The organism is Cloacibacterium caeni, assembly GCF_907163125.1.
GTDB lineage: Bacteria > Bacteroidota > Bacteroidia > Flavobacteriales > Weeksellaceae > Cloacibacterium > Cloacibacterium caeni_B.
Genome location: NZ_OU015319.1, coordinates 115,343 through 173,013, shown reverse-complemented (window position 1 = coordinate 173,013; position 57,671 = coordinate 115,343). Strand labels below are relative to the sequence as shown.

Here is a 57,671-nt window from a genome sequence, read left to right as displayed (position 1 = left end):
TGAACGTTGAGCAAATCGTAAGCAGGAGATATTTCCCAATTTTCACCATTTAATATGAGCGAAAAATTTTTGAGATGCATATCATTATTTCCTGTAATGTAACAGAAAATTACTATTTCATAAAACCTCATTAAATCTAATAAAGTGTTTGCAGAATGCTCTTTAATCGCTTTTCCAACCTTCTCTACTGAACCACGATATTTATCAAATGCTTCTAAGATTTGAAACATATCCAGCATATGAATTTTGTTTCCATTATCGTCTCTGTCAATTCGTTTTGTAATGTAGGATAATTCGCCAGATTTTAAACGAATGAGTGAGGACATCACGGTAGTAATACCGCATATTTCAGCCATTTTCATCGTCAGATGTTCATTTTCGGGCATCTCCGAAAAAGTGGAATTTTGCGGTTTTAAAATATAGTTACCTCCCAAAGCACCAACAACCGTTAATCTACCTCTGTTTGCATCCTTTAGAACATCTTTAATGAAGCCCATCGATAATTTTGGCTGAACTCCTGGAACTGCAACGGAAGTTTCAATGACTTGTTTTGCCAAAATTTCCATTTCCTGCAACGTATAATCTAAAATTGGAGGATTAGTTGTCCCAAAGAATTTCTGACTGCAATGCGGATGAAAATCCTCTTCGCCCATTACTTCTTGATAGCAATATAGACATTTTTTACCCATCACTTTTCACAATTAAAGGTTCTACACTTACTGCACCAATGCAATTTTTGCAACACGCCAAAAGCAATCCCATTCTGTCGTTTTTGTTGATTTTCCAACTTTCGGAGGCAATTTCCAAAAGCCAACCTTCTGGAATTAATCCTTCAAAAAAAGGGAACAACCTATTTTCTCTATATAATTTCTCGGAAACAGGCATTGAAAAGGTAATGAATTGATACGGAAATTTTTGAATATAATCATTATCATATTCAAAGGTGTAATCTCCATCGTTGGTTTCCGTAACGACTCCTGCAAAATGATTTTGATAAAAAACTTTTCCCTGTCTCATTTTTCAATTTCTTTTAAATTGGCAGGAACAAGTTTACTCCCAAACATCAGAAGTACCTGATTTACTTTTGACAAGCTGAGATTTTCTTTTCCCTGTTCTATTTTCCGAACCACAGTTAATGCAACACCAGCTCTTTCCGCAAATTCTTGTTGGGTAAGATTGGCTTCTTTCCTTTTTGTCTTTATAAAATTGGCTAGGTTAACGTACATAATTATATGCTTTTGCAATTATTTTATGCAAATATATTAAATTATATGCAAAAACGTATAAAATAATTAAATTTGCAATAATTATATGCAATTAGATATATAAATTTAGTATTAAATACATTGTCTAATAAATAAAGACTTTATGCTATTAAACCCTTCGGATAACTTGTCTGAAGTTAATAATATTTTAAAATGAGCTGTTTTTAACCCCTATTATATTGTGCATTAAAATCACTGTTTAAATGTCTTGCTAAATCTTTTGAAACTTTACCATCGCAAACCAATACTTCATTCTTCAATTCTGATTTGAATCGTTTCTCAAGATGATGAATTGTATCTACATATTCTGAAAACAGAATAATTTTTCTGTTCGGCTCATTAGCTAGAAGGCGTTTTATTTTTTTATAATTTCTTCCTGCTTAGGATCATTCTCTACTAATTTTAAGTCTTTCAGTCGCTTTTGAATATCTTTAAATAATTGAATATCCGAATCTATATCATCTAAAAACTCTTGTTGCCTATGAAAAGTATCAACATTATAAACTTCATTGTTTTTAGGAGTTTTTCGTTTGAGTGCCTAAATAATTACAAAGGTGTAACCCCACTAACAATTTTATTTTTTATTGAGGATTTTTTTGAAGACTTAAGTAGATATCTGACCATCCTGAAAAATAAAAATAACCTACCAGAAATTTCAGCTTATCACTAATGGAAATCAAATTATTCAATCTTCCTTTTAGTGTTTTTTGTTGTTTATTATTGGTAATAAAATTATTCGACATTGTATTTAGTGATAAAGTAATTGATATATTGTTTTAAATACGTCCCTAAATAGTAAGGCAAATTCATTAACAAGTAAGGTTTCCCTTCTGGTGTAACAGTTTCTTCAATGTTGAATTTCCCTCCATACATTCTGACTGCGAATTGATGAGGGGCTTGATTCACAAATTGATGCAAGGATTTCAAACTTCCCGTTTTCCCCGATTTAATTTCAATAGGAATCAAGAATTTCCCGTGAGCAATGAGCAAATCAACCTCTGCTGACGATTGCGTTTTGTCCCGAACCCAAAAGTTGGTCTTTTTGTAATCCGTAGTATTCAAAGACAAAACTTCCTGATTGATAATATGAGGGATAATCGCTCCTTTGTATGCTTCGTTAAGGTCTTTCATTAGCAACAAATCGGCTTGAATATTCTGATCAAAATTTAAAATTCCTGTATCCAAAAATTGTAATCGTGGCGATTTTTTATAATCTGGAAGAATTGGCGGCTCTACATTGGTACAAGGATAAATTACCTGAATGACCTTTGCGGCATCTAAATTATTGAATGCCTCGCTCACTTCCCTCGACTTATAATTAGAGTGTCCGAAATTTTGAAATTTAATCCGTTGGTCAACAAATGATGCAGCGGTATTTACGATGTGTTGCATCACATTTTCTTCCGATTTACTATCTGCATATTTTATCACATCATCTTTGTAGGTATTCCAAATACTTTCATAAATCTGTGGAAGGAATAATAAATCTTTATGAGCAACATAGTTGACAACAATTTCGGGCATTCCCCCAATAATACAATAGGTGTGGAATTCTTTCATCAAAAGTTCGTGGGCAATGTCGTCAACGGGAACATTCCGAAATCTTTCTAACAAATTCTTTTTCCCCTGTGCTTCAAGATATTCCTGAAAATTTAAAGGAAACAAATACAGATAATTAATCCTACCTACTGGATAATTTTTAGTTTTCTTTAAGGTATGCTCCAGCAAAGACCCCGCAGCAATGACATTCAATTCTGGCAAGTCCTCATAAAAATACCGCAAAAAAGAAATAGCTTTTTCGGATTCCTGGATTTCATCAATAAAAAGCAGTGTCTAGGGAAAATCTTTTGGAGAGATTTCATTTTTTAATGCAAAAAATTGACCAATTCCTGCACACTATTACTCCGTTCTACGAGATTAGCATCTTCGCTTTTTTCTAAATTAAACTCTATAAAATGGGTATAACTTTCCCCGAAACTACGAACCAAGGTCGTTTTCCTACTTGTCGAGCTCCTCTTAGTATCAACGGTATGGCATTAGAACTCGTTTTCCATTGAACCAACTCATCAAAAAATATGTCGTTTAAAATTCATTCTTATCATAAAACAAACCCAAATTTACTAAATTTTCGTAACAAAACAAGGGTGATTTTTGCACTTCATTTTTGATTTGATTTATATATAAAATGTAAATCGAGCTCCGTTAACAATTTTCTATAATAATTATCCTCAGGAACTAGCATATCTAGACTGAGTTCGTAGAACAGTTGTGATGTAAAGTGTTTTCGTCCTTGCATATTTAAATTTACGAAAATTTCATATCATAAATAACAGTTTTTAACTATATTTGAGTTGTGCAACAGGCACAAGGGTTTTGCAATAGTGGGGCTGAAAGTTAAAGGCTCAACATTTGTGCTACTATTGAGCTTTGGTGCAATCATCAACTAACGTTCTTCGATTGCCCCACCATCGCAAAGCCCCAAACCGTTATCTGCAAAGCAAAAACCATGATTGTCAATTAAAATGAAGGAAGAAAAATTCCAATTTGGTCAGTACTCAAATGAAAATCACACTTATTATGATGAAAATAATGAGGAATATGAATCATTCTTACAACAAACCGCTCCATTAATTGGTTACATTGTGCATGATTTTAATAAACTTGATGAGAGTTTAAACAACGCTATTTGGCAAATAATATCTGATAGAACTGACGAAATAGGAGCATTAATTACTTACAAAATGAATTTTTCCGCAAAAGTTGATTTGTTTAATAGAATAATTAAATCAATGGAAATAGGTTGTGATAATGAAATTCCAATTTTAAATGAATTAATTGAAAAACTTAAGAGATGTGCAACTTTAAGAAATGCTGTAGTACATGCTGAATGGTATAATATGAATGAAAAAGGCTATACTTTTGTAAAACTAAATTTTGAAAAAAATGGTTTGAAACAACATTATTGGCAGTTTACACCAGAGTCTCTTAGAAAAATAGTTGATTTAATTAACGAAACTTACTTTCTATTTGATACTTATTATGAACAAAAAGATGATTTGCTCAGCAGCTAACATATTCTATGTCAAAAAACAAGAAAAATTTTAAATATTTTCAATTGGCAAATTGATGGGTTTTTACATAGGGCGTTTCTCGTTTGATGACTGCAAAAATGCGGCTTACCAGTTTGCATTTTACATTATTTAAGGCTAATAAACTGTGTTTGCCTTCTCCTTTTTTTCGTTCGTAGTATAATTTGAGTTTCCGTTGTTGGCACAAGCATCTTGCCCGTGTCTGCATAACCTATTTTCATTAATCTGTAAAATTTGTATTACTGCTCATCTTTTATTTATTGTAAGCACGAGCGCTAGGGAGACCCTGCTAAGAATGATAAGATAAAAAAAGTGATAACGTTGTTATGTTCTTTTAATCGCAAAGGTTTTATATGCTTTGTATTTAGTTTTTTTAAAAAAAAAATTAACATGTTATAAAGCTAAAAAACAATGGTAAAAACATTCCTTTTGTATTCTTTTATCATAAAAATATGATATTATTATAAATCTCATAAATTAATAGCCATAACACAGCAATTTAACTTCGCATTTTATATAGATTAAAAAACAGAACGAAACATACAACTTACTAATTCTATACAAAATACGAAACCAAAAAAACACAAAAAACATATATAAAACCTGTTGTGCATTTAGGAATTAAGAAAGAAAAAGATTGTCCATTTGATTAAAAAATCGTATATTTAATTGATTACCAAGTCAATAAATACATGAACAATCTCACTCAAAACTACAAAATTATTTTAAAAGAATTGACAAATACCTGTAAACATATAACTACTAACAAGCAAGTCAGAATTCCAAAAATGTCTGATTTGGAACTTGTGGCACTTAATATTACTGCAGAATATATGTCAATTAACTCTGAATTACAGTTATTTAGATGTATTTCGGGAACTGATTTGGACGGAAAAATTGAAAGAAGTGTCTATAATAAAAGAAAGAGAAAACTTTTTCCCTACATTGAAAAAATCAGACAAACTTTAAGCAACAAGTTTGCAGATTTTACCGATGTATTTATTGTCGATTCAACACCAATTGAAATATGCAAAATCAGTAGAGCCAATCGCTCTGCAATCTGCGCAACGGATGAAATTAAACCTTCTTTTGGGTATTGTGCAGCACAGAAGTCAAGATATTTTGGTTATAAACTTCATGCGGTTTGCGACAAGAATGGAATCTTTCATTCTTTCGATTTTTCGCCTGCAAATGTCCATGATGTTAATTACCTTAATGATGTTAAGGAAAATTTTCAGAATTGCTTGTTAATAGGAGATAGAGGATATGTCAGCAAAGAAATTCAGATGGATTTATTCAACTATTCTAGGATAAATCTTTCAGTTCCGATGCGTAAAAACCAACATAATTTTGTAGAGTTTTCAAGAATGAAATCAAAAATAAGAAAGAGGATTGAAACCAATATCTCGCAATTGTGCGGACAGTTCACAATCAACACCAACTTTGCAAAAACATTTCAAGGTTTAGCAACAAGAATAGTATCGAAAATAACTTCTTTTACGATGATTCAATACCTAAATTTCTTCGTACTCAAAAGAAGTTTGAACAAATTAAAAATTAATTTGTGCTAAATGCACAACAGGTATATAAAATAAACACTTACAATAAATAATAAAAATATTTGTGGTTTCACAAAACTTTCGTACATTTACGTGTTGTAGGCAATTTTAACCGCCCGAACCGTCCAAAGATTTTCCCCATTCGTTTAAATCCCAAAGAATTTTTACCAAACCATTTCCTAAATCCGACAACTCATATTCAACACGAGGAGGAAGCTCATTAAAAGAAGTTTTGGTAAGCAATCCATCTTCAACCATTTCAGAAAGTTGTTGATTGAGTACTCTTCGGTCAACATTTTTTATGCCACGCAAAAACTCGCTTGGTCGTTTTTTTCCTTCGTTGATTTGCCAAACGATGGAGATTTTCCATTTTCCATTAATGGCGTTTACTGCTTTTTCCAACGGACACATTTTTTCTTCTATCGTTAAAACCTTTATCCCCATAAAATTGACTTTTTTATCCCCTATTGATTAATTAATGCGGTATTGTGAGAGCGTTTCTACTACTATAAATTTGCTCAAATTCAACTACAAAAATATGAATATTTTAAGAATCGATTCAAGCGTAAGAGTACAAAACTCGAAGTCAAGAGAATTGACGGATTTTTTTCTGAAAGAACTTTCAACAAAACAAAATTTTAACCTAAAAATCTGTGACGTAGGCATTAATCCACCAGCATTTCCAACCGATGAATTCATAAAAGCAAATTACACTTTGCCCGAAAACAGGACGGACGAAATGAAATCAATTTTAGCAAATTCAGATGCGTTGATTGATGAATTGTTTTGGGCGGATAAAATCGTGATTGCTTCGCCAATGTACAATTTTACCATTTCGGCAACATTAAAGGCGTATATCGATAATATCGTAAGAATTGGACGCACATTTTACATAAACGAAAAAAGTGAAATGCAAGGTTTACTCAACGATAAAAAACTATTGGTCATCACTTCCAGAGGTGCAATGTTTTACGGCAAAAATGAAAATTTGGAATCGTTCGATTTTCAAGAAAGCTATCTAAAATCGGTGTTTCTGTTTATGGGAATTTCCGATTCCACTTTTGTAAATACAGAAGCCCAAGACTTTGGAACTACCGAAATGAAAATGATTAACTTTGAACATTCTAAAAATCAATTATCCGAACTTTCTAAAATATGGTAGAACCGCAGATTTTAAACAGAAAAGGAGCTTTAAAGGCAGAGAATATTCCAACCGAAGTTTTGGAATTATTGAATAGCGGAAAAATAGAAACCGTGAATTTAACGGAATGGTTGGCTGTAAATCATATTCAACTCATCAAAACCAATTTTTCGGAATTGGGAATTTCAAATTCAGTCATAGAAAAGGTTTTGGGCGAAATCCAAAAGCAGAAAAAATCTTCAACAATGAACACCATAAAAGTTGTTGGCGAAATGCTTTACAAAGAATTGAAAGACAAAAAAGAGTTTGAAAAAATCTTAGATAGTTTAAGCAATCATCCGTCCGATTCTATTCGTTGTTATGCTCCGTATTTAATTTCGCTGAATGAAAAATTAGAAATTCAAGAAAAGCTAAACCAAGCAAAACCTTTGATTGCCGACACTCATTTTGGTGTTCGGGAAATAGTTTGGATGGCTTTACGCCTCGAAATTGAAAAAAATCTTGAAGTATCGATTGAGTTTCTAACAGATTGGACAAAAAATGAAGATGAAAATATCAGACGATTTACCACCGAAGCAACAAGACCAAGAGGCGTTTGGTGCAAACACATTGACCAACTGAAAGAAACACCTGAAATCGCTTTGCCCATTCTGGAAAACTTAAAATCCGACACTTCAAAATATGTTCAAGACAGCGTTGGGAATTGGCTCAATGATGCAAGTAAATCCCGACCCGATTTCGTAATTGAACTCTGCAAAAAATGGCAAAAAGAATCGCCCACAAAAGAAACAGAAAAAATAATTAAAAGGGCAAAAAGAACGATTGAGAAATAAAAACTGCCTACAACATCGTGTTTGCGAAAGAGCGGGTTAAGTTCAAACCTGAACTTTTGTACTTTTTTCACCGCAAAAACCATTTTTTATTTGCAAAAAAATGTAAATTAGCAAATAAAAAAATGGTTTTGCTAACGTCGGTGCAAAGTTGAAACTTACTGCTTTCTACCCCGCTCCTTCGCAAACACGCGGATCGTTATATGCCATTTTAGAGCAACGTTACGTCAATGAAATACAGAGAAATAGCACCGAAGGGATTTTTGACGAACTTCATTCAAAGTTTTTGGGAATATGAAACTTTTGAAACTGATTTTGAGCATACCATTATTCCAGACGGATATTTTGACTTGATTGCCCAATTTGAAAACAACAAATTGACCCTTGTAAAACTCACAGGGGTTTGGACTAATCCTATTAACGTAAATATTCCAAAATCAACAAAAATATTTGCTGTTCGTTTCAAGCTTTTGGCAACTGAATATTTATTTCAGCAGGAAATAAAATCTATTCTGAACACAACCAAAAATTTACCACAAACATTTTGGAATCTAAACATCTATACAACTGATGAATTTGAAAAATTTGTTTTTGATATTTTTAATCGGTTAGAAAATTCAATCAAACATTTAAAAGAAATCGACAACAGAAAACTCAAACTTTTTGAACTGATTTACAGCAAACAAAACTTATCCGTTGAGCAGCTTTCGGAGAATGTATTTTGGAGCAGTCGCCAAATAAACCGTTATTTCAACCAACAATTTGGATTTTCTTTGAAGTCGTTTTTAAATATTGTTCGTTGCAATTCTTCCTACAAGGATATTTCTAAAGGCAATCTTTTCCCAAGCGAAAATTATTTTGACCAAGCACATTTCATCAAAGAAATCAAAAGATATACAGGAACAACGCCAAGCAAATTATTCAAAAACGAAAACGTCCGATTTTTACAATTAGCAACCAAAGAGTAAGAGTAATTTTGCATCATAAACTAAAAAGATTTATAATGAAGATTACGAAACTCACCCCAAATTTTGAAGTAACAGATGTGAAAAAATCAGTCGCTTATTATACAGAAAACTTCGGTTTTAAATTGATAATGACTGTTCCAGCGACACAAGACGCAATAGAACAAGGCTTTGCTGAAAATAAAGAGTATGTCTATGCAATGATGCAAAAAGACAATGTGGAGATTTTTTTTCAACGCACCGACACATTCAAGGAAGATGTTGTTTTTGCACAAGGTTTGCCAATCGGAGCATCCGTTTCATTTTATATGGACATTGAAGGAATTAAGGAATTTCATCAAGAAATGAAATCGAAAAATCTGAAAGTAACCGAGCTGAAAACAACTTGGTACGGAATGCAGGAATTTTATTTAAAAGACCTTAATGGATATATTCTTGGATTTGCCGAAAAAGCCGAATAAAAATGAACATCGAAGAATTAAGAGCATTCTGTTTGTCGTTGAAAGGTGCGGAAGAATCCTTGCCTTTTGACGACAAAACACTTGTGTTTTCCGTGAAAGGGAAAATGTTTTGTGCAACCGACATCACAACTTTTAAACTTGTAAACGTAAAATGTGACCCAGAAAAAGCGGTTGAATTACGAGAACAATTTGAGGAAGTAAATCCCGGTTATTATATGAACAAAAAACATTGGAACAGCATAAGCACAAACGGAAAAATCACAACAGAACAGTTTAAAAAGTGGATTATCGATTCTTATAATTTAATTGTTGCTGGATTACCAAAAAAAGTCCAAAAAGAGTTGAACGAAGAATAAAAACGGCATATAACATCGGTAACTGTTGCACAACTCCTTTTTTTTAGAAAATAGTTTTCAAAAACATGAAATTTTGACCTCTTTAGAAGCAATTTTAGAGAGGTTTATTTTTAATTAAGATTCAAAATGCGTAAAATTGGAGTGCTTAAAATTAGTTATTAATGTTTGGAAAGACATATTTTATAAAAGCAAAGTTCTTCTCTTGTTTTAGCAAAAACATTGTTGCCCTTCGACTTTGCTTTGGATTCTCTTCTTCGATTTTTAGGATATTTGTTTTTTTTAAGATTCATTCGGTGTTGGAATTTTTTTGTTTTAAACACCCCGTCATTCCTATTTCATAGGAATGCCACCCCTCTGAAAGAGGGGAATTTTGGGGAGTTTTGAATTAAGGTTTTAAGAAATTTGAGAAATTTGAAATTACGTTGAACATTTTTATTATCACGCTCCGAAGTTACAAACTTCGGAGAGCAGGGGATTTTCTAATGTGCAAGGTCTTGCATATTATTTTTATTAAAAAAACATAAAACCGTATTTTATAATCCATTGATTTTATTAAATTTGTATAAAACTAATCAATTGAAGCTTAAAATCTATAATACATTTACCATAAAATTTTACGGTAGTGGAGATTAGGATTATAACCACGGATGGATCTTCTGCTTCGAAGACTTCGCATATCATGCGATTGTGCAAAATAGCCTTTTTCAAGCAAAGTTTCCTGAAAGGGAGCTTCACAAAGCCGCAGAATTGTTATGCCTAATTTTTAACAGAATTGTATGGAAGAAACTATATCTTTTCAAATTTTATGTAAACAAAATAATATCGTAATTGATAGATTTCATATCTGCACGTGGGAAATTGGTTCAAATAAACCAATTATAGAGATTGGTATAGATGTAAACAAAGAATGTTTAAATAATTTCCCATGTATTGATTTTTCAATGTATACACCTTGGAAGATATTAGAATGTTCTGATTTATTTAAAGAAATTAAAAAAGAAGAAAACGCCAGGTTTATATTTAATGAATCAATTAAAGGACAAAAAAATTTAAACAATAACTCTGAATTTGGAGTAGTTCACAGTTTTAGTAATGATACAAAGCTATGTATTTTACCAGTTATTTTAAATTCATCACAAAGCTTAGTCAACTTTTCAATTGATTTATCACATTTTAATCAGGAGCGTATAGATGAAAACATTTATGTACGTTTTTATTTTATGCCAAACGTATCTAATATTTCAATACATAAAACTGGTATTGCAAAGTCTACTATAATTTATGACACTAAAATAAATGAAAAACGAAATATTCCTTCAAATTTATTACAAGAAATAGCAAAATTACATTATCCTGAAATTAGTACATGTTATAATTTTAATATAGTTCAAAACAACTTTGAAATCACATATGAAGACAAACATCTTAAGAGTATTAGAAATTTAGAGTATAAATCATTCACAGATTATTTCAAAGAATTAATAAATGCTAATAAGCTAAAAATTGAAAACAAGGAATTATTAGTTGTTTTTAGTAAAAGTCAAGAATCGGATTCAACTTATTCTTATTTTACTATTTATACAAAGGAACATTTTGGTTTAAAACAAATATCAATTGTACTAATTCTAAATTTGATTTGCTCATTTTTGTTTTTCTTACCTTCATATCGTGGTAAATCTTACAATCACAATGACTCATTCATAAATAATATATTAAGCCTTCCTATTGAATTAATAATTATATTTTTAATTGTTGTCGGTTCAGTTATCTATATCTGGAACCCAAAAAATATACTTAAAAGATGATTAAAGCTTTATTAGACACTAACATACTTATCCATAGAGAAGCTAATCGGATAACAAATCAAGACATTGGTATATTATTTAAATGGTTAGATAAATTAAATATTCAGAAGTGCATTCATAGAATTTCAGTAAATGAGATTCAAAACTATCAAAATAAAAATGTTGTGAATTCATTTAATATCAAATTAGATAGTTATGAAATTCTTGAAACAAAAGCACCCCTTTCTCAAGAGGTAAAAGATGTTTCGAACAAAATTGATAAAACACAAAATGATATTATTGACACGGATTTGTTAAATGAAGTATTTAATGGTCGTGTTGATATGTTAATATCTGAAGATAAAAAAATACATATAAAAGCTGACTTATTAAATATAGCTGACAAAGTGTATACTATCAATTCATTTTTAGAATATATATATACTGAATATCCTGATTTAATAGATTACAAAGTATTAAGTGTTGAAAAAGTTCGAATGGGTGAAGTTGACTTAAATGATAGTTTTTTCGATTCACTTAAAGAAGATTATATCGGATTTGAAAAATGGTTTAATAAAAAGGCTAATGATTTTGTTTACATCACAAAAAACAAAACAAATAACAAATTATTATCATTTTTATATTTAAAACTTGAAGATACTAGTGAAGATTATAATAATATTGAACCGAGATTTACTCCCAAGAAAAGACTTAAGATAGGCACCTTTAAGGTCGTAAGTAATGGCGTGCGATTAGGTGAAAGATTTATCAAAATAATTATTGATAACGCATTGAACTACAAAGTAGAAGAAATTTATGTTACTATTTTTAATAAAAGAGAAGAACAAGTAAGGCTAATAAATTTACTTGTAGATTGGGGCTTTGAGTTTTATGGAATAAAAAATGGAACGGAAAGAGTTTATATAAAAAACTTTAATAGAACTTTAATAAACAAAGACTTATATAACGCGAAAAAAAACTATCCTTTTTTATTTAAAAAAAATAATATTTTCCTTGTACCAATTTATCCTGAATATCATACTGAGCTGATACCAGATTCTATATTGCATAATGAGAATATACATAATTTCAAGGATAGTAAACCTCATAGTAATGCGCTAAGTAAAGTTTATATTTCTAGATCAATTGAAAGAAATATAAATAAAAATGATCTAATTATTTTTTATAGAACAGGAGGATACTTTAAAAGTGTAATAACAACTTTAGCAATTGTAGAAGATGTAATTCACAATTTTAATACCTTTGATGAGTTTAAAAGTAAATGTAAAAATCGTAGCGTTTTGAAAGAAAATAAACTTTGGGAATTTTGGAATTATAATGAGAAATCAAGACCATTTTTGATTAATTTCATTTATACATATTCATTCCCAAAAAGAATAAATTTAAAACAATTAATTGATTTAAATATAATTAAGAGTATAGATGACGCTCCGAGAGGATTAAAAAAAATTAGTGTAGATGAGTTTAACAAAATTATCAGCGAAACCGAAAGTAAACAAGATTTTATTATCGATTAAGCCGAAATTTATTGAAGAAATTAAAAAAGGAAATAAAAAGTTTGAATACAGAAAAACTATTTTTAAAAATGCAGATATAGACACTGTCATTATTTATGCAAGTTCACCTATTTCAAAGGCGATAGGTGAATTCAAAATAAAAAACATTCTAGTAAATAACCCCAAAGAACTTTGGAGACAGACAAGTAATAAATCAGGTATAACATTAGATTTTTTTAATGAGTATTTCATGAACAAAGATAAAGGTTATGCAATAGAAATATCTGAGTTAGTTATTTATAAAGAACCTATTGATATTTTCAATAAATATGGTTTAAGAGCACCACAATCTTTCTGTTATATAAAATAAAAAAAACTGGGCATAATAACTAAGTTTTCGTCTTGTCCGAAGGACACGAGATGAAAACTGCCCTTCGACTTCGCTCAGGATTCTATTCTTTGGCTAGCTCTGGGCAGGCTCGCTTCGGGAGCTTTTTTATCGACAAAATATTTTACAAAAAACAGATTGATTTTTTTATTAACTTCACAAAACAAAAAAACGAACGCTGAGCTAACTCAAAAAGCATTTTGCAAAATTTTCTCATGGAAGCAAGGCTTCCTGTGAAATCTTCGCAAAGCCATAAACCGTTATCTACAATTTTATGACAACAAACAACAAACATAATATAGAAAATACTTCAAAAAAAATTGAAATTAGTAGCTTCTCTAAAGAGCTTTTATTAATTATTTTCGGGGCACTAATTGGAATCCTTGTAAATCAAATTTTCTTCAAACAAAATAAAGATTATGAAATGAAAGTAGAACTACAAAAAGATCTATTAAAGGAACAATATCAATATTTAAATAGAATATTGCAATTTACTCACAAGTACGAAATTACAGAAGTTATTGAATATATTCAGCCAATTAAAGTTATACAAACAATCGACACAAAAACTAATAAAGTAATTAAAACCGAAAATATTGAGATGGAAAAAAAACTAAAAAACTCATTTACATTACCATCTTTTATAATTTCTGAAAATAAAAGAAATACATTTCTAAACGATCTAAATTATATTAAAGATAATCGTGACAAAATAGATCATAACGTTTACAATAAATTTGATGAGTTATTGCAGTTTATTTCTGAGAATCCATTTCCAAAAGGATACGAAAAATCTGATTATGAGAAGACGATGTGGAAAACTGAAAAAACTCAAGAGAAATGGAATAAGAAGATTTCAGAACTATATGAAATAACATATTCGAAATTATACTATTAAAAACTGTAGCTAAATTATTCTATGCCATAAAAAGGAGAATTAATAAAAAAGTCAAAAACCAATGGTATTCTATTCGTTTATGAGTTTAAAAAACTGTTCAAGAGTAATTTTTCTTGCCTTACAGATTTTATAAAGAGTTTCAACTGGAATTCTATAAGTAGTATCACTTTTAATCTTTCTTACAGTACTTTCTTCAATATCATGATTTTTAGCAAATGAGTTCTGTGACTTATTTTCTTTAAGCCATGGAATTAACCAGTTTTTAGTTATATAAGTACAGATTTTCTCGTTTATGTCAATCATATAACAAAAGAAATGCTTTATGAATAAAAAATTACGGTCGTTCGACCGTAATTAAATTATTTTGTTTATATTTGTAAAAATTACAATGTATATGTAATTTTGCAATAGTTCAAAGAAATATAGAAGCTATTGCTTAGATTCTCGACTAGAAAACTGGTAATTTTATGTGTACGAGAAGATAAGTAAATGTGCTCACGACCGCGGCGTGGGCTCACTTATCGTACACGGGTATACCAGTACCTCTAGTCAGTAAGTTGAGTTCCACGCCTTTTCTATTGGGCAAAATGTAGTGAGTATGTATGTTGAATGGTACAAAAGAATTCATCTTCATGATCGAAGCAGTTCCTTCCAGCTAAAACACACTGCTTATGAAAAGAACAGACTCTTTGCCTCGGATACTGAAAGATGCTCAGCTCTATGAACTGCTGAAAAAAGGCGACCCAAACTCTTTAGAACATATTTATTTGCGTTACAAAAGACTTCTTTTCTGGATAGGAAAACAAATAGTGGAGGATGATTTTGTGGTAGAAACGCTTGTTCAGGATGTCTTTCTCAAACTTTGGTTGCAACGTGATTCTATTGAAACGCCGAATCATATTTTGGGATTTTTAAGGTTTGTTTTAAAAAGAGATTGCCTCACTTATTACAGTTCTCCAAGAAATAAATTCACTCGTCTTATTAATTCTTTAGAACGTTATGAAAACTATCAGGATTATCTGGCGGGTTACGACCCTGCTCAAGATAAAGAACTTCTCCTCCTTCAAGAATCTGAACAGAAAAATTTAGATGAAGTGAAGAAAGTTTTAAACGTTTTGGATTCTAAAAGGAAACACCTCATAGAACTTTGCCTTGAATATGGCTTTCAGTACAAACCTATCGCAGAAGCTATGGGAAGCAGTGTAAAAGACATTAGCAATGAAGTGAACAGAGCCATCAATGACCTTCGGGACATTATTAAAGGAAGTTCTTTTGAACAACCCAAAGCAAAAGTTTCTGAACATGAAAAGCACCCCAATAAACTCAGCAGTCGACAACTTGAGATTTTGAAAAGAAGGTTTGAGCATAAATCGTCTTTCTCGGCGATTGCTCAAGAACTCAATTTATCTGAAAAGGATGTTCATCGGGAATTTCTATTTGCTTATCAATTTCTACAAAGTAAAAAAAACACCACTGAAACACTTCTTTGATATGGAAAAATCTACAATTACTCTTACCCGAAGAATTCAGTTGCTCCTAGATGTTTCTAGTGAGGAGAAAAAAGTGATGTGGGAAAAACTGTATCGCTATCAGAACAGGTGCTATAGAGCAGCAAATTTTATTGTATCTCATTTGTATGTTCAGGAAATGATGAAGGATTTCTTTTATTTTACAGAAGATATTCAATACAAGTTGGCGGATGTCAATAAAGATGAAATGGGAATGTTTAACCGCTCGAAAACCAATACTACAGCACGAATGGTGTTTGACAAATTCAAAGGGGAAATCCCAACTGATATACTGGGAAGTTTGAATAATACGATTCAATCTGTTTTTTCAAAAGAAAAATCCGACTATTGGCGAGGTTTAAAATCTTTGAGGAACTTTAGAAAAGATATTCCTATTCCGCTTCCTGTTAAATGCATCAGCAAAATGAGATATGATGAGGAAACGAAAGCATTTTGTTTTAATGTATTTGCCATTCCTGTTAAAACGTATTTGGGAAAAGACTTTACGGATAAGCGTTTGATTATGGAACGCCTTTTAAGAGGGGAAATAAAACTTTGTACCTCACAAATCCAATTGAAAGACAAGAAAATCTATTGGCTTGCCGTATTTGAATTTGAAAAAGAGGAGCATCATTTAAAACCCGAAATCATTGCTGAAGCTTCTTTGTCTCTGGAACATCCTATTGTAGCTAAAGCGAATAATGTACGCATCAATATTGGTACAAAAGAGGAGTTTCTCTACCGAAGACTTGCTTTACAGGCTAGCCTGAAAAGGATTCAAGCTGGTATTGCTTCTGCCCGTTCTGGAAAAGGGGCAAAACGTAAAAAAAAGGCTCTTTACAATAGAGAAAATATTGAAATTAGGTATGTGAATCATCGACTTCATTTGTACAGCAAACAGCTTATTGATTTTTGTATTGAGCAACAGGCGGCGACTCTTATTCTTAAAAATCAGGAGGACAAAATTGGGATTGCCAAAGAACAGAAATTTGTACTTCGCAATTGGAGTTATTATGAATTGCAAGCCAAAATAAAATACAAAGCTGAAAAAGCGGGTATTGAATTGATTATAGGATAGCAGCAAGCAGCATAACGAGGGTGCTTGTACACCCGTAAGGTGAGGTCTTGAACGCTCACTAAATACTCTAGCAGTATATACAACGGCGTGGGTCTCTTTTTTTTCTGAAATAGTGATTGTGAGAAGAGGAAAACAGACAAGAAGGATAAGATGTATTTTAAATCCCTAATTACTTTATCTGTGTAAGCTTAAAAATTAAATAACATTGCTTCTTTAGCAAACTAAGTAAAACGCAGTACAGTTTGTGAAAGTTATGTAACAAAACTCTTATTTCAATTGTCTTTAAAGAGACAATTAAAAAAATAAAAGATCAAATGTTACATATAGTCCGAATTAAAATTTCATATATTCTCCTCTTATTTCTATTATCAATTTTTAAAATTAATGCACAGAATTTAACCGAAAAACAATTTATTGAAGATTTAGAATTTCTAAAAACCGAATTACCTAAAAGACATAAAAATCTATTTGGGAAAATCTCTGAAAGAAAATTCAACCAAAAAATATTAGAAATTGAGAAAAAAAGGCAATCTCTGAATAATGAAACTTTTGAAATTGAATTATACAAATTGATTAAAAAAATTGGGGATGAACACACAAGAATAGAACCAAAATATAGAAACATTTTTCCAATTTATTTTGATTTTTTTAAAGAAGGTATTTTTGTTGTAAAAACAGATTCTATTCATTCTAAGCTAATGTATAAAAAACTTAATGGAATAGAAACTCACACAATTAAAAGTGTAATCAATGATTACAAAAGAATAATCAAAGATGATAATAAATCTTATTTTGAAATAAATTTTTTAAACTTCATCAATAATCCGAGCATATTAAAAGGCTTAAATATCACCAAATCAAATTCAGAAATCAAATTTATTTTAGACAACCAAGAATTTCCAATTTTAGCAACAAATAAAGAAAATTCTGCACTGACAAAAAACACTCAACTTTTAAGATTTAAACATAAGAATAATTATTGGTATGAACTGATTGAGAATAATAAAACAATGTATTTCAATTATCAAGATTGTGCAGAACAAGATGGAAAGACCTTCGAAATATTTAATAATGAATTATTCAATGCTATAGAGATTCAAAAACCTGAAAAACTTATAATTGATTTAAGAAATAATAGCGGTGGAAATTCAGCTATTCTAAAACCTTTTCTCGAAAATTTGAAAACAAACTATCTGAATAAAAAGGGTTCATTATACATTTTGATTGGTAAGAAAACATTTTCTTCCGCTTTAATGAATGCGATTGATTTGAAAAGAGATTACAACTCAATTCTTATTGGTGAACCAACAAGTGGAAATGTAAATCATTATGGAGAAACTAGAGGCTTTTATCTTCCAAATTCAAAAATAATTATTGGCTATTCAACCAAATATTGGGAAAATTGGAAAGGTTATTCTGGTTCACTCAAACCAGATATTCAAATAGATTATTCAATTGAAAACTTCAAAAATAATATTGATGAAGCAATTGAATACATAAAACAATTAGAATTTTAGTTTTTGCAACATGTATTTATTTTTTTCTCTTTCAGCGAGTATTACTTTTAATCTATTGATTTCCATTAGCTGTTAAAATACAATTTATATTCAATACAAAAAAGCCCCTTTCATCATTTCCTGTTCTGCTCTTGTAATCCCAATTTCTGTTGCAATATTTTTCCAATTGCGGACTGCATCTTGAATTTCAGCAATAATAGCATCCATTTCAGAATCGCTTAATCGAAAATAAATCCCTACGCTTTTTGCTAATTCGAGATTCAGAGCATTATCATCCATATCAATATTTAAAGCCAATCCATCTTTCTCAACAGAAGGATTTAGGTCATAAGCAGGCGATAAAATCCAACCATTTTCTGTTAAAATAAAACCGTGATTCCGAAGATGGTCGTCTGTATTTGAAATACAAATATTGAACACAATTCTTCGCCATAATTGATGAAGATTTTCGTTGATATTTACGCCATTATTCATTACAAATTCGGCTATATCGAGATAACTTGCGGTGTGAAATCGTAAATTTTCTTCACTGTTTCCCGTCATTGTCATTGCCGAAGCAAAGTGAATTCTATCATCGCCTTCTCTGTCGAACCTTTTAGTGAAAAAAGTATGGTGTTTTCCTGCTATTTTTTCTATTCTGCATTCGTTCATTTCAATGCCACTTTTCAAAGCTAATTGATATGCTAAAAATTCCCAAGCTCCTTTGTCAATCGTATCATTTTTTGAAGGAAATTTCGCAATCCACAAATCGCCTTTTTCATCTACAATATTGGCTTTGGGTCTTGCTCCTCCCAACGAAGATCCTGGAGCCATAAGAATCGCTAACCATTTTTTTACATCTATATTTTCGTCATCCTCCAAATTTTTCGCAGCGGCTTGAAGCTCTCGAATAGACGACCAAGGCGGTGTAGCATTTTCATGATCGTCATCAAGAAAAGAACCATCTAAAGACGTTTTAAACCTCAAAGCGCCCATTCTTGTTTTGTCGAAGACACCCAAAAGATAATCTATATCGTAAAGAGTTTGTGGCTTCTCTCCAAATTCTCTTGCATGTTGTGCGGCTTTTCTTTTCATTAAAGTGCGCCCCCAAGTATCTGGCATACTGTCTAAAAAAACTCCAAAATTTTCTTTATTGTTTGGAAATTGTGCACCCGAAAAAAACTGAATATCTGGGTCAATCAAACGTTGAGATGCTGTTTTTATCCAATCCTTATCGTATTCAAAACCAAACGCCTTTTTCCCTTTTCCGTAATGTGCAGAAAGAATTCCCATCAATTTCGGGGCTGCCATTCCTTTCCAATCAGCGAAAACGTAAATATCAAATTTTCCTTGCTTCATAATAGTAGATGTTTATTTAAGTAATTCCAAATCCTGCAATTTTCTGCCAAACTCGTCATCAGCAGCTAATTTCAGAAAATCGTTTTGCAATCCCAGAACTCTTAAAACATTAAAATAAGCTCCCAAAGAAACACTTGCATCGCCTTTTTCAATCAAATACAATGTGGAACGAGCAATTCCCGCTCTTTCAGAAACCTGAACAGCAGTGAGCTTTCTACGTTTTCTTGCGAGCTTAATATTTTCCCCCATTTGCCCTAATAGTTGATTGAATTTTGGGAGGATTACCTGTTGTTTCATTACAATAGTGATTGTTATTTCGAACAAAAATACATATTTTGATTGAAATAACAATCATAAAATATATTATTTTTATTCCCTACTCGCCTCATACCCATCTTTAAATCTCAAAAAATTCTTTGCATCTTTGGGGTTTTTCTCTATCCATTTATTCATCAACTCAGTATTATTTTGTAGTTGAAGGTAATCTTCATCTTTATAAATAGATTGACCATCTTTTTTAATTTCATCCAAAATCTCTTGGCGGATTTCGCTTTTTGATTTAATGCTTTCTGCATACCATTGCTTTGCAAAAAAGATGTTTCCTGCTGCTGTTAAAACTGAAAGGAATAATGCTGTAATCATTCCATAAAAAATATTTTTCATAAATTTTGAATTCTTTTCAAATGATTTATTTAGATTCAAATAATCTTCAGAGGGTACGATTTCAATGGTTTTCGGTATCCTTTCTATAAATTCATTCCTTTCTTGAGCTTCTTTTTCTAAAGATTCTGATAATTTTAAAATTGTAGCGTTAAATCCCCTCATCGTAGATTCTGTTTCTCCTTTTATATTCAATAAATCTTCATACACAAATTCTGTTTTTATTCCTTGTTCGGTGTTTCTTTCATTGGTCTCAATGACTTTCTTTAATAGTTCTAAGCCATTGTTTTGATTGTGTTCTTGATTTTCCATTTTATCTAAATTTTCGTTTTTTCTTTTTTAATAGTTCGTCTTCTGGCGATGAAGCGTAGGTGGGCTTTAATATTTCTTTTGCTATATTTTCAAGCTGTTTACTCACAGATGTTGAATTTTCCTGTTCCTCTTTATTGATTTGTTCTGTTGCTGTTGAGTTGAAAATGATTGTCCTTTCCTGATTTTCTTGAAGTTTCTGCTTGATGTCTTTAATTTTTAATGTATTGGTGATTTCAGAGAGCTTATATCCTGGTTTATATTCTCGCTCGGTTTGATGGTTTATATCTTCAAACTTTACTATTCTCATTCCCGAGATTCCTACTTTTTCATTTTGTGAAAGTGTTACCCGATAACCTAGCTTTTTCATATTACTCGTTAGTTCTTCAAAGCTTCTTGAAATTCTAAGGGAAGTTGTGAGTGCTTTCAACATTTGCTTTTTCTTTTCTTTGCCAATTTCAATATCGGTTTTCAGGTTCATTTCTTTACAAACTTCACGAACGGCTTTACCAAAGAGTTCTCCTATGTTGTGGGCTTTAATGGTATTCTCTCCGTGTATATTTACTCTATTGACAATAAAATGTATATGTTTTTGTTTGGTTGAGGAATGAATGTCTAAAACCATTTGGTTGTTATCTCTCACTCCGATTTTCTTCAAAGCTCTTAATGCCAGTTGTGTGAGTTCTTCATTGGATAATTGGTCTCCAATGGATTTTTCGGGAGAAATATACCCTGTCAATGCCCAGTTTTTTACATTTTTATTGCGGTCTGCAACGGTTTTCATTTCTGTAAATTGTTGTTCTGGGTTCTGACTTAACAGATTATTTTGATATACTCGTTCTGCTTTCCCTTTGTCATTGCCATTATATTCGATAGCGATTTTGGTAATTCGTCTGGTGGTTGCGCTGTTATTCATTTTTGAATTTCAGTTATGTGGGTTTCTGCTTGTCTTGTTTTTCATACAGATATTGATAAATCAGTTTGGTGACATTTTCTATTTCATGGAGGATTTGTTTCTTGTTTTCAAATTCAGAAAATGTTCTGTGTCTCAATAAATTTTTAATTCTGATGAAATGATTTCCATATTGAAGCAGCACTTCTTCGGTTTTAAATTCATTGATTTTTAATTCTTTTTCGGTAAGAATCATCCTTACATATTTTGATATTTTCAAGTGATATTTTGAGGCTTGTTTTTCTATTTCGTCAAACTCTTTTTCGGTTAATCTTACGGAGATAACTTTTGAAAATTGTTGTGATGTTTTCTTTTTTAAGCCTCCTTTTCTGCCGATTTCCTGAAAGTGTTTTTTTCTCTTTTCACCATCCTCTTTCTTTTCATTTTCTTCTAAGGCTTTCTTGACAAATTCTTCTAAAAAGTCTTTTTCCATATTGGTGTGCATTTAGTTTTTATTTGAATTTTAGTTGGTTTTTAAAAAGGTTTTTCAAGACATTTCTGACGATAGGAAGAAATCAAAAATCCCAATTTTGCAATTAGCGGCTACGCTTATTGTAAACTTTGGGTACTTTTTGCACTAACTATCTGCCAATTTTGCGTGTGTTTATTTTATTCAGGTCTTCATATTCTCTGCCTGTATCTCTTTTACGCATTTCCCAACTCATTAAAAACTCATTCAGGTCTTTGTGGTTTTTGTATAGAATCCGACAGTCTTCTATGTTTTCTCCTTCATTCTTTATCATTTCGACAGCTCGGTTTCCTGCATTGTCGTTGTCAAAATACAGTTCTACTTTTTGATAATTTTGAACTACATTTTTAATTTTTTGAATCATCGAAACGGAATTCAAAATGATATAATCAGAAGGTTCTTTTTCTAAAAAATTTTCTACATTTTTAAAGGAAAGAAAATCAAAAAAATCTTCGAAAATTTTCAAATTTTCTGAATCATTTTTTATCGTCGAAACATCTTTTTTGCCCAAACAAATTTTTGAATATTTATTGCGAATTTCGTAACCTCCAGAATCATTTTTGAAGCCTATTCCGAAATAGTTTTTATCGTTGATTTGATAATGTATCTCTTTTAAGTATGTGGTTTGATTTTCTACTTTTCGGCTTTTTAAATATTCCAAAAGTGCTGGATGTTGAATGTCTTTAACTTCAACTATTGTATAATTATTTGCTAGAGTTTCTTGCTTAGGATTAGAATTACTTTGATGTTGAAAAGAAGAAAAATTTTGCTTTTCTGCCCATTCTAAAACTTCTTTTACTGATTCGTTTAGATATTTTTTCATAAAATCGACATTGTTTCCGCCTATTCCTTCGGAATGGAGATACCAAACGTTGTTTCTTTTATTGAGTTTAAAAGAGGCTTGGGTTTCTGTGGAAAAAGGATTGAGATACCAAGCTTCTTTTTCATTTTGCTTTGTTGGATGGTGTCCGAGTGAAACGAGGACTTCTTCCAACTTTATAGAGTTGAATTGGTTGCAGTTCATTTTAATGTTTTTGTTTTCTTTGTTTTTTTTAATTCCTCTTACCTAATTACCTTTTTATTGATTAACAATAATTTAAAGCAAATTTTTACAATTACCTGTTTTTACCTTCTTACCATAAATTTTTAATTAAGGTAACTTTAGGTAACTTATTTTTCAAATTGAATTACCTTTATAAATCATTGATTATTAAATCATTTAAAGATTTAAGGTAACTTGGTAACTTTGGTAAGTTTGTTTATTCAGATTTTCTTTTGATGAGATAACCGTACACTTGAAGTTGAGGATGTTTTATCCTTTGATATTTTAAACTGGTGAGTGCTTTTCCGATTTTCACATTATTCAATCGCAATCCTAAAGCATTATTCATCGCCAACATAATATCGGTTGCCGTGAGAAATTCTTCCATTTTTTCAGATTTTTCAAAATGAGCTGAAATCAGTTCTTGCTCCATTGAAACTTGTGCATATTTTTCGTTTCGCTTTTCGTTTTCGGCGATGTCTGAAGCAGTAAGTTCGGGATTGTAATTTTTCCTTTCAAAAGCATTGTAGTAAGCTTGAGACCAGACTTTATCCATATCAATTTCTTTGGAATATTCAAAATCAAAAGAATACACCTCAAAAATCAACCATCTAATGCTTCCTGTTTCATCGGTAAGAAAATCAGTCCGATTGGTAGAACCTACAAACGAGCATATTCTTTCTAAAAATTCGGCTTTTCGTGCATAAGGCAAACGAATATTTGCACTGCTTTTGGAGATGAAAGATTTCAAAGTATTGACATCAGACTTTGATAAAACCGCCAATTCATCGAGGTTACAAATCAAATTTTTACAAATGGAAATGATACCATCTTTGTCAATGGAGATATTTTCGGTGTAATAATTTTCTAATTTTGGAGGAATTAAAAATCGTAAAAAAGAGGACTTCCCCGAATTTTGATGTGATGCTAAAACCAATGACTGTTTATTGACATAACCTCTATTTAATGAACATAATACCGCTCTTGTTAGCCATTTTTCAAAATGATAACAAAATGCTTCATCATCATTGGTTTTAAGATATTGAGAGAGTTTCTTGATGTAATCTATACCATCCCAAGTTTCTAAATTTTCAAAATACTCACGAATTGGATTGTATTGCTGAATCAAATGGCTTCTAACTAGAATTTCCAATTTATTCATATTAATTTCAATTCCAGACTGTGCTAACTCAATCAATAAAGAATTGATGTTGAGAACAGTCCAAGTTCCAACCTGCTCTTTCAACTGAATTTCCAACTCCAAAGCAATGGTATTAAAACGAATGTTGTATTTTTCGTCTAAATAATTCATCGCTCGATCGTAAATCGTTTTGGAAGGTGTATCAGATTGATACAAGAATTTTTCTTCGTTCATAACCTTATCTATTTCGGTTATGATATTTCAGAGCTTCGGATTCTATTTCTAGTAAGGTTTTCTTTTTACCTTTAGAAATCCATTCCAAAAGTTCATCTTCAAAAAAATAGAGTTTTTTACCGTTTTTGTAACACGGAATTTTTCTTTGCCTTACAAGAGTATAAATTGTAGGTTTGGCTTTCCCTATTATCTTACATACATCTTCAATTCCTATAGGAATGCGTTTTTCTTTAGGTTCAGAAATTTTCGCATTCTGAACCATAGATTTAATTTCGGCAATTTCATTCGTTAAGTGAGCAACTGCTTTTGGCAGGTTTTCAAAAGAAATTTCATTTACGTCCATAATTATCGTTTATGATTGTTATAGTGCAATGATAATTTATGTTATATGTATGTTTTTTGTATGATAAAGAATGTTTAAATCATACTAATAACATAAATGGTTTTCTGCTCAATATTAATTGTATTTTCCTTTACTAAAGGAGGTTATCTTCAATTTTTATTAATCCTTCCTCTTTTCTCGAAGAGAGTAATTTTTCTATTGTTGATTCTTCCATTTCTTTAAAACTTTCAGAAAAAACAATTTTCAAAAATTTAGCGACATCTTTTCTCTGATTGTTTCCTCTATAATGATGCCACACATTCCATCCGAAATGCATTAGATCAATCGTTTTAAGAGTATTCACTCTTATTGGAGTAATAGTATCAATCTTACTATCTTTCAAAAATTCTATTAAATAAATGCTAAATCTATTGATTTCTTCATCCGAAAAGTATGGTGCAAATTTTTCTTTAGTGTATTGAACAATAAAACCCAGCTTTTCCTGTACGATTTTTTCACTTTCAGATTTTGCCTTAATTCTTATTTTTTCAATATCAGATATTTCAATAGGTTCTTCATTTTCCAATATTGTTTCGGATATTTTTTTTTCAACTTCAAAAGCTGGTTCTTCTTCGATAATATTTGGGAAACTTTGCATGTGTTTTTCATTAAATTCAAAATTCTCCGTAGAATTAACTATTTGGATATTCTTTGAATCGTCTTCTTGTTCTTCAACTAATTTGGATTTTGAATTGTTTAAAAAACGTTTTACTATCCAATTTACTATTGGTTCAAGAAATAAAATTACAAATACGAATATTAATACACCCAAACCAATACCTCCCCAGAAAAACAAATTAATTGTAAATTCATCTGCTCCATTTCTAATAGAATATTCTCTAGCAGCATTACCTATGAATATGCAAGCTAGAAAAACTGACAAACAAATAGCGATATATTCAAAGTACTTTATTTTCATTCAGATTGATTTTTTAAAGATTTTAATTGTATCGCTTCCGCCGCTCTATTTTTCTTTTCATCAATCACTTTTGCATAGACTTGTGTAGTCTTCACATTCGTATGACCAAGCATTTTGCTCACTGTATAAATATCAGTACCGCTTGAAAGTTGCAAAGTAGCAAAAGTGTGACGAAAGCAGTGAAAAGTGATGTTTTTATTGATTCCTGCTTTTGCAACCCAAGTCTTTAATGGTCGATTAATCCATGCTGGATTGGTTAAATTTTCAAAAACCAAATCATTTGGCGATTTTGGTTCTCCGCAAATTTCTAAAGCCTGTTGAGAGATCGGCATATATTCTACACCTTTTGTCTTTTTTTGAGTGAAATTAATTCTCGGTTGATTGTTATCTAAACTTATTTCATTCCACTTCAGTTTTTGAATATCAGAATGTCGCAAACCTGTTAATGCAGAAAAAAGTGCGGCACGCTTCAGAATATCATTTTCACAAGGAGTAGCAACTAAAGTATTCAGTTCATCAATTGTTAAATATTCTCTTCTTGATTCTTCACTTGGAATTCCTTTTATTTTTGCAGCAATATCTGTCGTAAAATAACCATCAATGAAAGCTTGTTTCAACGCAGCTTTAAAAACAGAAAAATAAGTTGATGCACTATTTTGAGATAATTTCCCATTTTTATTTCCACCGCGAGGTGCATTCAAAAGAAAGGTTTTAAAATTCTCACAAAATTTAATATCAATTTTAGAAAAAGGGATTTCAGAACCTTCATAATAAATTAAAAAGTCAATTGCTCTTTCCCAATTTATCTTAATTGATTCAGAATTATTTTTGTGTCGTCTTTTGATTAATGCTTCGAAATATTTAACAAAATTTTCCTGTGATTTTTCTTTTTGTTCTGCTTGAATACTATCTAATTCGCTGTAGAGATCAATATTATCATATTCTTTTTGTCTTAATTTCCTTACTGAATCTGCATAAAACATAGTTTCTCTATCGTTTTCACTTTTGCAAACTATGATGCCATTATCGTCTCTTTTAGGTTTATATGAAATTGAATTTTGAGTAGTTTTTGCAGGTCTTTTCTTATCAAATTCTACTGTTGTTACACTTCGGTTTAGATACTCACGAATTCTTTGTGGATTTTTCTTTCCCGAAATCATCACAGGATAACTCTCCAAATAGATGTACCATTCTTTTCGGTTTTCTGCTTTTCTTAACCTTACGGTGACTTTAGTTTTTAAAAGTTCTTTCATTTGCCGTCAAATATTTCATCAATTAGTTTTTTAGGAACATATACAAAACTCCCAACTTTCTTTTTTGGAATATTGTTTTTCCTAATAACACTAGTAACAGTTGATGGATTAGCGTTAAATTTTTTTGAAACTTCTGATAAAGTGTAGCAATCTTCTATTTTATAATCTTTTTTGATTACTTCTTTATCAGAGGATTTAACGACCAAAACCTTACTAAACATTTCTTCTAAATCAGTTTTGCTAACACGTGTAAGCCTCTGCCCAAAATTATATGCGGAAATCCTTTTGCTTTTTATTAACCTATGAACCGTATCTTTTGACATACCAAATAGTTGAGCGGCTTCACTTACCGAAATATAAGGTCGAGCCTGAATTTCTATAATTTTAGCTTTTGCTATCTCCAACAAATTTTGTCTAGCTTCCATTTCTTTAGCTAATCGCTTTTGTTTTTTTGCAGATTTGTCAGCACAAGCCTTACAACAGAAACGCGTAGTAACAGTTTTTGCCTCAAACGGATTTTCACAAAATTCACAAATTCTTGGGATTTTCAATTTACTAAAGCCCATAAAACAATTTTTTTTAATATTATCGCCTTTTAAGATTCATTAAGATATAATAAACCTTTTTAAGACGCACATTATCTACTTATTAAGCGCGGTACAAATATGGTACGAAAATATGATAAAAAACGATTAAAAACAAGCATTTTTCAAAAATTGTTAAAAATAAAAATCGCCGTAAATATTACATTTACAGCGATTTACTCATTTATTTTAATTGATTTTAATCAGTCCTTACTTGACTTCTTCGAAATCTGCATCTTGTACATTTTCGCCAGCGTTACCTTGTGTTTGTTCAGGTTGCGGTTGTGCTTCTTGAGTTGCTTTGTACAATTCTTCTGAAGCGGCCATCCAAGCTGCGTCTAATGCTTCTAACTTAGGTTTAATCGCATCTGCATCTTTGGTTTCATAAGCAGCTTTCAATTCTGTGTGAGCTGCTTCGATTGCTGCTTTTTTATCTGCAGATAATTTTTCTCCAAATTCTTTTAATTGTTTTTCTGTTTGGAAAATCATTCCATCTGCTTTATTGATGGTTTCTACATCTTCTTTTCTCTTCGCATCTGCTGCTGCATTTTCTTCTGCTTCTTTTTTCATTCTTTCGATTTCTGCATCAGAAAGTCCAGAAGATGCTTGGATTTTAATCGATTGCTCTTTACCAGTTCCTTTATCTTTAGCAGAAACATGTAGAATACCGTTTGCATCGATATCAAAAGTTACCTCAATTTGTGGAACTCCTCTTGGTGCAGGTGGAATATCTACTAAATCAAATCTACCAATTTCTTTGTTGTCATTAAACATTGGTCTTTCTCCTTGTCCTACTCTGATGGTTACCGCAGGCTGATTATCACTTGCTGTAGAGAAAACTTCAGATTTTTTGGTAGGAATGGTAGTATTCGCTTCAATTAATTTAGTGAAAACCGAACCCATTGTTTCAATTCCTAAAGAAAGCGGAGTTACATCTAATAAAAGAACATCTTTTACATCACCCGTTAAAACTCCCCCTTGAATTGCAGCACCAATTGCTACTACTTCGTCTGGATTTACCCCTTTTGAAGGCGCTTTTCCGAAGAATTTTTCTACCGCTTCTTGGACTGCAGGAATTCTGGTAGAACCTCCTACTAAGATGATTTCGTCAATATCAGAAGTGCTCATTCCAGCATTTCTAAGAGCAGTTTTACATGGTTCGATGGTTCTTTGAATTAAATCATGTGCCAATTGCTCAAATTTAGCTCTGGTCAATGTTTTCACTAAGTGTTTAGGACCAGTTGCAGTAGCCGTGATATATGGTAAGTTGATTTCAGTTTGAGTAGAAGAAGACAATTCAATTTTTGCTTTTTCAGCAGCTTCTTTTAAACGTTGAAGTGCAATAGCATCAGATTTAAGATCTACTCCTTCTTCAGATTTGAATTCATCTGCCATCCAATCGATGATTACGTTATCAAAGTCGTCACCACCAAGGTGAGTATCACCATCAGTAGCTTTTACTTCGAAAGATGCGTTACCATCTACTTCGTACATTTCTAGTACAGAAACGTCATGAGTACCACCTCCACAGTCGAAAACAACTACGTTTAAGTCTTTTTTACCTACTTTATCTAAACCGTAAGCTAAAGCTGCAGCAGTAGGTTCGTTGATGATTCTTTCTACTTTAAGACCAGCAATTTCACCAGCTTCTTTTGTAGCTTGTCTTTGTGCATCGTTAAAGTATGCAGGAACCGTAATTACTGCTCTGGTTACTTCTTGACCAAGGAAATCTTCAGCCGTTTTCTTCATTTTTTGAAGAATCATGGCAGAAATTTCTTGTGCTGTATATTCTCTATCGTCTATTTTTACTTTTACAGTATCATTTGGTCCAGCTACTACAGCATAAGGAACTCTAGAAATTTCTTCTTTATCTTTAGTAAACTGTGTTCCGATGAATCTCTTGATAGAATAAACAGTTTTAGTAGGATTCGTTACTGCTTGTCTTTTTGCAGGATCACCTACTTTTCTTTCTCCATCTTCTGTAAATGCTACAATAGATGGTGTGGTTCTTTTACCTTCTGCATTTGGGATAACTACAGGATCTTTACCTTCCATTACCGCAACGCAAGAGTTGGTAGTACCTAAATCAATTCCGATAATTTTGCTCATAATATTTATATTTTATTTTTTACTTAACTAATTTGACTTGGATTTCTCCAATTTTATACCATTGAGAAAATTGTGACAAATTGACATTTTCTTAAAAACTGTCATCTTTTAAAATCTCCATTTCACTTCTCTATTCCCATGTTTATCATTATATTTGGATAAAACTTTTTACAGATATGCCACAATTCAATCCTAGAGACATTACCTGGTTAGGTTTTAATGCAAGAGTTTTGCAAGAAGCGATGGACGAAACCGTTCCATTACACCTGAGAATTAGATTTTTAGGAATTTTCTCTAATAATTTAGATGAATTTTTCCGAGTGCGAGTTGCAGGACTAAAACGAGCTCTAGAGCTGAAAGATAAACTTGCAGTAGAAACGTTTTTTGACAAGCCTCAAAGAATTCTGGACAAAATCAATAAAATTGTCATCAAACAACAAGAAGATTTTGAAAAAACTTGGGACAAAATCCAAGAAGAAATGGCAGAGCAAAAAGTTTTCATTAAAACACCCAAAAAACTCACCGAAAAACAGAAGGAATTTGTAAAAAAATATTTTGATGAAGAAGTAGAAAGCAACGTCATTCCTATTCTGCTTCACGACCATGTTCAACTGCCCTATTTGCGAGAAAAAAGCCTTTATCTAGGCATTGCAATGCGCAGAAAAGATTGGAAATTCGAAACTAAATTTGCCATTATAGAAGTTCCAGCGAAAGCGAATGGAAGATTTGTCATTTTGCCCACCGAAAATCCTGAGGAAACTGACATAATGCTTCTAGAAGACGTCATCGCTTTCAATTTACCGCACATTTTCTCCTATTTCGGGTATGATGATTTCAAAGCAAATTCTTTTAAGGTGACCAAAGATGCAGAATTTGACCTTGATAATGACATCAGAACCAGCTTTGTAGAAAAAATTGAAAAAGGCATCAAATCCAGAAGAAAAGGAAAACCTACCCGTTTTGTTTTTGACAAAGACATGGACAAATCTTTGGTGGAATTTCTCATCAAAAAACTCAATCTTACCAAAAGAGACAGCATTATTCCGGGTCAAAAAATTCATAATTTCAGACATTTTATGGATTTTCCAGATGTTTTTAAAAATTATGAAAAACCAATAGAAAGAAGTTCTTTTACGCATCCAGAATTCGACCACGAAGGCAGAATTACAGATGTTATCGTAAAAAAAGATGTGCTTCTTACCTTTCCTTATCACACTTTTACACCTGTTATTGACTTGTTGAGAGAAGCTGCAATGGATCCTGATGTAAAATCTATTCAAATCACGGCTTATAGATTAGCCAGCAATTCCAAAATTGTAAATGCATTGATTAATGCCGTGAGAAACGGAAAAGAAGTCACCGTAATGCTAGAATTGCGCGCCAGATTTGATGAAGAAAACAACCTAGAATGGAAAGAAAGACTAGAAGAAGAAGGTGTAAAAGTTTTAGTAGGATTGCCCAATAAAAAAGTACACGCAAAACTCTGTGTCATCAAAAAAAGAGTGAATAACAAGACCATTCAATACGGATTTGTAAGCACTGGAAACCTCAACGAAAAAACAGCCAAAATTTATGTAGACCATTTGCTCATGACTTCTAACAGAGCAATTATGGCAGACATTAATAAAGTTTTCAATGTGTTCAGAAAACCAAAAATAGACCCCGTTTTAGCATTGAAATCTTGCAATCATTTGTTAGTTTGTCCACATTTTATGCGAGAAAAAATTGTTTGGCATATTGATAAAGAAATTGAAGAAGCAAAAGCAGGCAGAAAAGCCGAAATGATAATAAAAGTAAACTCACTTTCTGATAAAGGTTTGATTAAAAAACTTTATGAAGCAGCGGAAGCTGGTGTGGAAATTAAAATGATTGTTCGCGGAATTTTCTGTGCTGTAGAACAGAAAACGTTCAAGAAAAAAATTCACGCCATCAGTATTGTAGACGAATATTTGGAACATTCTAGGGTGATGTATTTTTACAATAAAGGCAGTGAAGATGTCTATCTTTCTTCTGCGGATTGGATGACGCGAAACCTAGATTACAGAATAGAAGCTGCCGTAAAAGTGAATCAAAAAAATCTCAAAAAAGAACTAAAAGATTTATTAGAACTTCAATTGAAAGGCAACGTAAAAGCCAGATTTCTAGATGAAGATTTGACCAATAAATATGTCAAAAACAACAAAAAACCATTCCGCAGTCAAATAGAAACGTATAAATTTTTGGAAAAGAAGAAGATAGAAGTATGATGTATGAAGTATGAAGTATAATGTCTGAAAATATTAAACCATTTTTTAGGATTTTTGTCCCATAAATAATTATAAGTTCCGTAGGAACGATACGTTTGTAGAAAATTATAAAGTATGTAAAAAAGTTCCGTAGGAACGACAGAAAAATGAAACAAGTTATTTTCCTTTTCATATTAGCCACAAATCTTCTTTTTTCGCAAAAGAAAGACAGTTTAGTTTTTTCAGAACAACCAAAATTCACTTCAAAGCAACTCATTATTCCAGCTACTTTAATGACAGCAGGAACAATCGTTTTAACTACAGAAAATAGAGATTTCAGCGTTACAGAAAACAAAAATTTCTTGGCTTTTGGAGGTTATCCCGAAGATTACCTTCAATTTGCGCCTCATGTTTCACTTTACGCTTTTGAATGGGCAGGAATGAAACCCAAAACCGACTTCTGGAACAGAACTGCTATTTTGACAAAATCTGAAATTATAGTTTTTGGGAGCACTTATCTTTTGAAAAAAGCCATTAAAAAACCTCGTCCAGACGGAAGCAATAAATTTGGTTTTCCGAGTGGACATACTGCGAATGTTTTTGCTGGCGCCACAATGCTTTCTATGGAATATGGCGAAAATTACCGTTGGGTTCCGTATGTTGCATATTCTGTAGCAACTGGAGTGGGCGTTTTGAGGATTACTCACGACAAACATTATTGGAGTGATGTGATTTTCGGAGCGGGATTAGGAATTTTATCCACCAAAATCGCGTATTGGACGCATCAATATCAATGGAACAAAAAATCAGAAAAAGATAATCTCACGATTTTATACAAAGAACATTTATAATTTTTCTTAATTTATAAATCATATTTTTACAATAAATTCTTCAACATCTATGAACTTTAAAAAAATATTAGGAACATTGGTTTTGGCTTCGGTTTGTGGTTTTTCGCAAACGCAGCAATTTACCATGAACGACGCTGTTTTAGGACTTAGAACCAATCTTGCCGTGAAAAACATCAGAGATTTTTCTTTCAGCAATGATGGCAAATCTTATCTTCAAATGGTTAAAAATGCTTATCTCATCACAGATATTGCGACCAACAAGTCAGATACTTTGGTTTCTTTGTATCAAGTAAATCAAAATTTGAGTGCTGACCAAAAACTGAAAGCCTTTTCTCCACTGAAATTTTTGAACAATTCTAAAGCTTATTTCTCCCAAAAAGGAAAATATTTTTGGCTTCAAAAAACGGGAAATTCTTGGCAAAAAACAGAATTCGCATCTATTCCTGAAGAGGCAGAAAACGCTCAACTTCTCCCTGATAATCAAACGATTATTTACACCATTAAAAATAATTTATTTGTAAATATTAATGGAAAGACTTTGAAAATCACAGATGACCAAAACGAAAATATCATCAACGGACAATCGGTTCACCGAAATGAATTCGGAATCGATGGAGGTATTTTTGCAGCGCCAAATTTTCAAAAAATTGCATTTTACAGAATGGATCAAAGCATGGTTACTGACTACCCAATCATCGATTGGAGCGTAACTCCTGCAGAAAACCATAATATCAAATATCCTATGGCTGGAAATAAATCTCACGAAGTTTCCATCGGAATTTTTGATGTAAAAACTCAAACCAAAAAATTCTTAAACATCGAAGGCGACAAAGAGCAATATTTAACCAGCGTAACTTGGAGCCCTGATTCTAAATCTATTTTCGTTGCGGTTCTTAATAGAGCTCAAAACCACATGAAACTGAATCAATATGATGCCGAAACAGGAAATTTAGTTAAAACACTCTTCGAAGAAAAAGATGAAAAATATGTAGAACCACAGCATCCATTGACCTTTTTACCTGGTTCTAATAAAGATTTTATTTGGCAAAGTCAAAGAACGGGTTATAATCATTTGTTTTGGTACAACACCGACAAAGGTTTGGTAAAACAAATTACAAAAGGAGATTGGTTGGTGAACGAAATTTTAGGTTTTAACGAAAAGAAAAAAGAAATTTATTTCTCTTCCACTAAAGAAACGCCACTTGAAAAACATTTGTACAAAGTAAATTGGCAAACGACTAAAATCACCAGATTAGACAAAGACGCTGGAATTCACAACGGAATTTTGAGCAAAGACGGAACACATTTATATGATGTTTTTGCCAATGCTTCTACTCCAAGAATTGCCAATATTATCAATACGCAATCGCTTCAAACCAAAAATATTTTAACGGCAGAAAACCCACTGAAAAACTTCCAAAGACCTGAAATTCAGAATATCACACTGAAAGCAGACGACGGAACGCCACTCTATGGAAAACTGATTTTGCCGACTGATTTTGATAAAACTAAAAAATATCCTGTAATTGTATATTTGTACAATGGACCTCATTTACAGTTAGTTACCAATAACTTCCCAGCTTCTGGAAATCTTTGGTACGAATATATGGCACAACATGGCTACATTGTCTTCACGATGGACGGAAGAGGTTCTTCTAACCGAGGAATACAGTTTGAGCAGGCAGTTTTCAGAAATTTAGGTGAAACTGAAATGAAAGACCAATTACAAGGAGTAGAATATTTAAAATCTTTGCCTTTTGTAAATGCTGAAAAAATGGGAATTCACGGTTGGAGTTTCGGTGGATTTATGACCACAAGTTTTATGCTGAAATATCCTGAAGTTTTCAAAGCGGGAGTTGCAGGTGGACCTGTAATCGACTGGAATATGTACGAAATTATGTACACAGAACGTTACATGGATACGCCAAAAGAAAATCCTGAAGGTTACGCAAAAGCTAATCTTTTAGACAAAGTTCAAAACTTGAAAGGAAAATTACTCATGATTCATGGTGCGCAAGATGATGTAGTGGTTTGGCAACATTCTGTAAAATTCCTGAAATCTGCAGTTGACAAAGGTGTTCAGTTAGATTATTTCGTTTATCCTGGGCATCCTCACAATGTTTCAGGCAAAGACAGAGTACATTTAATGCAAAAGGTTACGGATTATTTTGACTTGTATTTGAAATAGTTTTTACCGCAAATCGAAGATTCGACGAAGTCAAAAGAAACAAAAGAAAAGTTTAAAAATAAGCAATTCAAATGCAAAAAAAAAGAGCAAAAAGTCTTTTACTTTTTGCTCTTTTGTATTTCTTAAACACAAAGAAAATCTTTTGTGCCTTTTGTGGTTTAAAACTAATCTACTTTTTTCAAATCCAAATCTCCAAAATCAAAAGAGAAATCCGTAACATCTGAAATCGGTTTCATTTTGGCAGAAACTGCTTTTCCGTTTTCGTCAAAAATAAGCGTGAAGAATGCATCTGCGTCATAACTTCTATCATCCCATTTGATTACGAAAGTATCTTTAGAATAAGGCAAAACTTCGCCTTTTAATCGTTCTGAAGATTTACAAATAATTCTAAAACCTTTCTTTTCTTTAGAAATTACCACATCACCAAACCAAGCATCTCTATAAGTTCCTACAAATTGTTCAGGTGCCAGTTTTGCACTTTTGCCTTTTTGGTAAGCCGCAACTTTTGCATACGTTTCGGCTTTTTCTTTGTCATATTGAGCATTACCTTTTGCATATCTTTCTGCGTAGGTTTTCAACCAATTTCTGTCTTCAATTCCTAAATACACATCTTTCACCGTATTGGTAATCGTGTTAAAAGCCACCCCTTGTTGTTGATTCGTGAGCACTACAATTCCTAAATTCAAATCAGGAATTAAGGTAAATTGCGTAACTGTACCGATTAAACCACCTGTATGCTGAATCTGACGGTGACCTTTTACATCAGAAATAAACCAACCTAGACCGTAACCGTAAAATTTAGTATCATAAGGATTTTTAGCAGCCATAGGAATCGGTTGTTGAATTTGCCAAAGAAGATTCGCGTTTTTCTCAGAAACCAAACGTACTCCATCTTTGGTTACAAAACCGTTCATTAAGAAATTTGCCCAAGTCGTCATGTCTGTAATGTTACTCAAAATTCCACCAGCTGCATTGGCCGTTTCGTTCCAATCGTGAGGAACTGCAACTGCTTTTCCATTAACTGGAGCATGAGCGTCAATTTTATTTTCTATAGATTTTGCACGGTTATAAGAACCGAAACTTGCTGTCATTCCTACCGGTTTCATAATTCTTTCTTCGATAAATTCAGCCCATGTTTTTCCAGAAATTTTATGAATAACTTCTCCTGCTACAATAAACATCACATTGTTATAATCCATTGTACTTCTGAAAGAATGCGCAGGTTTCAAATAACGAACATTGTGCAATAATTGCTCTGTAGTCATGGTTCCACCTTCTGGAAAAAACATTAAATCTCCTTGTCCAAGACCTAAACCAGCTCTATGCGTCACCAAATCTTTGATGGTAAGTTCTTGCGTCACATAATCGTCATACATTTTGAAATCTGGTAAAAATTTGGTCACTTTATCGTCCCAATTCAGTTTTCCTTCGTCTGCTAAAATCGCTAAAGCGGTGCAAGTAAAACCTTTAGAATTAGAAGCAATTCCCACCAAAGTTTCTGGCGTCATCGGTAAATTATTGTTAAGAGAACGCACTCCGAAGCCTTTAGAATAAATGACTTTTCCGTCTTTTAACACGCCAACAGACATTCCGGGAACATCAAAAGTTTTAATGGTATTTTGGATGAGTTCGTCTAGTTTCTGCTCTGAAATTTGGCTAAAAAAGAATAATGAGCAAAGAATAAAGAACAAAGAAAATGATTTTTTCATGCTGATTTTTTTGAATTTCTGTAAAGGTAAATAATTCTAAAAAAAAATCTCGCTGATTTAGCAAATTAAGCAGATAAAAATCAGCCAAATCAGTTAAATCAGCGAGAAAAATAAACTTTTTTTTAAATTTTATTTCATTGCTTTTTCGTAGTAATCAGAAGCCACATTCCAATCGATTACATTAAAGAAAGCTTCTATATAATCTGCTCTTTTATTTTGATATTTTAAATAATAAGCGTGTTCCCAAACGTCCATTGCCAAAACTGGAGTTCCAGAAATAGACATTCCCGGCATTAAAGGATTATCCTGATTTGCGGTACTTCCTACTTTCAACTTTCCTGAAGCATCTGTAACCAACCAAGCCCAACCAGAACCAAATTGTTTCGCTCCTGCGTCAGAAAACTGCTTTTTGAAATTTTCAAAACTTCCAAAATCTCTATTGATAGCATCAGCTAATTTTCCGCTTGGTTTTCCAATAGAATTTGGTGTCATTAATTCAAAATACAAATTGTGATTGTAATAACCTCCTGCATTATTTCTTAACGCAGCATTGCTGGTGTCAAGCGTTTTCAAAACTTCTTCTATCGTCATATTTGCTTGTGGTTTTCCTTCCACCGCTTTATTTAAGTTGTTCAAATAACCTACATAATGCTTAGAAAAGTGAATGTACATGGTCTTCGCATCTACATATTTTGAAAAAGCATCATAATTATGTTTCAGTGTTTTTATTTTGAAAGCACCTTCATTTGCAGTAACATCAGAAGGTTTACCATAATCTGTAGATTCTACATTGACTACAGGTTGCGCTGTATTTCCCACTACCGCTACACAAGAAGTAACCGCAGAAAAAGCGATGGCTACAAAAGCCCATTGAACTAATTTTTTCATATAAATATTGTTTTATTTTAAAAAATTGAATTTCCCAAAAATAGCAAAAAACTCCCGAAAATAGGTCAATTTTTCATTAACAAAATCTATAATTTGGTTTGATATATTTATTTTAAAGTTAAGCACTTTCCCATTCTACAATTCTCCCACTCTAGAACTCATACTTTGTACTTTTAACTTTACTCTTCGTACTTATAAAAATCTTACCTTTGTAAAAAGTAAAAAAGTAAAATGGAAAGTAAAAAAGAATTCTTCTTAGAATGTTATAAACTTGGGATTATAAAATTCGGCAGATTTACATTGAAATCCGGCATCGAAAGCCCGTTTTATGTAGATTTAAGACCTCTCGCTTCTGAGCCAAAAATCTTAAAACATTTGGCCAATTATCTTTTAGAAATGCTTCCTTTAGATAATTTTGATGTGATTTGCGGTGTTCCTTACGCTGCATTACCTATGGCAACTGCCATGTCTCTAGAAAGCTATATTCCATTGATTATCAAGAGAAAAGAAGCTAAAGAATACGGAACCAAAAAACTCATTGAAGGCATTTATAAATCTGGACAAAACTGTCTACTAGTAGAAGATGTAATTACTTCTGGAAAATCTTTGGTAGAAACCATCGCCGAAGTAGAAAATGAAGGGTTAAAAGTTTCTGATATTGTAGTGGTTCTAGACCGTGAACAAGGCGGAAAGCAACTTTTGCAAGAAAAAGGTTATCATGTTCATACGCTTTTCAGCATTTCTGAAGTGGTAGAAATTTTAAAAGAAGTAGACCATCTTACTGAAGAAGAAGTTTTAAGAATTAATGAATTTATCGCAGGAAACAAAATTGAATTCAAAGAAGAAAAAAGACTTTCTTACGAACAAAAATTAGAAAATTGCGAACATTCTGTTGGCAAAAAAATCTTAGAAATTGCTATTTCTAAACAATCTAACCTTATCGCTTCTGCAGATGTGACCACTACCAAAGAGTTGCTAGAATTTGCAGAACAAGTAGGGCCACATATTGTCGCTCTAAAAACGCATATTGACATTATTTCTGATTTTGATAGTGACAAGACCATTCTTCCGCTAAAAGATTTAGCAACCAAGCATAATTTCCTTTTGATGGAAGACCGAAAATTTGGCGATATCGGGAATACTCAGGAATTGCAGTACAGAGGCGGAATGTATAAAATTTCGCATTGGGCAGATTTGGTTACTTCTCACGTGATTGCAGGCTATCAAAGCATTGATTGTTTCATGAATTCTGGGGTAATTGCCATTCTTTCTATGTCTTCAAAAGGTGCGCTTACTGACCAAAATTACAGAACAGAAGCTTTAAAAATAGTAGAAACACATCCAAATATTATCGGCTGTGTAGCTCAAAATAAAGTTCCTGCAAATGTTTTACTTTTTACGCCAGGTGTAAACATCAGTTCCAAAGGAGACGATAAAGGTCAACAGTACAATACACCAGAACATGTTTTCAAAAATTTACATACAGATTTCGTAATTGTAGGTCGCGGAATTTATAAAGCCGAAAATGTAGAAAAATCTGCAAAACTCTACAAGTTAGAATCTTGGAACGCCTACCTAAAATCGCTCTAAATGGAGAAAAAAACGAACATACAATTCTATTCGCCTACCGAAGAAAAATTAAACATTTGGTCTCATGCTTTCGGGATTTTTTTGAGCATCATCGCTTTGGTTCTATTAATCATTAAGGCGGTTCAGCAAGACAACATCTGGATGATGATAAGTTTCCCAATTTTTGGGGTGAGTCTAATTTTATTATACCTCGCTTCTACACTTTATCATGCTTCAAAGGAACCTCAAAAGAGATTTAAGCTCAAAGTTTTCGACCATGCTGCTATTTATGTTCTTATCGCAGGAAGTTACACGCCTTTTACATTGGTCAGTTTAAACGGAGAAACGGGTTGGCTTATTTTTTCGATGGTTTGGGTGATGGCTTTTACAGGAATTATTCTCAAATTATTTTTCACGGGAAGATTTAAAGTTATTTCCACAACAATGTACGTTTTGATGGGTTGGTTGATCGTTTTTTATTTCCAAGATCTTACTGCTCATTTACATGAAAAAGGAGTATTTTACCTAATTCTTGGCGGAGTTTTATATACGATTGGTGCTATTTTATACAGCATTAAGAAAATAAAATTCAATCATGCTATTTTCCATTTTTTTGTTTTAGCAGGGAGTTTCTGTCACTTTTTATCGATTTATTTATACGTCTAGCTAAAGAAATTGAGCAACCTAATTTTACTTTTTGTCTGCCTAATCATAGGAATTGTTTTAAAAAAATCTAAAATAATTCCCGATAATTTTCACACCTCATTGAATGCTTTTGTGATTAACATTTCGCTTTCTGCATTTTCACTGTATTATATTTCAAAAATAGAACTCAACAGTTCGGTGATTTATCCCGTTTTAGTGGTTTGGATAGGAATTTTTGCGGCGATTTTATTTTTTGCAGGATTAGGAAAAATTTTCGGTTGGAAATCTTCTTTAATTGGCGCTTTAATTATGTGTGCAGGTTTCGGAAATACTTCTTTTGTAGGCATTCCTTTAATTCAAGCAATGTATGGAGAAGAAGGTTTAAAAACCGTGATGTTGGTAGACCAACCTGGATTTGTTGCTCTTTCTACGGTAGGAATTTTAGTCGCCAATTTTTATTCTGGAAGCAAAGATTCTCTACTCAAACATCTTTCTAAAATTTTAAAATTTCCTCCATTTATTGCATTTGTAATTGCTTTGTTGTTGAATATTTTCTCCATAGAAATTCCAAAAGATTTTGACGAAGTTTTAATGAAATTGGGCGCAACTACCGTTCCACTCGCTTTGGTTTCTGTAGGAAGTCAAATGCAATGGAAAAAAATTGAGAAAAAAGAAGGATTTCACCTTTTCATCGGTTTACTTTTCAAACTAGTTCTTTTGCCACTCATTATTTTGGTGATTTACAAATATATTTTCCATCAAAATGGAGACGTAATAGACATTTGTATTTTAGAAGCCGCGATGGCACCTATGATTACAGCGGCGATTATTGCTTCGGCTCATGATTTAGAACCTAAATTTTGCAACTTGATGGTTGCCGTAGGAATTCCTCTATCTATCCTTACTGTGGGAATTTGGCATCTACTATTGCCTTTTTTATAATTTAAAAAGATAAAAACTTCCGATTTATTTCGAAGAAAATATTCATCCGAGAAAGGAATTATCATTCTCAAAATCCATTGTCAATAAAATTCAAAAATTGTTGATAAAATGTAATATTTTTTCGGATTTATGTAAGTAATTTTAATAGTTTCTCTCTATATTTGATTTTCTAAAATCAATGAAGAAGAAGACCATCATTTTACTGTGTTTACTGCTTAATCTTTTTGCTTTCTCGCAAAAAGATTCCATCATTATTGACGCAAAAATTTCAGCAGGAACGCTTTCTGTAAGAGAAAAAATCTATTATCAAAACAAATCTGAGAGTGAACTAACACATCTTAAACTTCAAAATTTCACGGCTGCTTATAAAAGCAGAAATACACCTTTAGTCAGAAGAAAATTAGAAGACCGAAAAAAGGATTTATATTACGCAAAATCCAATGAAAGAGGCAGATTGGTTTATCTGATGATAGACCAAAAACCGTATGAAGGTGTTTTAGATGATGAAAATCTTTTTATAAAACTCCCAAAACCTTTAGCTCCCAATGCTTTTACTGAACTTTCGCTGGAATATTCTGTAATTTTGCCGAGTGCTCAGTTTACAGGTTATGGAATTGGGAAAAATAATACTTTGCTCAAATATTTTTTCTTGGTTCCAGACAGTTTTGACCGAGATAATTTCCTTGAAAAATATTACAAAGATTTAGAAGAAAACGTAAATGTAAATACTTTTTACCGAGTAAAATTTGAAAATTCCGCTCAAAATATCAGCAGTAATTTAACTGAAGTTGCTCCCAATATTTTTGAAGGAAAACTCAATAAAGATGTAGAATTTCTGATTGCTGACCAAAAAAATTATCAGCTAGAAACCATCGTAGACGGACAAAAACATTTGGTAGAATTGGGCTATACTGTCACAGAGCAAGAAAAGGAATTGATAGCGTTTTACATTCCGCTTCATCTTCATTTCATCAAAGAAAAAACGGGATTTTTGCCAGAAAAAATCTTCATCAGCGAAAAATTTAAGTCCAAAAATGATTTCTTCGGAAATGATGACATTAAATTTTGGAAATTTAAGTTCCAAATGTTTACCGATGCCGAAAAAATAGATATGGATTATTTTAGCATTGTTTCTCAGCAAGTTGCAGAGCAATTATTTGTTTCTGATAAAGAAAAAAATCACTGGATTACCAATGGACTTAAAACATATTTAGAAATTCAGTATTTGAAAAAAAATTATCCAGACCATAAAATTCTCGGCGCGCTTTCAGATTACAAAATACTGGGAATAAAACCCTTAAAACTATCATTTGCTTCTCGATTGAAGTTGATTGAAAGATACGGTCTCGCTTATCAATACATTACGGCGCAAAACCTTGACCAAAAAATAGACGAAAAATTTTCGGATTTAAGTAATTTTAATGAAATGGCGATTAGTCAGTTCGAAACAGGAAGTCTTTTTACCTTGATTGCCGAAAAAATGGGAACTTCTTATTTTGACAATTTCTTAAAAGGTTATATCTCCAAAAATCACACTTCAGAATTAGACAAAAGAGATTTTCTAGACCAACTCACGGTAGCTTCTGGTTACTCTTCTGAATTTTTAGAAAAATACGTCAAAAGAAAACAAAGAATTAATTTTAAACTCGATGATTTCGAGAGAAAAGACAACGTCATCAACATTAATGTTTCTAAAAATACAACGCAGAATATTCCTTTTAAATTAGAAACTTTCCATGAAGATGGCAGCAAAAAAACTTTTTGGTATGACACGAATTATCAGGACAGTTCTTGTGGTTATGTGATTCCAGATAATGAAGCGGTAAAAATTGTCATTAATGATTTATATGCTTTCCCAGAAAATAATTTTAGAGACAATTATCTTTACACCAAAGGAATTAAAGACAATGCCAAAAAATTAAGATTTAAACTCATTCCAGACAATCCAAATGCAGAAATTAACGAAGTTTATCTTAGTCCGGGAATCGGTTGGAATAATTATGACAAATTTTTATTGGGAATCCGATTTAAAAATAAATCACTGATTGACAAGAGGTTTCAATATCTTATTTCGCCGTTTTTCAGTACAGGAAGTAAAGATATTAATGGTTCTCTTAATGCAGTCTATAAAATTCAGCCTGCGGAAAGTTTCTTCCGAACGCTTACTTTAGAATTTTCTACGGCTAAGTTCAATTATGATTTTGGTTTGTCTTATAAAAAAATGAGTTTTGCCAGTCAAATGTCTTTTAACAAAAACCCAAGGAGTCAGATTTCTAGAAGCTTATCTGCTTCTTACAATTTCTTCGAAAGAGATTTAAGCCCCAAAATGATTGCAGAAAACGATTATGCTAAATACAATATTTGGAATCTTGGTTTCGTGTATTCAGACAATAATGTGATTAGAGAAAAGTATGTTTTCGGGAATTTCCAATACATGGAAGATTACGCAAAACTTACTGCAGAAAGCTACTACAGACTAGAATATGCCAAAAATAAAAAACTGAGCTTACGATTGTATGGCGGTTATTTTTTAAGAAATCATACCAGAAATAATAATTTCGATATAGGGATTTCTAAAGTTTCCAACTACGCTTTCTCTTATAATCTATTAGCTCAAAGTGCAATAAGCGGAATCCTTTCTCAACAGTTTATCATGGCTGAAGGAGGTTTTAAATCTTATATTAACGGAACCGTAGACCAATGGTTAATTACGCATAATGTAGAAGCCAACGTTTGGAAGATGATAGACGTTTACGCAGATTTTGGAGTATATAAGAACCGTGCGCATTCTCCTAAATTTATTTGGGACAGTGGCATTAAATTTAAGGTCATTCCAGATTTTATAGAAGTTTATTTCCCTATGCAATCAAGCCTTGGTTTCGAACCGAAGTTCAAAGATTACGGCAATAGAATACGATTTACCTTTAACTTAAATATAGGCGCTCTGATTGGATATTTCAGACGAGGCTGGTATTAAATAAAAAAAGGTTGCTCAATTGAGCAACCTTTATCATTATTATTTCTAAGAATTATTATTCTTTAACAATTTTCTGAGAAACAGATTGACCATTTACTTCACCTGTTACTACGTAAATTCCTTTTGGTAAAGAAGAAACATTAAGAGAAGTATTCTTTTCAACAGAAGCAGATTTTACTAAAGATCCACTTACGTTATAGATTTTTACATTAGCTTTTTCTCCAAAACTAATTTCATTATTTACTTTAGTATTTCTAACTAGAGTTGTTTTAGACTTATTTGTATCAATAACCGCTAAAGATGCATCAGATTGAATATCATCAACATATAAAGCATTAGTAGAACCTTTCTGAATTTTAAGACTGAATACTTTATTGTTAACAATATCTACACCTGCTAAATCTAATTTAATTGTAATCCAATTTGCTGCATTAATACTACCTTTATAATCGTTGGTAGAACCACTATTCGTAAGAGTAACATCACTTGTAGTTCCAGCTGGCACGTTATAAGTAACACCAGTTTTACCACTACCGACTTCACCTAAATTAAAAGAAACACCACCTGAAGTTCCTTTCACTTTTATAGTAATATATTTAGCACCTGCGATATTAAAATCTGCGCCTGATGTAAAAACATAAGCATTACTTGTTCCTGTATTGTTTCCTAAAAGTAAAGCTCCGCTACCACCTACACCACCAGTTGGGCTTGAAGTAGCAATTGCGTTAACTGAATATCCCGAAGCTGTAACACCGTTTGTAAAGTCAGTCCAATTATTGAAATCAGAACCTTTGAATAAATTGGTTTGTGCAGACACAGAAACTGCAAGAGCTACTGATACAATAGTAAAGATTTTTTTCATAATATTTTATTTTTAAATTAATAATTCAAAATTACATTTTTTTTAATAATAAACTGTAAATCATTATTAATTATGTATTAATTTTTTCTCCACAATAATCCTTATTTTTTTTAGTTACTTTTACACAGCGGTTTTAGAAAGATTTCGGTGACCAAAAAATTACTTTTTTTACTCATTTTAATGAGTGCTTTTTGGGCAAAAGCACAGATTTTCACATGGAAAAACCCTAATTTACCTGCTCAAGATTCACTAAAAACAGACTCTATTGTTTCAAAAAAACTTAATAGTGAGTTTTTTAAAAAAGATACCGCCCATTTTGTCTGGAAAGAAAAGAAAATTCTCTACGATGAATCAGTTCTCGTCAAGAAGAATTCTCGTTCACAAATTTTAGGCGATTTAAATGCTAAAGGTTCCATCATTAGAGGAATTACTTTCGGTAATAACCAAGGGCAATCTGTGCAATCTTCTATGGATATGCAAATTGCTGGGAAACTCAGCAAAGATGTTTCTATTCTCGCCAGCATTTCAGACCATAATCTGCCGATTCAAGCGGATGGTTATACGCAGACTTTGCAAGAATTTGATAAAATTTACCTTCAACTCAATATTAAAGACAAAAGCATTTTAAAAGCAGGACATCTCGATTTGCAAGACGATCAAACCTACTTTGGAAAGTATCAACGCAGAAGCATGGGAATTGGTTTTCAGACGAATTTTGGGAAAGACCACAAAACTTTTCTGGATTTTTCAGCAGGAGTTGCCAGAAGTGAATTTCACAGAATTCGTTTTCAAGGTGTAGAAGGAAATCAAGGGCCGTATCGTTTAAATGGAAAAAACGGAGAAAATTTCATCACCATTTTGAGCGGTTCTGAACAAGTTTTTATTGATGGAATTTTGATGAAACGTGGCGAAAATCAAGATTACACCATTAATTACAACACGGGAGAAATCACGTTCACAAGTTTCAGACCCATTTTTAAACAGAATTTCATCACCATTTCCTACAATTACACTAACCGAAACTACAACCGTTTCATCGTCACTTCATCTGTGAAACATCAAACAGAGAAACTAAAACTTTCCTTTGATGCTTTTCTCGAAAATGACAATAAAAAAGCGCCACTTTCCTTGAATTTATCTAAAGAAGACGAGCAAATTCTTGCCAATGCAGGAAACAATCAAGACTTAATGTTGGCTCCTTCTGCTGTGGTTACAGAATACGATGTGAACAAAATTTTGTACAAATTGGTGCAAAATCCACAAGGAAATTATTACGAATTTTCTACTGACAAAACTGAAACTTTATACAATGTTTCTTTCACTTATTTTGGCTCAGGAAAAGGAGATTACAAACTGAAACAATCTACCAATAACGGAAGAGTTTTTGAATTTGTAGGCGCTGGAAACGGCAATTATTCTGCACTTAGAAAGTTGCCTTCTCCGCAGAAATCGCAGGTTTTTTCTACAAGTGCGGAATATAATTTTAACAAAGGAAAAATTGGCGGAGATTTTTCATTAAGCCATTATGACATCAATCTATTTTCTTCTAAAAACAACGACCAAAATACAGGTTTTGCAGGAAGAATTTTCGGCAATAAAATCTTTACCAAAAACAATTGGAACGGAACAGTTGGCGCAGAATTCCAGAGAATTTCTTCGCAGTTTCATATTTTAGACCGAATTAATGATGTGGAATTTTCGAGAGATTTTAATTTAACTCAAGAATTTAACCAAATTACTCAAAATAGATTGATTTTCAGTTTTTTAAACAGCTGGAAAAACAGCAATTTTATCAATTACAAACTGAATTACCTCAACGAAAAACAAAGCTATAACGGCATAAAAAACGATTTAGATTTTAAATTTTTAAAGAAAAACACAGAAACCCGAGGAAATGTTTCTTACTTAAATACCACATCAGATTTTCAAGACACCCAATTTGCAAGAGGAAATTTTTCCACTGAAATTTTGGGCAAAAAGGGAAGTTGGAGCTTCGGCGGAAGCTTCGAGCATAATCTTAAGAATTTTAACCAAACCAAAACACTTGATGTGACGAGTTTTTCTTGGAAAGAAGTTTTTTTTCAAAAGAGAATTGGCGACAGTTTACGCACCAAATTATTGGCAAAATCTTATTTCAGAACCAATGATTCTGTGCGAGATAATTCTTTGAAAAAAATGAATAACATTCTCGGATTGATGCTCGAAAGTCAGTTGATTAGAACTGAAAAAACGCAACTTTCCACACTCGTTCATTACCGAAAATTTTTCTACGAAAATGAATTAAAAACGCAATTTAATTCAGATTTTGTGATTGGAAATATTCAATACAATCAACAATTTTTCAAAAACGGAATGCGTTTGCAAGCGTTTTATGAACTCGGAAACGGACAAGAAGCGCAGCGAGAATTCCAGTATCTGAAAGTAACAGACGGGCAAGGAATTTACAAATGGACGGATTATAATGGCGACGGAATTCAGCAATTAGATGAATTCGAAATTGCAGAATATGTAGATTTGGCGCAGTATATCAGAGTTTATACCAACACAGTGAAATACATTCCTTCGAACAAAAATAAGTTACAACTTTCCCTTTTTGTGAATCCTTCTATCGTTTTCAACTCCGAAAATCAGTTTTTGAAACGTTGGAATTTCAATATTTCGCTGAACGCTCAAAATTCGTTTTATAAAGAAGGCCGAGTTTTAGAATTTAATCCATTTAAAACCGAAAATAATCAAATCTTAAAAAATCAGAATTTGCTATTTTCTGTACTTTTCAATCCCACCGAAAAGTCTGGTTGGAACGGAAATTATCGTTTCATCGACAATCAAAATTTGGTGAATGCCAACTTCAGCATCGAAAAGAAAAATACGCAAACTCATTTGGTCAATTTTGGATATTGGTTTAATAAAAATCTCCGTGCAGATTGGGAAAATCAGTTGCAAAATTATCAATCTTCATCACAATTATTTTCTACGAGAGATTACATTTTGAACATCTACGAAACGAAGCCAAAATTAATTTACAAACTTTCGGAAAGTATGCAAACCGAAGTTTCTACCGCCTACAAAATAAAAGACCGAAAAGATGGCGACGAATATCTAAAAACCTTCGATGCAACAGGAACCGTGCAATGGGAAAATAAAAAAACGTCTATTAGAGGAAATTTCAGTTTTATCAACAACAATTTTACGGGAAATGCTTTCAGTATTGTAGGAAATCAAATGCTCGATGGTTTAAAAGCTGGCAAAAATCAAGTTTGGAGTGTAATTCTTCAACAAGCATTAAACTCTTTCCTTCAACTCAACGTGAATTACGAAGGTAGAAATTCTGGCGAAAGAACAATTCATATTGGAAGTGTACAAGTGAGAGCGAGTTTTTGATTTGTGAAATTGCAAAGTTGTGAAATTGTAAAATCGTAAAAATGTGAAACTGCTAAACTGTAAAATCGTGAAACTGTTTAATCTTGGGTTATGAAGTTCTGAAAAATCAAATAATAATTATAAAAACTATAACTATGTACACATTTTATTTTGAGAAATTAGAAGTATGGCAAAATGCAAGGAAATTGGTCAAAGAAATTTATAAAGTTACCAAAAACTTTCCTGATGAAGAAAGATTTGGAATTACAAATCAAATTAGACGAGCTTGTACAAGTATCACTGCTAATATTGCAGAAGGAGTTTCAAGAAATACCAATAAAGATAAATCTAAATTTATTAATATTGCATATAGCACTAGTATTGAAGTCATTAATTTTCTAATTCTTTCTTGGGATTTAGATTTTATTTCAGAAGAAAAATATATTGAATTAAGAGAAAAAACTGAATTAATTACCAATCAATTAAACTCATTTTATAAGTCTTTAGAATAACAGTGAATTTATTAAATCTTAAAACTGTTAAATGGTTTATTTGTTGAAAAGCAAAAATCAGCTCATAAAGTTGCATATTGTAAAAAAATTATCGGATTTTTTTTATTTGATTAATAACAATTTCACGATTTTACAATTTCACAGTTTAACAACTTAACAGTTTCACGATTTTACAGTTTTACAACTTTACGATTTTACAAAAAAAACTACCTTTGCAAAATGGTAAAAATAGGCAACATAGAACTTCCTGATTTTCCGTTTTTATTGGCACCTATGGAAGACGTGAGCGATCCTCCTTTCCGTAGATTGTGCAAATTACACGGCGCAGACTTAATGTATTCAGAATTTATTTCTTCTGAAGGCTTGATTCGTGATGCGATGAAATCTAGGAAAAAACTCGATATTTTTGATTACGAAAGACCTGTAGGAATTCAGATTTTTGGTGGAGACGAAGAAGCGATGTCGCTTTCTGCCAAAATTGTAGAAACGGTAAATCCTGATATTGTGGACATCAACTTCGGTTGCCCTGTGAAAAAAGTGGTTGCAAAAGGAGCTGGAGCTGGAGTTTTGAAAGATGTAGATTTAATGGTTCGCTTAACGAAGGCGGTGGTAAATTCTACACATCTTCCCGTTACGGTGAAAACGAGATTAGGTTGGGATGTTGATACAATTAATATTGAAGAAGTAGCATTGAGATTGCAAGATGCAGGAATTAAAGCGTTGACGATTCACGCCAGAACCAGAAGTCAAATGTACAAAGGAGAAGCGGATTGGGAATATATTTCTAAAATTAAACAAAATCCTAATATTGAAATTCCGATTTTTGGTAATGGCGACATTGATTCTCCCGAAAAAGCTTTAGAATACAAGCAAAAATATGCTTGTGATGGAATGATGATTGGTAGAGCTGCCATTGGTTATCCTTGGATTTTTAATGAAATCAAACATTTTTTTGAAACGGGAGAAAAATTGCCAGAACCTACTATTTTTGACCGACTTCTTGCCGTGAAACAACACGCAGAATGGAGCGCAGAATGGAAAGGCGAAAGATTGGGCTTGATTGAAATGAGACAACATTACAGCAATTATTTCCGTGGAATTTCTCATTTTAAAGAATTCAAAACCAAATTTTTACAAGTTTTAAGTTTGGAAGAGTTTTATCAATTACTGGAAGAAACGGAAGAATTTTATAAAAATAGAATCGAAATCTAGTAAAATTTTAAAACCACAAAAGGCACAAAAGAATATATTGAAAATAAGTTTTTCAAAAGTAAAAAAAGAGAGAACAATTACTTTTTGCCCCTTTTGAAATTCTTTAAAACCTCATCTTTTCTTTTGTCTCTTTTGTGGTTAAATAAAAAATATGAAAATCATCTCTTACAACGTTAACGGAATTAGAGCTGCTTTTACCAAAGATTTTATCGGTTGGTTGCAAGTGGCAAATCCTGATATTATCTGTATTCAAGAATCAAAAGCTGGAAACGACCAAATAGACATCGAAAGTCTGGAAAAAGTTGGTTACAAAAGTTATTGGCATTCTGCAGTGAGAAAAGGTTATTCTGGAGTTGGAATTGCCAGCAAAATAGAACCAAAACACGTAGAATACGGTTGCGGAATTGAGCATTACGATAACGAAGGCAGAATTATAAGAGCAGATTTCGAGGATTTTTCGGTGCTTTCTGTGTATGTTCCGAGTGCTTCTAATATTGAACGATTAGACTTTAAACTTCAGTTTGCCGAAGATTTTCTAGAATACATTAAAAACTTACAGAAAGAAATACCAAATTTGGTGATTTGTGGAGATTTCAATATCTGTCATGAAGAAATAGACATTCACAATCCAAAAGGTTTAAAAAACACTTCAGGATTTTTGCCTGTGGAAAGAGAATGGATGACAAAATTCCTAAAAGAATGTAATTTGATTGATAGTTTCCGCTATTTGCATCCTGATAAGCAAGAATTCTCATGGTGGAGTTACAGACAAAATTCTAGAGCGAAAAACTTAGGTTGGAGATTAGACTACCATTTCATCACAAAATCCCTTGAAAACCAATTGGAAAGAGCTTTGATTTTAAAAGAAGCGGTACACAGTGACCATTGTCCAGTATATATTGAACTAAAAGATTAAAAATAGATCTTTTTATAAACAAAAAAACCACCTTTTCAGGTGGTTTTAATCGTTATCGACAATTTCATATTCTATAGGAATAGTTCCAGAACCATGATCACCAATTTCATTAAAAGCGGCTTTAGTCATATCAAAAGCTCTACTTCTGTGAAATGGACCTCTGTCATTAATTCTAACTACAACAGATTTTCCTGTTCTTAAGTTAGTAATTTTTACTTGCGTTCCAAATGGTAATCTCATATTCGCAGCAGTTAGTTTTGAATTATCAAAAACTTCACCGCTTGCGGTTTTTCTACCGTTAAATTTATCGTGGTAGAACGATGCAAAACTTGTTTTAGCATCATTGGTATTATATTTGAATGAATATAAACCAAGAGTTGAAATCATCATTATGATTACGAGAATTGCTCTTTTCATCATTTTGAATATTTTTTGTGGGTTTTACAGGCGCAAAGTTATCATGAACCTCTTTTAGCACACAACCAAGTTGTTAAATTTTCTTAATTTTATGTTAAAAATTTGTTAAACAACTCTCTCAACTACCTATTCATGGTAAACGAGAGGAAATGTTAAAAAATGTTAAAAAATATGTTAAAATTGTTAACATTATTAACTATTTAACGCATTGTTTTTTATCAATTCAAAACTATTATCAACGAAAACAATTGAATAAAATCAAAAAAATCACCAATTAATTGATGATTTTTTATTTTTAAATACATTAATTTAAACTTAACTTAATGTAAATTTTATGGTTTTTCGCAAAGAAATAATAAATATTATTCTGCAATTTCACCGTACAAATCAAACTCTTCTGCGGAAGTAATTTTAATATTTACAAATTCACCAATGGAAATATAAGTATCTTTTGCTTCCACTAAAACCGTGTTATCTACATCTGGCGAATCATATTCTGTTCTTCCCACGAAATAATTTCCTTCTTTTCTATCAAAAATACATCTGTAAGTTTTCCCAATTCTCTCTTGGTTCTTTTCCCAAGAAATTTGAGACTGCAATTCCATGATTTCTTCTACTCTTGCCTGTTTTACCTCTTCTGGAACATCATCTTCTAACACATAAGCGCTTGTATTTTCTTCGTGAGAATAGGTAAAACAACCCAACCTATCAAAACGTTGTGTACGAACCCAATCTTTTAATTCCTGGAACTTTTCTTCCGTTTCTCCCGGGAAGCCAACGATTAGTGTTGTTCTAATTGCCATATCTGGAACTTTCTCGCGGAATTTATCCAATAAAGCATTGGTCTTTTCATAAGTGGTTCCACGCTTCATAGCCTTTAAAATTTCTGTATTGATGTGCTGAAGCGGAATATCGATATAATTACAAATTTTAGGCTCTGATTTAATCAATTCTAATACATCTTCTGGAAAACCTGAAGGAAATGCATAATGCAAACGAATCCATTCTATTCCTTCTACTTTTACCAATTCCTTTAATAAATCTCCTAATGCTCTTTTCTTGTATAAATCTAAACCGTAATACGTTAAATCTTGAGCAATTAAAATGAGTTCTTTAACGCCAGATTTTGCAAGTTTTTGTGCTTCTATGACTAGGTTTTCAATTGGAGTAGAAACATTACCTCCTCTCATCAAAGGAATGGCACAAAATGCGCAAGGCCTATCACAACCTTCAGCGATTTTAAGGTAGGCATAATGTTTTGGAGTAGTGGTTAAACGTTCTCCTACTAATTCATGTTTATAGTCAGCACCAAGATGTTTTAGCAAAATTGGTAAATCTCTAGTCCCAAAATATTGGTCTACATCTGGAATTTCTCTGATTAAATCTGGCTTATATCTCTCTGAAAGACAACCTGTAACGAAGACTTTCTCTACTTCTCCTCTATTTTTAGCTTCTACAAAATCTAAAATAGTATTGATGGATTCTTCTTTGGCATTATCGATAAAACCGCAGGTGTTAATCACTACGATGTCTCCACGTTGTTCGTGGACTACTTCTTTGCCGTTTGCTTTGAGTTGTCCCATTAAGACTTCTGAGTCGTAGATGTTTTTTGAACAGCCTAGGGTTACGATGTTAATTTTCTTTTTGCCTACAGATTTTGTTCTCATGTATGATAATTGATGGATGGTAAGTATTGAATTAATTAAGGTTGCAAATTTATGAAATTAAAAAGGAACTTTAGGTAAGAGTTTTTTTGAGGTAAAATATGCCTATCTATTTCATGCACTTTTCATGCACTATCTATGCTTTATCTATGGAGTATCTATACACCATGTGTCGCCCTGTGTCGTCCTAAAATAACTATACAGGTTATTTAATAAATCCTATTTTATTTATATGCCCCTTCATTCTTAAAAAAATTGTGCTTATGAGAACATTATGTTTGAGGAATAATATATTATTTTAAATTGACTCAAAGGATTTGCGAATTTAATGGTATAGACTATTTAAAATAATTTAACGAAAATATGTTTTTATCACTAGAATGAGTGATTTTTTAAGTTTTAAATAATTATTCTACAAATAAAAAAGCACAGAAAAATCTGTGCTTTTGGGGATTAATAGTGGGTAATCCTTCCCAATTTTTTTGTAACCTCTTCAATTATTTAATTTATGTTGTTTTTTTTACTTCATTTTCAAAACAACTTCTTTTATTCTATTTTTTTGTTCCTCTGTAAGATTAGAACCAGAAGGTAAGCATAATCCTTTATTGAACAAATCTTCGGCAACCGAGTTTCCATAATAGATGCAATTTTCAAAAACAGGCTGTAGATGCATAGGTTTCCATAGCGGTCTAGATTCTATTTTTTCGTTTCTAAACTGTAACCTAAGATCATGATTAGACCATCCTGTAATGGTTTCATCTACTGTTACTGCAGAGAGCCAATGATTAGAATAAAAATCTTCATTGGGTTCACTAAAAACAGTAACTCCTTCTATTTCTTGGAAAAGTTTTACATAAAAAAAGTGATTGTTTCTTCTCGCCTCCACTCTTTTATCCAAAACTTCCATTTGTCCTCTTCCAATCCCAGCTGAGACGTTGCTCATTCTGTAATTATAACCAATTTCAGAATGCTGATAATGAGGAGCATTTTCTCTGGCTTGAGTAGAGAGATAAACCGCCTTATTTTTCTGTTCTAATGTATTGCAAACAAGAGCTCCTCCACCAGAAGTGGTAATAATTTTGTTCCCATTAAAACTTAAAATAGACATGAGTCCAAAAGTCCCACACTTTCTGCCTTGATAGGCAGACCCAAGTGCTTCCGCAGCATCTTCTATGACAGGAATGTTGTACTTTTGAGCCACTTCTAATATTTCATTCATTTTTGCAGGCATTCCATAAAGGTGAACTACAATAATAGCCTTTGGGGACTTGCCTTTAGCTAATCTATCCTTAATTGCCATTTCCAGGCTATCGGGACACATATTCCATGTATAGGGTTCACTATCAATAAACACAGGCGTAGCACCTACATATACGATAGGATTGGCAGAAGCAGAAAAGGTAAGTGATTGACACAGTACTTCGTCACCTTGCTTAATTCCTAAAATAATTAATGCGAGATGAAGTGCTGCTGTACCTGAACTAAGCGCAGCTACTTCTACATCTTGATTTAAGTAATTTCTAAGATCTTTTTCGAATCCTCCAACATTTGGACCAAGCGGGGCAATCCAATTTTGTTCAAAAGCCTCATGAATGAAATTTATTTCACTACCACCCATGTGTGGAGATGAAAGCCAAATTTCATTTTTCATTTGTGTTTAATTTAATTAGCACGTTTAATAATTTGTTTATACGCAAAAATAAAGAATTTTTTCGCAAAAACAGCTAGAACAAAAGATATTTTTTTAATTATTTATTAATTTTATCCTTGTATTTTTTTTTAAATACTATTTTTTATCTTATATATTTTTTAAAATTAATATGTCTCGGTAGTTTTAAAGATGTAAAACTTAGCCAAAACATACATTATTAGAGTAGGAAATATTAGGTATAAAATTCCTTCCATAAAACTTAGTTGCCAATAAATGATAGAAAAATTAATCAGCAATTGAATCACTCCATACATTGTAGAAACTAAAAGATGTGACCATTTCATTTTATTGACCAATAGCTGATACAAATGATGGCGATGCGCTTCAAAAATATTTTCTTTTAGTTTAATTCTTTGAATAATTGTAAAAATCACTTCTATCCCATATACTCCTATGAAGAGTAAATAAGTAAGCTCCTGGGTTTTCATTACAAGTAGTCCTAAAAGTGCTAATACCCAAAAAGCAATGCTCATACTTCCTACATCTCCTGCAAAACATTTTGCTTTTTTTCTAAAATTAAAAAATAGAAAAACTAAACTCGCCAAAACTGGATAAATAATAAAATTAACATCTGTAAAAATAATTTTATACTGATTAATGTAATATAATGTAGATAGAATTACAAAGCTGTAAAGTCCTGTGATTCCATTAATTCCGTCCATAAAATTATAGGCATTTAGTACTCCAATAATAAATATAAAAACTATTGGTAATAACCAAATAGGCAATAAAAATAATATTCCTAAAAAATAAATGAGTAGTGAAACGGAAATGAAATGAAAAAAAAGTCTAAGTTTAGTAGACAAGTCAAGAATATCATCTAGAAAACTTATCATTGATAAAATAAGCAGGCCTAAACCAAAAGCCCAATATTCTTTTGGTATAAACGTATCTTTTCTGTATAAGATGCTCACGGCAAAATATAGTAAAAAAGCAATGGGGAAAATGATTCCACCTCCTCGAAGTGTTACTTTTGTGTGAGAACTTCTATGATTTGGTTTATCAATAATATTATGCCTAGCTGCTATTTTAAAATAGAATAATTCTAGTGCAAAAAGTATTATGATAATAATTAGATATTCCATAATTATTTAAAACTTTTAATGGTTATTTCTATCCCTTTTTCTGCTGAAATGGGTAGTTTTTTTATGTCTAAAACAGATTTAATTTTTTGATTGCTTACCTCTAAATTACTCGTCATTTTTTTTAATCGTTTTGTATTTAAAGGAAATGGGGAAAAATCTCCAATTTTAGCCAATACTTTTATGACGATAGGTGGAATATATAGATCTATGATTTTTTTATTTTCTACTCTTTTTATTATTTCTAATATTTCTTTTGTAGAAAGGACTTCATCATCTGCTATGTGATAAATTCCAGAATCTAATTTATCTTGATTATTAATAATTTCTTTTAGAAAAAAAATGAAATTATCGATTGAAAGAAATGAACGACTATTTTGAAAGGCACTTAAGGGATAAGGAATACCTTTAGAAATAAATTTATAGAGAAGTTCTAGATTTCCTTTATCTCCTTCTCCATGAACCAATGGAGGTCTAAGAATGATTATTTTTTTTTCTGGGGGTAGTTTTTGCCTTAATAGCCATAACTCGGCTTCTCTTTTTGTTTTCCCATAATGAGAAATCGGATTATTAATATCTTCTTCATTTAGAGGATGGAGTGATGCAAACTCTTCTAATGCAGCAATAGAACTTATATGAATTAACAACGTAGCTTTTGATTTAAAAAATTCATTAAAAATCTGTTTTGTTAATTCTACATTTGCTTCATAATAATCTTCATAACGTGCTACACCCTTATGATCATGAGCTTTACCAATAAGATTAATAAACACTTCGGTATCAGATGGTAAGTTATTTTTCCATTCATCTTCGCGCAAACTAATAGGCACAATACTATTCTTTGGAAACTTCTTCATTACATTTTTCCCAATAAAGCCAGATCCACCAAATAAAATTATCTTCATTAGTCTAAGAGTTTATCTAAAGTTTCTTTGTTAATTACATTACGTTTTTTATCAAAAATCCATCCCCATTTACTGAAATAATACATTGCTGACTGAATACCAATTTTTGTAAGCCTCCATGATTTATGAGATCCTTTTGCGAAATGATGATAAATTTGAACATCAGGATAAAAAACTGTTCTATATCCTCCATCAATTAATCTACGACAAAGATCTGTTTCTTCTCCATACATGAAAATATTCTCATCAAATCTTCCTACTTTTTTCAAAGCCTCTATTCTTAAAAACATGAAACATCCGGATAGATAAGGAACGTCCATAATTTTATTATAATTTGTAAAACGAAGTTCAAATACTTGATTGCGTTTTTCTACTAGTTTTTTAAATGGATTAAATCTTCTTCCAATCCAGTCATAAGGAGTTGGTAGAAGTTTTGCAAGATATTGTAAGCTTCCATCTGGATATAGTACTTTGGGCATTATATTACCAATTGAAGGATTTTCATCCATATACTTAATAATAGAAGACATTACCTCTGGACCGAAATACACATCTGGATTCAGAACTAAATGATATTGAGCTCCTAGTTTTTCCACGCTTTTTATAGCGATATTGTGTGCCGCCCCAAATCCTGGATTTGTTGGGTTAAAAATATATGTTATATTTTCAGGAGATATTGAAACGAGTTGCTTTAGAGTCTCATTTGGAGAGTTATCAATAAGATATAAATGTTTTTTATATGGGAAATTAGAATTTAAAAAACTTTTTATTGCATCAGATAAAACTTTAACATCATTATTGTACAATACTATTGAAGCCGTAACCAACATATTTTAATATTTATTTTTAATTATTGAAAAAATTTCTAAATACTTTGATGCTCTTGTTTTAGCAGTTCCAAAATTTTTAAGTTGAATAGTTCCCTTTTCCAATAATTGGTCATATTTTTCTTTATTCGCTATTAATTCAATGATTTTATCTGCAATATCATTAGGATTAGTAGGATCAAAATAAGATGCTGCATCTCCACAAATAGAAGTAGCAAAAGAATAATTAGAGGTAAGAATAGGCATTTTCATTTTCATTGCTTCAGGATAATTTGCTGAAAAAGACTCTATTAAAGAAGGTAGAAATAAGACATCTGATTCTACATATAATTGTGGACAAAATTTAACTGGAATTCTTCCTAAATTAACTATTTTTGATTTAGCCAAAGTATTAAATTGGGTTTGAAACTTGTTTTCATCCACCGTTAAAACAAATTTCACTTTATTCCCTGGTAATTTTT

53 protein-coding genes (2 of these 53 running past the window's edge) are annotated in these 57,671 nt (G+C 31.9%); 25 read left to right on the top strand and 28 right to left on the bottom strand.

What is annotated here, in order from left to right:
- The 4 genes from KKQ79_RS00815 to KKQ79_RS00800 form a co-directional block, all read right to left on the bottom strand.
- Positions 1–689 carry the 5' portion of a HipA domain-containing protein gene (locus KKQ79_RS00815; RefSeq protein ID WP_165135960.1) on the bottom strand. The gene continues 253 nt to the left of window position 1, outside the view, so the window shows 689 of its 942 coding nt (coding positions 1–689); it begins with the start codon at positions 687–689; the stop codon falls past the left edge of the window.
- Positions 682–1,017, bottom strand: a complete 336-nt coding sequence (locus KKQ79_RS00810; RefSeq protein WP_165135963.1) for a HipA N-terminal domain-containing protein — start codon at positions 1,015–1,017, stop codon at positions 682–684. The genes KKQ79_RS00815 and KKQ79_RS00810 overlap by 8 nt, the downstream gene beginning before the upstream one ends.
- The gene (locus KKQ79_RS00805; protein ID WP_078703592.1) at positions 1,014–1,226 is read right to left on the bottom strand and encodes a helix-turn-helix domain-containing protein; all 213 of its coding nucleotides are present in this window, start codon (positions 1,224–1,226) and stop codon (positions 1,014–1,016) included. Before KKQ79_RS00805 ends, KKQ79_RS00810 begins: the two co-directional genes overlap by 4 nt.
- Before the next feature lie 771 nt (positions 1,227–1,997).
- Positions 1,998–3,047 (bottom strand): ATP-binding protein, encoded by a 1,050-nt coding sequence (locus KKQ79_RS00800; RefSeq protein WP_250131160.1) that lies wholly within the window; start codon positions 3,045–3,047, stop codon positions 1,998–2,000.
- A 740-nt stretch (positions 3,048–3,787) separates the two neighbouring features.
- On the opposite strand from KKQ79_RS00800, the gene KKQ79_RS00795 reads away from it, so the two are divergent.
- Both KKQ79_RS00795 and KKQ79_RS00790 read left to right on the top strand, forming a co-directional pair.
- Complete coding sequence (locus KKQ79_RS00795; RefSeq protein ID WP_165135966.1) at positions 3,788–4,336, top strand: hypothetical protein; 549 nt, start codon at positions 3,788–3,790, stop codon at positions 4,334–4,336.
- A 710-nt stretch (positions 4,337–5,046) separates the two neighbouring features.
- Positions 5,047–5,925: an IS982 family transposase gene (locus tag KKQ79_RS00790; protein WP_213188547.1), complete on the top strand. Its 879-nt coding sequence runs from the start codon at positions 5,047–5,049 to the stop codon at positions 5,923–5,925.
- Positions 5,926–6,021: 96 nt separating this feature from the next.
- Here KKQ79_RS00790 and KKQ79_RS00785 read toward each other — a convergent pair whose 3' ends face one another.
- Positions 6,022–6,357 carry a winged helix-turn-helix transcriptional regulator gene (locus tag KKQ79_RS00785; protein WP_165135969.1) on the bottom strand — a complete coding sequence of 112 codons (336 nt, stop codon included), beginning with the start codon at positions 6,355–6,357 and terminating at the stop codon, positions 6,022–6,024.
- A 94-nt stretch (positions 6,358–6,451) separates the two neighbouring features.
- Here KKQ79_RS00785 and KKQ79_RS00780 point away from each other — a divergent pair, with 94 nt between their 5' ends.
- The 9 genes from KKQ79_RS00780 (at position 6,452) to KKQ79_RS00740 (ending at position 14,253) form a co-directional block, all read left to right on the top strand.
- Positions 6,452–7,075: an FMN-dependent NADH-azoreductase gene (locus tag KKQ79_RS00780; protein ID WP_165135972.1), complete on the top strand. Its 624-nt coding sequence runs from the start codon at positions 6,452–6,454 to the stop codon at positions 7,073–7,075.
- Positions 7,069–7,887 carry a DNA alkylation repair protein gene (locus KKQ79_RS00775; protein ID WP_165135975.1) on the top strand — a complete coding sequence of 273 codons (819 nt, stop codon included), beginning with the start codon at positions 7,069–7,071 and terminating at the stop codon, positions 7,885–7,887. Before KKQ79_RS00780 ends, KKQ79_RS00775 begins: the two co-directional genes overlap by 7 nt.
- Positions 7,888–8,114: 227 nt before the next feature.
- Positions 8,115–8,852 (top strand): helix-turn-helix domain-containing protein, encoded by a 738-nt coding sequence (locus KKQ79_RS00770; protein WP_165135978.1) that lies wholly within the window; start codon positions 8,115–8,117, stop codon positions 8,850–8,852.
- A 35-nt stretch (positions 8,853–8,887) separates the two neighbouring features.
- Complete coding sequence (locus KKQ79_RS00765; RefSeq protein WP_213188546.1) at positions 8,888–9,310, top strand: VOC family protein; 423 nt, start codon at positions 8,888–8,890, stop codon at positions 9,308–9,310.
- A gap of 2 nt (positions 9,311–9,312) precedes the next feature.
- Positions 9,313–9,666, top strand: a complete 354-nt coding sequence (locus KKQ79_RS00760) for an MmcQ/YjbR family DNA-binding protein (protein WP_165135984.1) — start codon at positions 9,313–9,315, stop codon at positions 9,664–9,666.
- 776 nt (positions 9,667–10,442) lie between these two features.
- Positions 10,443–11,471: a hypothetical protein gene (locus tag KKQ79_RS00755; protein WP_213188545.1), complete on the top strand. Its 1,029-nt coding sequence runs from the start codon at positions 10,443–10,445 to the stop codon at positions 11,469–11,471.
- The gene (locus KKQ79_RS00750) at positions 11,468–12,988 is read left to right on the top strand and encodes a PIN domain-containing protein (protein WP_250131159.1); all 1,521 of its coding nucleotides are present in this window, start codon (positions 11,468–11,470) and stop codon (positions 12,986–12,988) included. The genes KKQ79_RS00755 and KKQ79_RS00750 overlap by 4 nt, the downstream gene beginning before the upstream one ends.
- On the top strand, positions 12,930–13,337 hold the full coding sequence (locus KKQ79_RS00745; RefSeq protein WP_213188544.1) for an ASCH domain-containing protein: 408 nt from the start codon (positions 12,930–12,932) through the stop codon (positions 13,335–13,337). Before KKQ79_RS00750 ends, KKQ79_RS00745 begins: the two co-directional genes overlap by 59 nt.
- Before the next feature lie 292 nt (positions 13,338–13,629).
- The gene (locus tag KKQ79_RS00740) at positions 13,630–14,253 is read left to right on the top strand and encodes a hypothetical protein (protein ID WP_213188543.1); all 624 of its coding nucleotides are present in this window, start codon (positions 13,630–13,632) and stop codon (positions 14,251–14,253) included.
- Between the two features lie 69 nt (positions 14,254–14,322).
- Here KKQ79_RS00740 and KKQ79_RS00735 read toward each other — a convergent pair whose 3' ends face one another.
- On the bottom strand, positions 14,323–14,556 hold the full coding sequence (locus tag KKQ79_RS00735; protein WP_213188542.1) for a helix-turn-helix domain-containing protein: 234 nt from the start codon (positions 14,554–14,556) through the stop codon (positions 14,323–14,325).
- Between the two features lie 368 nt (positions 14,557–14,924).
- On the opposite strand from KKQ79_RS00735, the gene KKQ79_RS00730 reads away from it, so the two are divergent.
- The 3 genes from KKQ79_RS00730 (at position 14,925) to KKQ79_RS00720 (ending at position 18,356) form a co-directional block, all read left to right on the top strand.
- Entirely contained in the window at positions 14,925–15,743 is an 819-nt protein-coding gene (locus KKQ79_RS00730) for an RNA polymerase sigma factor (protein WP_213188541.1), read from the top strand.
- 1 nt (position 15,744) lies between these two features.
- The gene (locus tag KKQ79_RS00725) at positions 15,745–16,839 is read left to right on the top strand and encodes a hypothetical protein (protein ID WP_213188540.1); all 1,095 of its coding nucleotides are present in this window, start codon (positions 15,745–15,747) and stop codon (positions 16,837–16,839) included.
- Between the two features lie 569 nt (positions 16,840–17,408).
- Positions 17,409–18,356 carry a S41 family peptidase gene (locus KKQ79_RS00720; protein ID WP_213188539.1) on the top strand — a complete coding sequence of 316 codons (948 nt, stop codon included), beginning with the start codon at positions 17,409–17,411 and terminating at the stop codon, positions 18,354–18,356.
- 90 nt (positions 18,357–18,446) lie between these two features.
- Here KKQ79_RS00720 and KKQ79_RS00715 read toward each other — a convergent pair whose 3' ends face one another.
- The 12 genes from KKQ79_RS00715 to dnaK all read right to left on the bottom strand — a co-directional run bounded on the left by KKQ79_RS00715 (position 18,447) and on the right by dnaK (position 29,748).
- Complete coding sequence (locus KKQ79_RS00715; RefSeq protein WP_213188538.1) at positions 18,447–19,694, bottom strand: type II toxin-antitoxin system HipA family toxin; 1,248 nt, start codon at positions 19,692–19,694, stop codon at positions 18,447–18,449.
- Between the two features lie 12 nt (positions 19,695–19,706).
- Positions 19,707–20,018, bottom strand: a complete 312-nt coding sequence (locus KKQ79_RS00710; protein ID WP_238558059.1) for a helix-turn-helix domain-containing protein — start codon at positions 20,016–20,018, stop codon at positions 19,707–19,709.
- 45 nt (positions 20,019–20,063) lie between these two features.
- Positions 20,064–20,666 carry a hypothetical protein gene (locus KKQ79_RS00705; RefSeq protein WP_213188537.1) on the bottom strand — a complete coding sequence of 201 codons (603 nt, stop codon included), beginning with the start codon at positions 20,664–20,666 and terminating at the stop codon, positions 20,064–20,066.
- Position 20,667: 1 nt separating this feature from the next.
- On the bottom strand, positions 20,668–21,579 hold the full coding sequence (locus KKQ79_RS00700; RefSeq protein WP_213188536.1) for a relaxase/mobilization nuclease domain-containing protein: 912 nt from the start codon (positions 21,577–21,579) through the stop codon (positions 20,668–20,670).
- Between the two features lie 13 nt (positions 21,580–21,592).
- Positions 21,593–22,060, bottom strand: a complete 468-nt coding sequence (locus KKQ79_RS00695; RefSeq protein WP_250131158.1) for a plasmid mobilization protein — start codon at positions 22,058–22,060, stop codon at positions 21,593–21,595.
- 136 nt (positions 22,061–22,196) lie between these two features.
- Entirely contained in the window at positions 22,197–23,108 is a 912-nt protein-coding gene (locus KKQ79_RS00690) for a toprim domain-containing protein (protein ID WP_213188535.1), read from the bottom strand.
- A gap of 235 nt (positions 23,109–23,343) precedes the next feature.
- Positions 23,344–24,501 (bottom strand): VapE domain-containing protein, encoded by a 1,158-nt coding sequence (locus KKQ79_RS00685; RefSeq protein WP_213188534.1) that lies wholly within the window; start codon positions 24,499–24,501, stop codon positions 23,344–23,346.
- Between the two features lie 4 nt (positions 24,502–24,505).
- Complete coding sequence (locus KKQ79_RS00680) at positions 24,506–24,844, bottom strand: helix-turn-helix domain-containing protein (protein ID WP_058877525.1); 339 nt, start codon at positions 24,842–24,844, stop codon at positions 24,506–24,508.
- Positions 24,845–24,977: 133 nt separating this feature from the next.
- Positions 24,978–25,802, bottom strand: a complete 825-nt coding sequence (locus KKQ79_RS00675; protein WP_213188533.1) for a hypothetical protein — start codon at positions 25,800–25,802, stop codon at positions 24,978–24,980.
- Positions 25,799–27,055 (bottom strand): site-specific integrase, encoded by a 1,257-nt coding sequence (locus KKQ79_RS00670; protein WP_213188532.1) that lies wholly within the window; start codon positions 27,053–27,055, stop codon positions 25,799–25,801. Before KKQ79_RS00670 ends, KKQ79_RS00675 begins: the two co-directional genes overlap by 4 nt.
- On the bottom strand, positions 27,052–27,621 hold the full coding sequence (locus KKQ79_RS00665; protein ID WP_185286976.1) for a helix-turn-helix domain-containing protein: 570 nt from the start codon (positions 27,619–27,621) through the stop codon (positions 27,052–27,054). The genes KKQ79_RS00670 and KKQ79_RS00665 overlap by 4 nt, the downstream gene beginning before the upstream one ends.
- Positions 27,622–27,849: 228 nt before the next feature.
- On the bottom strand, positions 27,850–29,748 hold the full coding sequence (gene dnaK / locus KKQ79_RS00660; protein ID WP_213188531.1) for a molecular chaperone DnaK: 1,899 nt from the start codon (positions 29,746–29,748) through the stop codon (positions 27,850–27,852).
- Positions 29,749–29,924: 176 nt separating this feature from the next.
- On the opposite strand from dnaK, the gene ppk1 reads away from it, so the two are divergent.
- The 3 genes from ppk1 (at position 29,925) to KKQ79_RS00645 (ending at position 35,012) form a co-directional block, all read left to right on the top strand.
- On the top strand, positions 29,925–31,994 hold the full coding sequence (ppk1, locus tag KKQ79_RS00655; protein ID WP_213188530.1) for a polyphosphate kinase 1: 2,070 nt from the start codon (positions 29,925–29,927) through the stop codon (positions 31,992–31,994).
- 146 nt (positions 31,995–32,140) lie between these two features.
- Positions 32,141–32,824 carry a phosphatase PAP2 family protein gene (locus KKQ79_RS00650; protein WP_213188529.1) on the top strand — a complete coding sequence of 228 codons (684 nt, stop codon included), beginning with the start codon at positions 32,141–32,143 and terminating at the stop codon, positions 32,822–32,824.
- Between the two features lie 49 nt (positions 32,825–32,873).
- Entirely contained in the window at positions 32,874–35,012 is a 2,139-nt protein-coding gene (locus KKQ79_RS00645) for a S9 family peptidase (protein ID WP_213188528.1), read from the top strand.
- 164 nt (positions 35,013–35,176) lie between these two features.
- Here KKQ79_RS00645 and KKQ79_RS00640 read toward each other — a convergent pair whose 3' ends face one another.
- Positions 35,177–36,721 carry a serine hydrolase gene (locus KKQ79_RS00640; protein ID WP_213188527.1) on the bottom strand — a complete coding sequence of 515 codons (1,545 nt, stop codon included), beginning with the start codon at positions 36,719–36,721 and terminating at the stop codon, positions 35,177–35,179.
- A 129-nt stretch (positions 36,722–36,850) separates the two neighbouring features.
- On the bottom strand, positions 36,851–37,609 hold the full coding sequence (locus tag KKQ79_RS00635; RefSeq protein WP_213188526.1) for a superoxide dismutase: 759 nt from the start codon (positions 37,607–37,609) through the stop codon (positions 36,851–36,853).
- 231 nt (positions 37,610–37,840) lie between these two features.
- Here KKQ79_RS00635 and pyrF point away from each other — a divergent pair, with 231 nt between their 5' ends.
- The 4 genes from pyrF to KKQ79_RS00615 all read left to right on the top strand — a co-directional run bounded on the left by pyrF (position 37,841) and on the right by KKQ79_RS00615 (position 43,742).
- Positions 37,841–39,199 carry an orotidine-5'-phosphate decarboxylase gene (gene pyrF / locus KKQ79_RS00630; RefSeq protein WP_213188525.1) on the top strand — a complete coding sequence of 453 codons (1,359 nt, stop codon included), beginning with the start codon at positions 37,841–37,843 and terminating at the stop codon, positions 39,197–39,199.
- Positions 39,200–39,844: a PAQR family membrane homeostasis protein TrhA gene (gene trhA / locus KKQ79_RS00625; RefSeq protein WP_213188524.1), complete on the top strand. Its 645-nt coding sequence runs from the start codon at positions 39,200–39,202 to the stop codon at positions 39,842–39,844.
- Between the two features lie 9 nt (positions 39,845–39,853).
- Positions 39,854–40,765 (top strand): AEC family transporter, encoded by a 912-nt coding sequence (locus tag KKQ79_RS00620; protein WP_213188523.1) that lies wholly within the window; start codon positions 39,854–39,856, stop codon positions 40,763–40,765.
- 178 nt (positions 40,766–40,943) lie between these two features.
- A complete protein-coding gene (locus KKQ79_RS00615; RefSeq protein ID WP_213188522.1) occupies positions 40,944–43,742 on the top strand; it encodes an aminopeptidase in 2,799 nt (932 codons plus the stop codon).
- 55 nt (positions 43,743–43,797) lie between these two features.
- Here the strand turns inward: KKQ79_RS00615 and KKQ79_RS00610 are convergent, their stop codons facing one another.
- On the bottom strand, positions 43,798–44,604 hold the full coding sequence (locus KKQ79_RS00610; RefSeq protein WP_213188521.1) for a T9SS type A sorting domain-containing protein: 807 nt from the start codon (positions 44,602–44,604) through the stop codon (positions 43,798–43,800).
- Between the two features lie 180 nt (positions 44,605–44,784).
- On the opposite strand from KKQ79_RS00610, the gene KKQ79_RS00605 reads away from it, so the two are divergent.
- The 4 genes from KKQ79_RS00605 (at position 44,785) to KKQ79_RS00590 (ending at position 50,604) form a co-directional block, all read left to right on the top strand.
- Positions 44,785–47,985: a hypothetical protein gene (locus tag KKQ79_RS00605; RefSeq protein ID WP_213190649.1), complete on the top strand. Its 3,201-nt coding sequence runs from the start codon at positions 44,785–44,787 to the stop codon at positions 47,983–47,985.
- A 134-nt stretch (positions 47,986–48,119) separates the two neighbouring features.
- Positions 48,120–48,476 carry a four helix bundle protein gene (locus KKQ79_RS00600; RefSeq protein ID WP_213188520.1) on the top strand — a complete coding sequence of 119 codons (357 nt, stop codon included), beginning with the start codon at positions 48,120–48,122 and terminating at the stop codon, positions 48,474–48,476.
- A 219-nt stretch (positions 48,477–48,695) separates the two neighbouring features.
- A complete protein-coding gene (gene dusB / locus KKQ79_RS00595) occupies positions 48,696–49,688 on the top strand; it encodes a tRNA dihydrouridine synthase DusB (protein ID WP_213188519.1) in 993 nt (330 codons plus the stop codon).
- Positions 49,689–49,839: 151 nt separating this feature from the next.
- Positions 49,840–50,604 (top strand): exodeoxyribonuclease III, encoded by a 765-nt coding sequence (locus tag KKQ79_RS00590; protein WP_213188518.1) that lies wholly within the window; start codon positions 49,840–49,842, stop codon positions 50,602–50,604.
- A gap of 45 nt (positions 50,605–50,649) precedes the next feature.
- Here the strand turns inward: KKQ79_RS00590 and KKQ79_RS00585 are convergent, their stop codons facing one another.
- From KKQ79_RS00585 to KKQ79_RS00555, 7 genes are all read right to left on the bottom strand, one after another.
- Entirely contained in the window at positions 50,650–51,024 is a 375-nt protein-coding gene (locus tag KKQ79_RS00585) for a septal ring lytic transglycosylase RlpA family protein (RefSeq protein WP_104792269.1), read from the bottom strand.
- Positions 51,025–51,383: 359 nt separating this feature from the next.
- Positions 51,384–52,688, bottom strand: a complete 1,305-nt coding sequence (rimO, locus tag KKQ79_RS00580) for a 30S ribosomal protein S12 methylthiotransferase RimO (protein ID WP_104792268.1) — start codon at positions 52,686–52,688, stop codon at positions 51,384–51,386.
- A 517-nt stretch (positions 52,689–53,205) separates the two neighbouring features.
- Positions 53,206–54,336, bottom strand: a complete 1,131-nt coding sequence (locus KKQ79_RS00575; RefSeq protein WP_213188517.1) for a DegT/DnrJ/EryC1/StrS family aminotransferase — start codon at positions 54,334–54,336, stop codon at positions 53,206–53,208.
- Positions 54,337–54,500: 164 nt separating this feature from the next.
- Complete coding sequence (locus KKQ79_RS00570; protein ID WP_213188516.1) at positions 54,501–55,481, bottom strand: MraY family glycosyltransferase; 981 nt, start codon at positions 55,479–55,481, stop codon at positions 54,501–54,503.
- Positions 55,482–55,483: 2 nt separating this feature from the next.
- Positions 55,484–56,383, bottom strand: a complete 900-nt coding sequence (locus KKQ79_RS00565) for an NAD-dependent epimerase/dehydratase family protein (RefSeq protein ID WP_213188515.1) — start codon at positions 56,381–56,383, stop codon at positions 55,484–55,486.
- Positions 56,383–57,213 (bottom strand): glycosyltransferase family 2 protein, encoded by an 831-nt coding sequence (locus KKQ79_RS00560; RefSeq protein ID WP_213188514.1) that lies wholly within the window; start codon positions 57,211–57,213, stop codon positions 56,383–56,385. The genes KKQ79_RS00565 and KKQ79_RS00560 overlap by 1 nt, the downstream gene beginning before the upstream one ends.
- Before the next feature lie 3 nt (positions 57,214–57,216).
- Positions 57,217–57,671: the 3' portion of a glycosyltransferase gene (locus KKQ79_RS00555; protein WP_213188513.1), read on the bottom strand. The gene runs 685 nt beyond the window's last position; the window shows 455 of its 1,140 coding nt (coding positions 686–1,140); the start codon falls outside the window, past its right edge — the gene reads right to left on this strand; its stop codon occupies positions 57,217–57,219.

Excerpts from the sequence above, each read along its gene's own strand:
- KKQ79_RS00665 (WP_185286976.1), bottom strand. The coding sequence starts at position 27,621 with ATGGGCTTTAGTAAATTGAAAATCCCAAGAATTTGTGAATTTTGTGAA.
- KKQ79_RS00750 (WP_250131159.1), top strand. The coding sequence starts at position 11,468 with ATGATTAAAGCTTTATTAGACACTAACATACTTATCCATAGAGAAGCT.
- KKQ79_RS00785 (WP_165135969.1), bottom strand. The coding sequence starts at position 6,357 with ATGGGGATAAAGGTTTTAACGATAGAAGAAAAAATGTGTCCGTTGGAA.
- pyrF (WP_213188525.1), top strand. The coding sequence starts at position 37,841 with ATGGAAAGTAAAAAAGAATTCTTCTTAGAATGTTATAAACTTGGGATT.
- KKQ79_RS00635 (WP_213188526.1), bottom strand. The coding sequence starts at position 37,609 with ATGAAAAAATTAGTTCAATGGGCTTTTGTAGCCATCGCTTTTTCTGCG.
- KKQ79_RS00670 (WP_213188532.1), bottom strand. The coding sequence starts at position 27,055 with ATGAAAGAACTTTTAAAAACTAAAGTCACCGTAAGGTTAAGAAAAGCA.
- KKQ79_RS00570 (WP_213188516.1), bottom strand. The coding sequence starts at position 55,481 with ATGGAATATCTAATTATTATCATAATACTTTTTGCACTAGAATTATTC.
- KKQ79_RS00765 (WP_213188546.1), top strand. The coding sequence starts at position 8,888 with ATGAAGATTACGAAACTCACCCCAAATTTTGAAGTAACAGATGTGAAA.
- KKQ79_RS00730 (WP_213188541.1), top strand. The coding sequence starts at position 14,925 with ATGAAAAGAACAGACTCTTTGCCTCGGATACTGAAAGATGCTCAGCTC.
- KKQ79_RS00610 (WP_213188521.1), bottom strand. The coding sequence starts at position 44,604 with ATGAAAAAAATCTTTACTATTGTATCAGTAGCTCTTGCAGTTTCTGTG.
- KKQ79_RS00650 (WP_213188529.1), top strand. The coding sequence starts at position 32,141 with ATGAAACAAGTTATTTTCCTTTTCATATTAGCCACAAATCTTCTTTTT.
- KKQ79_RS00700 (WP_213188536.1), bottom strand. The coding sequence starts at position 21,579 with ATGAATAACAGCGCAACCACCAGACGAATTACCAAAATCGCTATCGAA.
- dusB (WP_213188519.1), top strand. The coding sequence starts at position 48,696 with ATGGTAAAAATAGGCAACATAGAACTTCCTGATTTTCCGTTTTTATTG.
- KKQ79_RS00600 (WP_213188520.1), top strand. The coding sequence starts at position 48,120 with ATGTACACATTTTATTTTGAGAAATTAGAAGTATGGCAAAATGCAAGG.
- KKQ79_RS00715 (WP_213188538.1), bottom strand. The coding sequence starts at position 19,694 with ATGAAGCAAGGAAAATTTGATATTTACGTTTTCGCTGATTGGAAAGGA.
- KKQ79_RS00795 (WP_165135966.1), top strand. The coding sequence starts at position 3,788 with ATGAAGGAAGAAAAATTCCAATTTGGTCAGTACTCAAATGAAAATCAC.
- KKQ79_RS00615 (WP_213188522.1), top strand. The coding sequence starts at position 40,944 with ATGAAGAAGAAGACCATCATTTTACTGTGTTTACTGCTTAATCTTTTT.
- KKQ79_RS00575 (WP_213188517.1), bottom strand. The coding sequence starts at position 54,336 with ATGAAAAATGAAATTTGGCTTTCATCTCCACACATGGGTGGTAGTGAA.
- KKQ79_RS00755 (WP_213188545.1), top strand. The coding sequence starts at position 10,443 with ATGGAAGAAACTATATCTTTTCAAATTTTATGTAAACAAAATAATATC.
- KKQ79_RS00705 (WP_213188537.1), bottom strand. The coding sequence starts at position 20,666 with ATGGAAAATCAAGAACACAATCAAAACAATGGCTTAGAACTATTAAAG.
- ppk1 (WP_213188530.1), top strand. The coding sequence starts at position 29,925 with ATGCCACAATTCAATCCTAGAGACATTACCTGGTTAGGTTTTAATGCA.
- dnaK (WP_213188531.1), bottom strand. The coding sequence starts at position 29,748 with ATGAGCAAAATTATCGGAATTGATTTAGGTACTACCAACTCTTGCGTT.
- KKQ79_RS00805 (WP_078703592.1), bottom strand. The coding sequence starts at position 1,226 with ATGTACGTTAACCTAGCCAATTTTATAAAGACAAAAAGGAAAGAAGCC.
- KKQ79_RS00745 (WP_213188544.1), top strand. The coding sequence starts at position 12,930 with ATGAGTTTAACAAAATTATCAGCGAAACCGAAAGTAAACAAGATTTTA.
- KKQ79_RS00760 (WP_165135984.1), top strand. The coding sequence starts at position 9,313 with ATGAACATCGAAGAATTAAGAGCATTCTGTTTGTCGTTGAAAGGTGCG.
- KKQ79_RS00560 (WP_213188514.1), bottom strand. The coding sequence starts at position 57,213 with ATGTTGGTTACGGCTTCAATAGTATTGTACAATAATGATGTTAAAGTT.
- KKQ79_RS00645 (WP_213188528.1), top strand. The coding sequence starts at position 32,874 with ATGAACTTTAAAAAAATATTAGGAACATTGGTTTTGGCTTCGGTTTGT.
- KKQ79_RS00585 (WP_104792269.1), bottom strand. The coding sequence starts at position 51,024 with ATGATGAAAAGAGCAATTCTCGTAATCATAATGATGATTTCAACTCTT.
- rimO (WP_104792268.1), bottom strand. The coding sequence starts at position 52,688 with ATGAGAACAAAATCTGTAGGCAAAAAGAAAATTAACATCGTAACCCTA.
- KKQ79_RS00675 (WP_213188533.1), bottom strand. The coding sequence starts at position 25,802 with ATGAAAATAAAGTACTTTGAATATATCGCTATTTGTTTGTCAGTTTTT.
- KKQ79_RS00680 (WP_058877525.1), bottom strand. The coding sequence starts at position 24,844 with ATGGACGTAAATGAAATTTCTTTTGAAAACCTGCCAAAAGCAGTTGCT.
- KKQ79_RS00565 (WP_213188515.1), bottom strand. The coding sequence starts at position 56,383 with ATGAAGATAATTTTATTTGGTGGATCTGGCTTTATTGGGAAAAATGTA.
- KKQ79_RS00735 (WP_213188542.1), bottom strand. The coding sequence starts at position 14,556 with ATGATTGACATAAACGAGAAAATCTGTACTTATATAACTAAAAACTGG.
- KKQ79_RS00590 (WP_213188518.1), top strand. The coding sequence starts at position 49,840 with ATGAAAATCATCTCTTACAACGTTAACGGAATTAGAGCTGCTTTTACC.
- KKQ79_RS00640 (WP_213188527.1), bottom strand. The coding sequence starts at position 36,721 with ATGAAAAAATCATTTTCTTTGTTCTTTATTCTTTGCTCATTATTCTTT.
- KKQ79_RS00605 (WP_213190649.1), top strand. The coding sequence starts at position 44,785 with ATGAGTGCTTTTTGGGCAAAAGCACAGATTTTCACATGGAAAAACCCT.
- KKQ79_RS00725 (WP_213188540.1), top strand. The coding sequence starts at position 15,745 with ATGGAAAAATCTACAATTACTCTTACCCGAAGAATTCAGTTGCTCCTA.
- KKQ79_RS00690 (WP_213188535.1), bottom strand. The coding sequence starts at position 23,108 with ATGAACTGCAACCAATTCAACTCTATAAAGTTGGAAGAAGTCCTCGTT.
- trhA (WP_213188524.1), top strand. The coding sequence starts at position 39,200 with ATGGAGAAAAAAACGAACATACAATTCTATTCGCCTACCGAAGAAAAA.
- KKQ79_RS00770 (WP_165135978.1), top strand. The coding sequence starts at position 8,115 with ATGAAATACAGAGAAATAGCACCGAAGGGATTTTTGACGAACTTCATT.
- KKQ79_RS00780 (WP_165135972.1), top strand. The coding sequence starts at position 6,452 with ATGAATATTTTAAGAATCGATTCAAGCGTAAGAGTACAAAACTCGAAG.
- KKQ79_RS00810 (WP_165135963.1), bottom strand. The coding sequence starts at position 1,017 with ATGAGACAGGGAAAAGTTTTTTATCAAAATCATTTTGCAGGAGTCGTT.
- KKQ79_RS00790 (WP_213188547.1), top strand. The coding sequence starts at position 5,047 with ATGAACAATCTCACTCAAAACTACAAAATTATTTTAAAAGAATTGACA.
- KKQ79_RS00695 (WP_250131158.1), bottom strand. The coding sequence starts at position 22,060 with ATGCACACCAATATGGAAAAAGACTTTTTAGAAGAATTTGTCAAGAAA.
- KKQ79_RS00740 (WP_213188543.1), top strand. The coding sequence starts at position 13,630 with ATGACAACAAACAACAAACATAATATAGAAAATACTTCAAAAAAAATT.
- KKQ79_RS00775 (WP_165135975.1), top strand. The coding sequence starts at position 7,069 with ATGGTAGAACCGCAGATTTTAAACAGAAAAGGAGCTTTAAAGGCAGAG.
- KKQ79_RS00685 (WP_213188534.1), bottom strand. The coding sequence starts at position 24,501 with ATGAACGAAGAAAAATTCTTGTATCAATCTGATACACCTTCCAAAACG.